The sequence below is a fragment of the Marinobacterium rhizophilum DSM 18822 genome, assembly GCF_000378045.1.
Classification (GTDB): Bacteria; Pseudomonadota; Gammaproteobacteria; order Pseudomonadales; family Balneatricaceae; genus Marinobacterium_A; species Marinobacterium_A rhizophilum.
Map to the genome: position 1 here is coordinate 195,215 of NZ_KB899095.1, position 57,671 is coordinate 252,885.

53 protein-coding genes (2 of these 53 running past the window's edge) are annotated in these 57,671 nt (G+C 59.0%); 26 read left to right on the forward strand and 27 right to left on the reverse strand.

Annotated elements, in window-relative coordinates:
* A protein-coding gene (locus F451_RS0109780) for a LysR family transcriptional regulator (RefSeq protein WP_020681190.1) crosses the window boundary here: on the reverse strand, positions 1 to 92 show its 5' end (the start). It extends 790 nt beyond the left edge of the window; only the first 92 of its 882 coding nucleotides appear in the window; it begins with the start codon at positions 90 to 92; its stop codon lies beyond the left edge, outside the window.
* A 123-nt stretch (positions 93 to 215) separates the two neighbouring features.
* On the opposite strand from F451_RS0109780, the gene F451_RS0109785 reads away from it, so the two are divergent.
* The 5 genes from F451_RS0109785 (at position 216) to F451_RS0109805 (ending at position 5,267) form a co-directional block, all read left to right on the forward strand.
* Positions 216 to 941: a sulfite exporter TauE/SafE family protein gene (locus tag F451_RS0109785; RefSeq protein ID WP_240476463.1), complete on the forward strand. Its 726-nt coding sequence runs from the start codon at positions 216 to 218 to the stop codon at positions 939 to 941.
* A gap of 322 nt (positions 942 to 1,263) precedes the next feature.
* A complete protein-coding gene (gene rbsK / locus F451_RS0109790) occupies positions 1,264 to 2,244 on the forward strand; it encodes a ribokinase (RefSeq protein ID WP_420835275.1) in 981 nt (326 codons plus the stop codon).
* A 31-nt stretch (positions 2,245 to 2,275) separates the two neighbouring features.
* Complete coding sequence (locus F451_RS0109795; RefSeq protein WP_026291650.1) at positions 2,276 to 3,250, forward strand: nucleoside hydrolase; 975 nt, start codon at positions 2,276 to 2,278, stop codon at positions 3,248 to 3,250.
* 232 nt (positions 3,251 to 3,482) lie between these two features.
* Positions 3,483 to 3,884, forward strand: coding sequence for a putative signal transducing protein (locus tag F451_RS0109800; protein ID WP_020681194.1), 402 nt, complete (start codon positions 3,483 to 3,485; stop codon positions 3,882 to 3,884).
* Positions 3,885 to 4,244: 360 nt separating this feature from the next.
* The gene (locus F451_RS0109805) at positions 4,245 to 5,267 is read left to right on the forward strand and encodes a YeiH family protein (protein WP_020681195.1); all 1,023 of its coding nucleotides are present in this window, start codon (positions 4,245 to 4,247) and stop codon (positions 5,265 to 5,267) included.
* 3 nt (positions 5,268 to 5,270) lie between these two features.
* Here the strand turns inward: F451_RS0109805 and F451_RS0109810 are convergent, their stop codons facing one another.
* The 4 genes from F451_RS0109810 to F451_RS0109825 all read right to left on the reverse strand — a co-directional run bounded on the left by F451_RS0109810 (position 5,271) and on the right by F451_RS0109825 (position 12,946).
* On the reverse strand, positions 5,271 to 8,684 hold the full coding sequence (locus tag F451_RS0109810) for an adenylate/guanylate cyclase domain-containing protein (RefSeq protein ID WP_026291651.1): 3,414 nt from the start codon (positions 8,682 to 8,684) through the stop codon (positions 5,271 to 5,273).
* 504 nt (positions 8,685 to 9,188) lie between these two features.
* Positions 9,189 to 9,878, reverse strand: coding sequence for a response regulator transcription factor (locus F451_RS0109815; protein WP_020681197.1), 690 nt, complete (start codon positions 9,876 to 9,878; stop codon positions 9,189 to 9,191).
* Positions 9,875 to 11,575, reverse strand: coding sequence for a sensor histidine kinase (locus F451_RS0109820; RefSeq protein WP_020681198.1), 1,701 nt, complete (start codon positions 11,573 to 11,575; stop codon positions 9,875 to 9,877). Before F451_RS0109820 ends, F451_RS0109815 begins: the two co-directional genes overlap by 4 nt.
* A gap of 39 nt (positions 11,576 to 11,614) precedes the next feature.
* A complete protein-coding gene (locus F451_RS0109825; RefSeq protein WP_020681199.1) occupies positions 11,615 to 12,946 on the reverse strand; it encodes a vWA domain-containing protein in 1,332 nt (443 codons plus the stop codon).
* A gap of 232 nt (positions 12,947 to 13,178) precedes the next feature.
* On the opposite strand from F451_RS0109825, the gene F451_RS0109830 reads away from it, so the two are divergent.
* Both F451_RS0109830 and F451_RS0109835 read left to right on the forward strand, forming a co-directional pair.
* The gene (locus F451_RS0109830; protein ID WP_020681200.1) at positions 13,179 to 13,544 is read left to right on the forward strand and encodes a glutaredoxin family protein; all 366 of its coding nucleotides are present in this window, start codon (positions 13,179 to 13,181) and stop codon (positions 13,542 to 13,544) included.
* A gap of 308 nt (positions 13,545 to 13,852) precedes the next feature.
* Positions 13,853 to 14,248 carry a DUF3461 family protein gene (locus F451_RS0109835; RefSeq protein ID WP_026291652.1) on the forward strand — a complete coding sequence of 132 codons (396 nt, stop codon included), beginning with the start codon at positions 13,853 to 13,855 and terminating at the stop codon, positions 14,246 to 14,248.
* Between the two features lie 106 nt (positions 14,249 to 14,354).
* On the opposite strand, the gene F451_RS0109840 is transcribed toward F451_RS0109835, so the two are convergent.
* A complete protein-coding gene (locus tag F451_RS0109840) occupies positions 14,355 to 14,621 on the reverse strand; it encodes a hypothetical protein (RefSeq protein WP_020681202.1) in 267 nt (88 codons plus the stop codon).
* Positions 14,622 to 14,924: 303 nt separating this feature from the next.
* Here F451_RS0109840 and F451_RS0109845 point away from each other — a divergent pair, with 303 nt between their 5' ends.
* Both F451_RS0109845 and F451_RS0109850 read left to right on the forward strand, forming a co-directional pair.
* The gene (locus tag F451_RS0109845; protein WP_020681203.1) at positions 14,925 to 15,272 is read left to right on the forward strand and encodes a DUF3461 family protein; all 348 of its coding nucleotides are present in this window, start codon (positions 14,925 to 14,927) and stop codon (positions 15,270 to 15,272) included.
* Between the two features lie 60 nt (positions 15,273 to 15,332).
* Positions 15,333 to 15,578 (forward strand): hypothetical protein, encoded by a 246-nt coding sequence (locus F451_RS0109850; RefSeq protein ID WP_020681204.1) that lies wholly within the window; start codon positions 15,333 to 15,335, stop codon positions 15,576 to 15,578.
* A gap of 99 nt (positions 15,579 to 15,677) precedes the next feature.
* Here F451_RS0109850 and F451_RS0109855 read toward each other — a convergent pair whose 3' ends face one another.
* From F451_RS0109855 to F451_RS0109885, 7 genes are all read right to left on the reverse strand, one after another.
* On the reverse strand, positions 15,678 to 16,682 hold the full coding sequence (locus tag F451_RS0109855; protein ID WP_156826429.1) for an aldo/keto reductase: 1,005 nt from the start codon (positions 16,680 to 16,682) through the stop codon (positions 15,678 to 15,680).
* Positions 16,683 to 16,966: 284 nt separating this feature from the next.
* On the reverse strand, positions 16,967 to 17,827 hold the full coding sequence (locus tag F451_RS0109860) for a fumarylacetoacetate hydrolase family protein (protein ID WP_020681206.1): 861 nt from the start codon (positions 17,825 to 17,827) through the stop codon (positions 16,967 to 16,969).
* A gap of 82 nt (positions 17,828 to 17,909) precedes the next feature.
* The gene (locus tag F451_RS0109865; protein ID WP_020681207.1) at positions 17,910 to 18,857 is read right to left on the reverse strand and encodes an ABC transporter substrate-binding protein; all 948 of its coding nucleotides are present in this window, start codon (positions 18,855 to 18,857) and stop codon (positions 17,910 to 17,912) included.
* Positions 18,858 to 18,959: 102 nt separating this feature from the next.
* The gene (locus tag F451_RS0109870) at positions 18,960 to 19,985 is read right to left on the reverse strand and encodes an ABC transporter permease (protein WP_020681208.1); all 1,026 of its coding nucleotides are present in this window, start codon (positions 19,983 to 19,985) and stop codon (positions 18,960 to 18,962) included.
* Positions 19,985 to 21,508 carry a sugar ABC transporter ATP-binding protein gene (locus F451_RS0109875; protein WP_040879621.1) on the reverse strand — a complete coding sequence of 508 codons (1,524 nt, stop codon included), beginning with the start codon at positions 21,506 to 21,508 and terminating at the stop codon, positions 19,985 to 19,987. Before F451_RS0109875 ends, F451_RS0109870 begins: the two co-directional genes overlap by 1 nt.
* 54 nt (positions 21,509 to 21,562) lie before the next feature.
* Positions 21,563 to 22,312 (reverse strand): SDR family oxidoreductase, encoded by a 750-nt coding sequence (locus F451_RS0109880; RefSeq protein ID WP_020681210.1) that lies wholly within the window; start codon positions 22,310 to 22,312, stop codon positions 21,563 to 21,565.
* A gap of 31 nt (positions 22,313 to 22,343) precedes the next feature.
* Positions 22,344 to 23,867, reverse strand: coding sequence for a UxaA family hydrolase (locus tag F451_RS0109885; RefSeq protein WP_020681211.1), 1,524 nt, complete (start codon positions 23,865 to 23,867; stop codon positions 22,344 to 22,346).
* Between the two features lie 109 nt (positions 23,868 to 23,976).
* Between F451_RS0109885 and F451_RS0109890 the strand changes: the two genes are divergently transcribed.
* The 4 genes from F451_RS0109890 to F451_RS25250 all read left to right on the forward strand — a co-directional run bounded on the left by F451_RS0109890 (position 23,977) and on the right by F451_RS25250 (position 26,754).
* The gene (locus tag F451_RS0109890; protein ID WP_020681212.1) at positions 23,977 to 24,672 is read left to right on the forward strand and encodes a GntR family transcriptional regulator; all 696 of its coding nucleotides are present in this window, start codon (positions 23,977 to 23,979) and stop codon (positions 24,670 to 24,672) included.
* A gap of 122 nt (positions 24,673 to 24,794) precedes the next feature.
* Positions 24,795 to 25,223, forward strand: a complete 429-nt coding sequence (fucU, locus tag F451_RS0109895) for an L-fucose mutarotase (RefSeq protein WP_020681213.1) — start codon at positions 24,795 to 24,797, stop codon at positions 25,221 to 25,223.
* Positions 25,220 to 26,050, forward strand: a complete 831-nt coding sequence (locus F451_RS0109900) for an amidohydrolase family protein (RefSeq protein WP_020681214.1) — start codon at positions 25,220 to 25,222, stop codon at positions 26,048 to 26,050. The genes fucU and F451_RS0109900 overlap by 4 nt, the downstream gene beginning before the upstream one ends.
* A 53-nt stretch (positions 26,051 to 26,103) precedes the next feature.
* Complete coding sequence (locus F451_RS25250) at positions 26,104 to 26,754, forward strand: adenylate/guanylate cyclase domain-containing protein (protein ID WP_020681215.1); 651 nt, start codon at positions 26,104 to 26,106, stop codon at positions 26,752 to 26,754.
* Positions 26,755 to 26,868: 114 nt separating this feature from the next.
* On the opposite strand, the gene F451_RS0109910 is transcribed toward F451_RS25250, so the two are convergent.
* Both F451_RS0109910 and F451_RS0109915 read right to left on the reverse strand, forming a co-directional pair.
* Positions 26,869 to 27,618 carry a sulfite exporter TauE/SafE family protein gene (locus tag F451_RS0109910; RefSeq protein ID WP_020681216.1) on the reverse strand — a complete coding sequence of 250 codons (750 nt, stop codon included), beginning with the start codon at positions 27,616 to 27,618 and terminating at the stop codon, positions 26,869 to 26,871.
* Positions 27,619 to 27,713: 95 nt separating this feature from the next.
* On the reverse strand, positions 27,714 to 29,081 hold the full coding sequence (locus F451_RS0109915) for an NAD-dependent succinate-semialdehyde dehydrogenase (RefSeq protein WP_020681217.1): 1,368 nt from the start codon (positions 29,079 to 29,081) through the stop codon (positions 27,714 to 27,716).
* Positions 29,082 to 29,358: 277 nt separating this feature from the next.
* Between F451_RS0109915 and F451_RS0109920 the strand changes: the two genes are divergently transcribed.
* From F451_RS0109920 to F451_RS0109945, 6 genes are all read left to right on the forward strand, one after another.
* Positions 29,359 to 30,339, forward strand: coding sequence for an AAA family ATPase (locus tag F451_RS0109920; protein WP_020681218.1), 981 nt, complete (start codon positions 29,359 to 29,361; stop codon positions 30,337 to 30,339).
* A 7-nt stretch (positions 30,340 to 30,346) separates the two neighbouring features.
* The gene (locus F451_RS0109925; RefSeq protein ID WP_020681219.1) at positions 30,347 to 32,161 is read left to right on the forward strand and encodes a cobaltochelatase CobT-related protein; all 1,815 of its coding nucleotides are present in this window, start codon (positions 30,347 to 30,349) and stop codon (positions 32,159 to 32,161) included.
* A 347-nt stretch (positions 32,162 to 32,508) separates the two neighbouring features.
* The gene (locus F451_RS0109930; RefSeq protein ID WP_026291656.1) at positions 32,509 to 33,525 is read left to right on the forward strand and encodes a TRAP transporter substrate-binding protein; all 1,017 of its coding nucleotides are present in this window, start codon (positions 32,509 to 32,511) and stop codon (positions 33,523 to 33,525) included.
* Positions 33,526 to 33,712: 187 nt separating this feature from the next.
* On the forward strand, positions 33,713 to 34,267 hold the full coding sequence (locus tag F451_RS25255) for a TRAP transporter small permease (RefSeq protein WP_020681221.1): 555 nt from the start codon (positions 33,713 to 33,715) through the stop codon (positions 34,265 to 34,267).
* A gap of 14 nt (positions 34,268 to 34,281) precedes the next feature.
* Positions 34,282 to 35,625 carry a TRAP transporter large permease gene (locus tag F451_RS0109940; protein WP_020681222.1) on the forward strand — a complete coding sequence of 448 codons (1,344 nt, stop codon included), beginning with the start codon at positions 34,282 to 34,284 and terminating at the stop codon, positions 35,623 to 35,625.
* Between the two features lie 83 nt (positions 35,626 to 35,708).
* Complete coding sequence (locus tag F451_RS0109945; protein ID WP_020681223.1) at positions 35,709 to 36,230, forward strand: universal stress protein; 522 nt, start codon at positions 35,709 to 35,711, stop codon at positions 36,228 to 36,230.
* Positions 36,231 to 36,256: 26 nt separating this feature from the next.
* Here the strand turns inward: F451_RS0109945 and F451_RS0109950 are convergent, their stop codons facing one another.
* The 8 genes from F451_RS0109950 to F451_RS0109985 form a co-directional block, all read right to left on the reverse strand.
* Positions 36,257 to 37,012, reverse strand: coding sequence for a hypothetical protein (locus F451_RS0109950; RefSeq protein ID WP_020681224.1), 756 nt, complete (start codon positions 37,010 to 37,012; stop codon positions 36,257 to 36,259).
* Complete coding sequence (locus F451_RS0109955) at positions 37,009 to 37,911, reverse strand: hypothetical protein (protein ID WP_020681225.1); 903 nt, start codon at positions 37,909 to 37,911, stop codon at positions 37,009 to 37,011. The genes F451_RS0109950 and F451_RS0109955 overlap by 4 nt, the downstream gene beginning before the upstream one ends.
* A 793-nt stretch (positions 37,912 to 38,704) precedes the next feature.
* Positions 38,705 to 39,004 carry a DUF6506 family protein gene (locus F451_RS0109960; protein ID WP_020681226.1) on the reverse strand — a complete coding sequence of 100 codons (300 nt, stop codon included), beginning with the start codon at positions 39,002 to 39,004 and terminating at the stop codon, positions 38,705 to 38,707.
* A 179-nt stretch (positions 39,005 to 39,183) separates the two neighbouring features.
* Positions 39,184 to 40,119 (reverse strand): bifunctional enoyl-CoA hydratase/phosphate acetyltransferase, encoded by a 936-nt coding sequence (locus F451_RS0109965; RefSeq protein WP_020681227.1) that lies wholly within the window; start codon positions 40,117 to 40,119, stop codon positions 39,184 to 39,186.
* 323 nt (positions 40,120 to 40,442) lie between these two features.
* Entirely contained in the window at positions 40,443 to 42,206 is a 1,764-nt protein-coding gene (gene xsc, locus F451_RS0109970; protein WP_026291657.1) for a sulfoacetaldehyde acetyltransferase, read from the reverse strand.
* A gap of 76 nt (positions 42,207 to 42,282) precedes the next feature.
* Entirely contained in the window at positions 42,283 to 43,389 is a 1,107-nt protein-coding gene (gene ald / locus F451_RS0109975) for an alanine dehydrogenase (protein WP_026291658.1), read from the reverse strand.
* A gap of 505 nt (positions 43,390 to 43,894) precedes the next feature.
* Positions 43,895 to 45,361 (reverse strand): MocR-like pyridoxine biosynthesis transcription factor PdxR, encoded by a 1,467-nt coding sequence (gene pdxR, locus F451_RS0109980; RefSeq protein WP_020681230.1) that lies wholly within the window; start codon positions 45,359 to 45,361, stop codon positions 43,895 to 43,897.
* Between the two features lie 249 nt (positions 45,362 to 45,610).
* A complete protein-coding gene (locus F451_RS0109985; RefSeq protein ID WP_020681231.1) occupies positions 45,611 to 46,999 on the reverse strand; it encodes an aminotransferase family protein in 1,389 nt (462 codons plus the stop codon).
* A 366-nt stretch (positions 47,000 to 47,365) separates the two neighbouring features.
* On the opposite strand from F451_RS0109985, the gene thiS reads away from it, so the two are divergent.
* From thiS to F451_RS0110015, 6 genes are all read left to right on the forward strand, one after another.
* Complete coding sequence (gene thiS, locus F451_RS0109990) at positions 47,366 to 47,569, forward strand: sulfur carrier protein ThiS (protein WP_020681232.1); 204 nt, start codon at positions 47,366 to 47,368, stop codon at positions 47,567 to 47,569.
* Positions 47,570 to 47,608: 39 nt separating this feature from the next.
* On the forward strand, positions 47,609 to 48,346 hold the full coding sequence (locus F451_RS0109995) for a beta/alpha barrel domain-containing protein (RefSeq protein WP_020681233.1): 738 nt from the start codon (positions 47,609 to 47,611) through the stop codon (positions 48,344 to 48,346).
* Between the two features lie 237 nt (positions 48,347 to 48,583).
* Positions 48,584 to 48,844 carry a hypothetical protein gene (locus tag F451_RS0110000; RefSeq protein WP_020681234.1) on the forward strand — a complete coding sequence of 87 codons (261 nt, stop codon included), beginning with the start codon at positions 48,584 to 48,586 and terminating at the stop codon, positions 48,842 to 48,844.
* A 143-nt stretch (positions 48,845 to 48,987) separates the two neighbouring features.
* Positions 48,988 to 50,904, forward strand: coding sequence for an ABC transporter substrate-binding protein (locus tag F451_RS0110005; protein ID WP_020681235.1), 1,917 nt, complete (start codon positions 48,988 to 48,990; stop codon positions 50,902 to 50,904).
* 18 nt (positions 50,905 to 50,922) lie between these two features.
* The gene (locus tag F451_RS0110010) at positions 50,923 to 51,402 is read left to right on the forward strand and encodes a YbhB/YbcL family Raf kinase inhibitor-like protein (RefSeq protein WP_020681236.1); all 480 of its coding nucleotides are present in this window, start codon (positions 50,923 to 50,925) and stop codon (positions 51,400 to 51,402) included.
* A 183-nt stretch (positions 51,403 to 51,585) separates the two neighbouring features.
* Positions 51,586 to 52,149, forward strand: a complete 564-nt coding sequence (locus F451_RS0110015) for a carboxypeptidase-like regulatory domain-containing protein (RefSeq protein WP_020681237.1) — start codon at positions 51,586 to 51,588, stop codon at positions 52,147 to 52,149.
* 94 nt (positions 52,150 to 52,243) lie between these two features.
* On the opposite strand, the gene F451_RS0110020 is transcribed toward F451_RS0110015, so the two are convergent.
* On the reverse strand, positions 52,244 to 53,104 hold the full coding sequence (locus tag F451_RS0110020) for a M15 family metallopeptidase (RefSeq protein WP_020681238.1): 861 nt from the start codon (positions 53,102 to 53,104) through the stop codon (positions 52,244 to 52,246).
* 852 nt (positions 53,105 to 53,956) lie between these two features.
* Here F451_RS0110020 and F451_RS0110025 point away from each other — a divergent pair.
* On the forward strand, positions 53,957 to 54,529 hold the full coding sequence (locus F451_RS0110025; protein WP_020681239.1) for a response regulator: 573 nt from the start codon (positions 53,957 to 53,959) through the stop codon (positions 54,527 to 54,529).
* Positions 54,530 to 54,558: 29 nt separating this feature from the next.
* On the opposite strand, the gene F451_RS26700 is transcribed toward F451_RS0110025, so the two are convergent.
* The 3 genes in view from F451_RS26700 to F451_RS0110040 are tightly spaced (at most 1 nt apart) and all read right to left on the reverse strand, a layout consistent with a single transcriptional unit that may run on beyond the window.
* On the reverse strand, positions 54,559 to 56,781 hold the full coding sequence (locus F451_RS26700; protein WP_083928400.1) for an ATP-binding protein: 2,223 nt from the start codon (positions 56,779 to 56,781) through the stop codon (positions 54,559 to 54,561).
* Positions 56,762 to 57,601, reverse strand: coding sequence for a phosphate/phosphite/phosphonate ABC transporter substrate-binding protein (locus F451_RS0110035; RefSeq protein ID WP_020681241.1), 840 nt, complete (start codon positions 57,599 to 57,601; stop codon positions 56,762 to 56,764). The genes F451_RS26700 and F451_RS0110035 overlap by 20 nt, the downstream gene beginning before the upstream one ends.
* A gap of 1 nt (position 57,602) precedes the next feature.
* A protein-coding gene (locus F451_RS0110040; protein WP_020681242.1) for an HD domain-containing phosphohydrolase crosses the window boundary here: on the reverse strand, positions 57,603 to 57,671 show its end. 1,041 nt of this gene lie beyond the right edge of the window; the window shows 69 of its 1,110 coding nt (coding positions 1,042-1,110); the start codon falls outside the window, past its right edge — the gene reads right to left on this strand; it ends in the stop codon at positions 57,603 to 57,605.

Below are 57,671 nucleotides of genomic sequence, written 5' to 3' on the forward strand. Positions count from 1 at the left end.
GTCGACTGAGTCTTGAACACTTCGGCGGCGGCGGCCCTGAAACTGCCCTGCTCCACGACGGCGATAAAAGCCCTGAGCTGTTCATTGGTCATCGGTGCCGGAACCTCACGGATAATGAACGATAAAAACGATCATTTTGAGCTAAACATGTCGTTATCTTACGTTCATAAATCTGGCTATTCTAGCGCCATGTTCAAGCCATGGAGCAGCCTGCGTTGGATCTGACACTGTATTGCGTACTCGCCGGCGGCCTGATCACCGGCTTCTCCAAGTTTTCCGTCGGCGGCATGGGGCTGCTGATCCTGCCGGTGCTGATGCTTGCCATGACCGGCCCAGAAGCCCTGGCCGTACTGGTGCCCATGTATATCGCCACCGACCTGATGGCGATTGCAATGTACCGCCGCGATGTAAACTGGTCGGTGCTGATTGCCCTGCTGCCTCCCGCCCTGATTGGCGTACTGCTGGGTACCTGGTTACTGGGCAGCCTGGATACCAGCGCCTTTACCCCGTTGCTGGGCGGACTGATCATTTGCATGATTGCGCTGGGCCTCTGGCTGGACCGTCGCCCCACCGGCATCATGCGCCACCCCGTGGCGGCCAATGTTACCGGCCTTGCAGCGGGTTTCATCAGCATGATCGCCAATGCTGCCGGCCCCCTGTTCAGTCTCTATCTGCTGGAGCAGCGACTGCCCAAGGATGCCTATGTCAGCACTCGCGCCTGGGGTTTCATGATCATCAATGCCGCCAAACTGCCGATGCTCTGGAGCCTGGGCCTGATCAGCCGCGACAGCCTGACACTGAGCCTGTACGGCCTGCCGGCACTGATGCTCGGTGCGAGCATCGGCTACTGGCTGCTGCGCCGGCTGCAGCTGTCGCAGTTCAAATGGCTGATCCGCATCATGGCCAGCCTCGCCGCCATCAAGCTGTTTGCCTTCAGCTGAACCGTCAGACGGAACAGTAACGGCCCCATCCGCACCATGGGCCTATCATCACTTGTAACCATCACGTTGTTCGCCTTCAGCTGAATGATCCGACGGAACAGTAGCAGGTCGACAATCGAGGCCGCCCCAGGCGGTTCGCTGCGCGAGCTCAAGGTAATGTGCGATGCCCCCGACTATTGCTGTGCTGCAGCCGGGAAGCAACCGCCACGAACCGCTATAGTCAATGGGGACTCCGGCGCCGAAGCGCCCGGCCCCGTTCGGACGGATACTCCCGCCTGACTTATGCCGGCATGCACGGTAACACTCACTTTACATTTTCAAGGTGAACGCATTGGAAGTTTCAAACGTGAACCCGGCCCCCGACACGGCGCGCCCCGCCTGTGAGGTGGTCGTGGTTGGCAGTCTGAACATGGACCTGGTCACCCGTACGCCACGTCTGCCGCAACCAGGCGAGACACTGACCGGCCGCGGCTTCTCGATCACCCAAGGTGGCAAGGGCGCCAACCAGGCGGTCGCGCTGGCGCGGCTCGGCGCCTCGGTGGCCATGATCGGCTGCGTCGGCGACGACGATTATGGCCGTGAGATGCTGGCCAATCTTGCCCGTGAAGGCATTGATCATCGCGGCGTACGCATCGAGCACGGCTGCCCGACCGGAATCGCCGCCATCACCGTCGACGATACCAGCCAGAACAGCATCATCGTGGTACCCGGCAGCAACCACGCGCTAACGCAGGCCGATATCGAGCCCTTCGATACGCTGTTGCGCGACGCCAGGCTGCTGGTCTGCCAGCTCGAAGTGCCACTGGAGACAGTGCGCTTCGCCCTGCAGGCCGCTCGCCGCCACGGCTGCACCACCCTGCTCAATGCCGCCCCGATCCTGCCGCTTGACGACGCCCTGCTGGCAATGGTCGACTGGCTGGTCGTCAATGAAATCGAGGCCGCCGCACTGGCCGGCCAGGCCGTCGGCACGCCCGACGAGGCGCTGGCCGCGATCACCCCGCTACGCGCCCGCGGCTGCGGCGATGTGCTGATTACTTTGGGTGCCCAGGGCACGGTCGCGGCCTTTGGTGACGAGCTGCGCCATTTCGAGGCTCAAAAGGTGGCGGCCATCGACACCACCGGCGCCGGCGATACCTTTGTCGGCGGGTTCGGCGCGGCCCTTGCCCAAGGTGCAACGGTGGAAGCCGCGATCCGTCTCGGTCAGGCCGCCGCTGCCATCGCCGTGACGCGCGCGGGCGCCCAGACCGCCATGCCCTATCGCCATGAATTTGCCAACCAAACCGACAGCGACCGAAAGAGTTAAGATGGAAGCGGACCAGACCCAGAACACGAGCGTGCCAACCAAGGTCCTGTTCGATACCGATCCCGGTGTCGATGATGCGATGGCTTTGCTGTTCCTGCAGCAGCACCCGGCCATCGACCTGATCGGTATCACCACGGTGCATGGCAATGCCCATATCGATGTCACCACCCGCAACGCCCTGTACCTGTGTGAACGTTTCGGCATCGAGGTGCCGGTTGCTCAAGGTGCGCGAAACCCACTGTTGCAGTACAAGGCCGAGCCCCCCACCTTCGTCCACGGCGACGATGGCCTGGGCAACGTCGGCCTCAGCTTCGAGCCGACCCGCCAAGCGGACGACCGCCCCGCCTATCGCCTGATCATTGACACCGTGCGCCAGCATCCGGGCGAAGTGACCCTGGTTGCCGTCGGTCCGCTGACCAACCTGGCGCTGGCGGTCAAGGAGGATCCGGAGATCGCCTCGCTGGTGAAGGAGGTCGTGATCATGGGCGGCGCCTTTGGCATCAACGGCCAGGGTGGCAATGTGACCCCGGTGGCCGAGGCCAACATCATCGGCGATCCGCACGCGGCCGATATCGTCTGCACCGCGCCCTGGCCGGTCACGCTGATCGGCCTGGACGTCACCCACCAGGTGCTGATGAGCAACAACCTGTTCGAGCAGTTGCGCGACCAGGGCGGTAGCGACGGCCAGTTCATGTGGGACATCTCGCGCTTCTACGTCGACTTCTATACCACCCGCGAACAGATCCCGGGCTGCTACGTGCATGACTCCAGCGCCGTCGCCTACGTTATAGATCCGACCCTGTTCGAGGTACGCCGCGGCCCGGTCCGCGTCGTCGACAGCGGCATCGCCATCGGCCAGAGCGTGCAGCAGCCGGACGACCGCAGCTATGCACCCGGCCCCTGGGACGGCTACCCGTCGCAGAACGTGTGCGTGGCGGTAGATGCCCCGCGCCTGCTGCAGCTGTTCATGGATACGTTCGTGCCGGCGGCCGGCGGCGTCAGCTAGCGCCCCCTTAATCCACCAGCGGCCCCGCAGAGGAAACAACAGATGACGTGCCGTTCAAGCCGTTCGATGTCGACCACCCGGTGCCCAGGTCCAGAACGATACGTCACCGGCACTCTCACCCGAGACGCGCTCCGCTCGACAGTACGCTATTTGCGCTCAGCGGGTCCTGCCGTCAAACGAACATCGTTTGGCTATGCTTAGGGCGTGCCTGCAACTGACCGGACACCCGCCCATGCTGCTTACCGTGGCCCATTTCGATTTCCCCTACCAGGCCCAGATTGCCCTCGCGCAACTGGAGTCAGAAGGAATCAACGCCTGGGTCGCCGATGAGTTCACCATCGGCATGCAGTGGCTGTACAGCAATGCGCTGGGTGGCGTGCGGCTGCAGGTCGAGCCGCAGCAACTGCAGCGCGCACGGGAAATTCTGGCGCAGGACCGCAGCGCGGATGTGGAAGCCCAGGAAGGCTGCGATCCGCTGGTCTGCCCCTGCTGTGGCAGCACCCGAACACACTATCGGCCGGTCGGACGCCGGCTCGCCTTCCTGGTGTTTGTGGGACTCGAGTTCCCGCTGTTTCCGGTGCGCAACGCCGTTCACTGCGATGCCTGCGGCTCCCTGAGCCGTCTGTATGACTGAACCGCGCCAGGTTCCACCCTGCCCCGACCGTGCCCTGTGCTAGTATCAAAAAACGATTCACAGCCCGCTGCTTGCATACGATCATGGATGACCCTCAGCTTCACATCCCAGCCCAGCCACCTGCCCCCCATCAAGGTGGTGCGATTCGACGCCTGCGACGCCAGCCCTAGCACCCGGCAGTAGCACTGGCATCAGACATTCGCCCATCTGGCCCTAACAGTTGATACGCCGATCCATAAGAATGGCGTCAGTATCAGTGATCGATGCACTTCGTTGCGACGCGGCTCAAGGTAGCTTTCCGCGGGCGCCAGATGCACCGGTCACCGACCCTCTTTTCATCCAGAGTCGAGTTACGTACCCATGAGACAGCTGGTCGCACACCCCATAGACAGACTCGGTGAACTCAAACAGCGCTACTTCCCAGGCCTTTGCGTCGCCGTGACCATCGGCATCGCAGCGACCTTCCTGTCCCAGCGCTATGGTGCACCGGCCATGCTGATGGGTCTGCTGCTGGGCCTGGCATTCAACTTTCTCAGCGAAGAGCCCCGCGTAGTACCCGGCATCGAGCTGGCCGCCAAGTCTCTGCTGCGCCTGGGCGTCGCACTGCTGGGGCTGCGCATCACCTTCTCCGATGTGCTGACGCTCGGCTGGCCGCCATTGCTGATGGTCTTTTCAGCCGTATTGCTGACCATCGGTTTTGGCATCGTCATGGCGCGCCTGCTGGGCTTCAGCAGCCGCTTTGGCACCCTCACCGGGGGTTCGGTGGCCATCTGTGGCGCATCCGCCGCCATGGCAATCAGCAGTGTGCTGCCACAAACCGAGCAGACCAAGAAAGACACCCTGTTTACCGTCATCAGCGTAACGACCCTGAGTACTCTGGCCATGGTGCTGTACCCCATGATCAGCCATGAGCTGGGACTGACGCCGGCCGAAGCCGGGCTCTTCCTCGGCGGGACCATCCATGATGTCGCCCAGGTGGTCGGCGCCGGTTACAGCGTGTCGTCCGAGGTCGGCGATTTGAGCACCTTCGTCAAACTGCTGCGCGTCGCCATGCTGGTTCCCATCGTACTGACCATCGGCGTGGTGATTCGCCGTTCCATGGCCAGTCGCGGCGAAGTCGGTGGTGGCAGTGTCGGGGTGCCAGGCTTCCTGATCGGCTTCGTCGTGCTGTTCACACTCAACAGTCTCGGCTGGATGCCGCAAATGATCGTTGAACCGATGGCTGACAGCGCTTCCTGGCTGCTGCTCACCGCCATCGCGGCCCTGGGTGTGCGCACCTCGCTGAAGGAAATTCTCACCGTGGGCCTTAAGCCGGTGCTGCTGGTGGTCAGCGAAACGATCTTCATCGTGCTGCTGGTGCTGGGGTTTATTACGCTGAGCTAGACCTCAGTTTGCAGTCTTCTGCGGGCCCAACTGCTCGAGCAGCGCTCTGGCCGCCCGCAGGTCAACCGTATCGAAACCTTCATCAAAACCCTTGTAACGGGCGGCCAGCAACTCGTGGGCTTCCTTCTGCCTGCCCTGCTGCTGCAGCAGCCGGGCCGAATCCATCGCCGCCCGCAGCTCCAGCGAACGGCTTCCCTGTTCACCCGCCAGGGCGATGGCCTTTTGGAAGCAGGCCTGGGCTTCTGAAGGCTGCGGCAGCCTGAACAGGCCCTGCAGCCGGTACAGCTCGGGCGCATAAAAGTTTTCCCCGGTCTGCTCGACGATGGCCAGGGCGTCATCGACTACCGCCAGCGCCGCGTCCACCTCTCCCGACTTGCCCAGGGATTCCGCCAGTAGCGCCATAAAGTAGGGTTTGAGGAACTCGCCACCGGTTGCCTGGTAATCCAGCATGCCCTGGCGAATGGCCGCTATGCCCTCGGCCGGCTGGCCCTGCTCGGCCAGGGTCCAGCCCCGCACAATGCTGGCGCGTGCGCGCCAATAGGGAAAACTTTGTTCGGTCGCCAGTACGATGACAGACTCGGCCCACTCCCGGGCCTGTGCCACTTCACCGCGCAGCTGATGCAACTCGGCCCTATAGATCATCGGATCGGCCAGGGTATAGGGATTGGGCGCCTGCTGTGCCAGCTCCAGCGCGTCCAGGCACCGTTGCAGCGCCTGGTCGGGATAACCGCGATACCATAGCGCCCAGGCACCGATCATCAGCCCCAGGATCCCGGGTTCAATACCGTACAGATACGTATGGTTGCCATGCTCGTGCGCATCATAGAGCGCAAGCACCTGCGCACAGTGCTCCTGCGCCTCCTGCAGCTGTCCCCGAAACAGCAAGGTCGCGCCCAGAGCGCCATGGGCCTGTACCCGCAGCGCCGGATCCGAGGCAGATTCTGCCATTGCCAGTAACTGCTCGGCCATCGTCTGGGCAGCGCCGAAATCGGCCCGCAGGGTATAGAAGCGCCGCAGCGCGACCAGGGCGGAAAACAGCTGCCCGCTGTCACCCAGCTCACGTCCCAGGCTTAGGGCCCGGGAAAAGCTCGCTTCAACCTCGGAAGCGCCAAACCCCCGGACAGCCATCCAGACGTGGCCCTGGGTGATCTGCAGTCTGAGCTCAAACCGCATTCGCTGCGTGGTATCCGGCAGTCTTGGCAGCAAGCCTTGCGCCCGGGTGAGGTGCGCCAGAGCCTCCTGGGCGGCAGAGCGGCGCATCGCCTGCTCTGCGGCGCGCAACAGATACTCCACCGCCTTGCCGGCATTGCCGCTGCAGCTGTAATGGTGGGCCAGCTCGCTGCAGTGGTCGTTCAGACTGTCACCGAACAGTGCCTCGATCGCCAAGGCCGTGCGTTCATGCAGTTGGCTGCGGCGTTCCTGCAGCAGCGAACCATAGGCAACTTCCTGGGTGAGGCCATGCTTGAAGGTGTACTCGACCTCGGGAAAGGCCGGCCGCTCATAGAGAAACTCCCCGGCCTGCAAGCGGGACAGCCCGCGCTTGAGGGCGTCCTCCGGCGGCCCGACCACCTGCTGCACCAGGCTCCAGGGGAAGTCCTTGCCGATCACCGCGAGGGTTTGCAGCAATGCCTTCTCCTCCATGGCCAGGCGGTCGATGCGCGCACTCAGCACACCCTGCACCGTGGTGGGTATGTGCAGATCGGCGGGTGCCCGCTGCAGGCGATAGGCGCCCGGCTCCCCGCTGAGCACTTGCTCCTCGGCCAGGGTCTGCACCACTTCTTCCAGGAAAAAGGGATTGCCCTCGGTCTGCTCCATGATCAGGGGCTTGAGCGGCGCCAGCGACGCATCCTCTCCCAGCAGGGCCGACAGCAGCTCCTCGGCCTCCACCGGGCCCAGCGGATCCAGCCGCAACTGGGTGTAGCAGCTTTTCTGGCCCCAGTCATGCTGATACTCGGGTCGGTAATTCACCAGCAACAGCATGCGGGCCCCGGCCACCCCGTCGCTGAGCACCCGTAAAAAGGCTTCGGTCTCGCGATCAAGCCATTGCAGATCCTCGAAGACAAGCACCAGCGGCTGATCGAGACTCTCGTGCACCAGCAACTGTCGAATGGCCTCGAAGGTACGCTGGCGCCGAACCTGTCCATCCATCTGTCCCAGCGACGAATCCGGTTCGGCCGCGCCCAGCAGGTAATACAGATAGGGCAGGCTGCCCTCCAGGGTGCGGTCCAGCGTCAGCACCTTGCCGGTGATTTTCTCGCGACGCTGCCGCTCGTCGTCCTTAGGACCGATCTGCAGGTAGTTTTTCAGCAGCTCGATCAGCGGCAGGTAGGCAAAGGCCTTGCCGTGGGATACCGAAAAGGTTTCCAGTACCCGGCACGGCTGCTGGCCACGCTGCTTGAACTCGTAAAAGAGCCGCGACTTGCCGACACCCGGTTCGCCCACCACACCGACAATCTGCCCATGGCCGGCACAGGCCTTGTCCAGCGCCCGTTGCAGCTGCGCCAATTCGGCCTGACGACCGACAAAGCGTGCCAGGCCACGGTGTGCCGCCACTTCCAGCCGGGTACGCAGGGCGCCGAGGCCCTGCAGTTCATATACCGCCAGCGGCTCGGACAGCCCCTTGACCCGGGTACCCCCCAGCGCCTTGAAATCAAAGTATCCCTCGGTCAGCCGGTAGCTGGGCTCGCTGACCAGAATGGTGCCGGGAGTGGCGATCCCCTCCATGCGGGCGGCAATGTGAATGGTATGGCCCACCGGGTCATAATCCGTGTGCAGGTCATCGGTACGAATTCCCCGCACCACCACTTCACCGGTATGGATGCCGATGCGCACCTGCAGCACATTGCCCTGCTCAAGCCGGATGCGGTCACTGTGATGGCGTATCGTTTCCTGCATGCGCAGTGCCGCATAAAGCGCGCGCCGGGGATGGTCCTCATGGGCAATGGGGGCGCCGAACAGGGCCAGAATGCCGTCACCGAGTGACTTGGCGACATAGCCCTCGTAATGGTGCACGGCCTCCATCATCAGCTCGAGGACCGGGTCGATCAGATGACGTGCCTCTTCAGGATCCAGGTCCTGGATCAGCGCCGTGGAGCCGCTCATATCCGCAAACAGCACGGTGATGGTCTTGCGCTCGCCGCCGCTGTCGCCGCGGGCCTGCCGGGCGCTTTGCTCGACCAGGATACGTTCGGCCAGGTGGGGCGGCGTGTACTGGATAGGTGCCGGCGCCACCGGGGCGGGACGGGTGGCGGCCGCGACCGGCGCATCGCCCAGCGAGGTGCCGCAGGCATTGCAGAAGCGGGCGGCGGAACTCACCTCCTGACCGCACTGCGGACAGCAGCGCGCCATTCGCGCGCCACAATGCTCGCAAAATCGGGCGCCTGTCGCATTGTCTTGCCCACAATCAGCACAGCGCATGGGGCTTTTATGTCCTCCGCCTAGCAGCCTGTCGGACTTAACACTTATCTACTCGACTCGGGCATCCTGCTTCGCCCTACCTCCTGCATCCATGCAGTCGTGCGGAAAAGCCGCCTCTCTCCGGAAAAGAGTGGTCATTTTTCGCGCTCTTTTTTACTCGTCGCAGGCTCCTCGGTCTGCGACCCCGCTAAAGCGGTTCTTTCCACTTCGTTCCAAGTGTTAAATAGAACCACTATTCGTCTCAAAAGAACTCAAAAACTACCCCAAAACGGACTTTCCCTCGCTACGACCGGCCAAGCCCGACAGGCTGCGTTCACAAGTCGGCGTCCGCTGCCAGCGATACCGCGACCGATTCCGGGCCAGGGGTCGCGATAGCCGGTGCTGCCCGGCACCCGTCACACTGCGCGGGGCCGTCACCAGAACCGATGCTAAAAGCATAGCCGAGCCCGGCGCCAGGGGTTATCTGCTCCGCGGCCAGGCACCCGGACACTCCGCCATCAATCCTCAGCCATCAAAGCGATAACCCACCCCGTGCACCGTGACGATGATGCGCGGGTCTTTGGCGTCGCGCTCCACGGCCTTGCGCAGTTTGGAGATGTGCTGGTCCAGGGTACGGCTGCTGGGCAGGTAGTGACGACCCCAGCATTCATCGAACAGCTCGTCGCGGCTCAGTACCCGGCCCGGGTTGCGATGCAGCAGCTGCAGGATGCGCATATCCCTGAGGCTCAGATCAATGCGGTGGTCGCCGCGTTCGGCGCGCAGCTGCGCCGGCAGTACTCGCAGATCCGCCATCTGGAAACTGTCGTCCACCAGCGTGGGTGACAGGCCCCGCGCCAGGCACCGGCGCGTCACGGCACGGATACGCGCCACCACTTCCCGACTGCCGAAGGGCTTCTTGATATAGTCATCGGCACCCAGCTCCAGCCCCAGCACCTGATCGATTTCTTCCGACTTGGCACTGATGAAGATGACCGGCAGCTGCTGATCCTGCTGGCGAATACGCCGGCACAGACTGTAGCCGTCCTGACCCGGCATCATGATATCGAGCAACACCAGATCGGGCCTGTGCTGCTCGAACAGCGCCCAGGCCTGGTCGCCATCCGCAGCCTCGAGGCAGCTGTAGCCTTCGGCCTCCAGCAGATCCTTCAAACCCAGGCGGATATTGAGGTCGTCTTCGGCAATCAGTATTTTCATGCTTGTGCCTCCAGCCGAATCAGGAAACAGGCGCCGTGCTCACAGGGCTCAACAACTAGGTCGCCACCATGGGCACGGGCCAGATCCCGCGCCAGGCCCAGACCAATGCCGGTGCCGGCCACGCCATCGGTGAGTTTGTTGCTGCTGCGATAGAAGGGCTCAAAGATGCGCTGCCGCTCACTGGCCTCGATTCCGGGCCCCTGATCCTGCACCCGGATACAGATCAGCGAACCCTCCCGCCAGGATTGCACCTGCAGGGTGCCACTGTCGGCGGCGTATTTCTCACAGTTGCTGAGCAGGTTGTTGAGGATCTGCTCCAGGGTCCCGGCATCGTAGCGCAGAGTGGCATCAATACCGGCGCTGAATTCCACTGTCATGCCACGCTGCCGAAGCAGGGGTGCGAAGGTCTGCAGGATACGCGCGATCTGTTCATCCACATCACCGGACTCGAATCGCAGCCGCAGCTGCCGGCGCTGCAATCTGGAAAAGCTCAGCACATTGTCAATCAGCCGCGACAGGCGCTGGCTCTCGCCGGTAATCACGTCCAGATAGCGCAGTACACCCGGATCCTGATCTTCATCTCCAAGGCGCTCGTGCAGCATCTCGGCATAGAGCCGCACATTGGTGAGCGGCGTTTTCAGCTCGTGGGACACCTGGTTGACGAAGTTGACCCGCTGGCGCGCCAGCCGCAGTTCCCGACCGTGCTCGCGATACAGCAGATACCCCAGCAGGCCCAGCCCCAGGGCCAGCAACAGCAGGGGCACCGCCACATTCAGCCAGCCCGGCGCCACCGCCTGCCGGCCCGCCGGCGCGTGATACTCCAGCCGCCAGCTGCCCAGCGGGTGGTTCAGCCAGAGCAGCCGCAGGGCATTGCCCTCGGCCCGGTAGCCTCCCCAGCTGTAGAGAACGCCGCCACGGCTGTCCACCAGCCGGATTTCGGCATCTCCGAGCTGGCGGTCACCTTCCTCGCCGTCCGGCAGGCGATTGATCAGATCAGACAGCAGGCGTGCGCTGTTCAGCACAAACCCCAGGGTGCGACCCTGGTCATCGCGCCACCAGTACACCTGCATCAGGCCGGTATTGGCGTGCCAGGCAATCCAGCCCGACGGGCCGCTGGACGCCGGCTCGGCCTCCAGGCGGCCACTGTCGGCCAGATCCAGCGCCAGTTCGGCCGGGGCCGCCGGGGCCCGCAACTGACCGCTGGCCAGATAGCGCTGCGGATCACCGGCAGACGGTGGGGATGTCGGCACCTGCGCCAGCGGATCGACGGCGCGGGGCCGGAACAGGTCCGGCGACTGCCACAACGGCTGCATCTGCTCGACAAAGTGCTGTTCCTCCAGACTGAGCGGCTCGAAGCGCGGTGGAAACAGCCGCTCGCTGCCATCGGTGCCGCCGAGCACGAACAGCTGCTGTACATAGGCCGAGCCTTTCACGAAAGCGCGCAGGTTCTCGGCACTGTAGTCAGGGTCCGCCTGGCGCCGCAGCCGCTGTGCCTGTTGCTGCAGCACGCCTTCGAGCTGGCGGAAATGGGTCTGCAGCTGCTGATCCACCGACTGCAGCTGCTGCTCGATCAGCGTCTGCAGCTGCAACCCCACCAGCTGCTGTTCGTTGTGCTGCAGGCGCAGACCCAGCCAGCCAAGCAGCAGCACGGGCAACAGCACCAGCAGAACCAGCAGCAGGGGGGCGCGATACGTCACGGGGTCAGTGTTCTCCTGTTGGCTGAGCGTGTTACGGGCTTAATAGGTCTGCTGGGTTGAACGCTTGTACTGGCGTTCGCGCAGTTCCTTGCGTTTGCGGTTCCAGTCGTCTTCGGAGGATATCTCGTCGGCATCCTTCAGGGCTTCCGCCTCCTGTGCCTCCAGCTTGGGCGAGCTCAGCGTATCGGCCTGGGATCCCAGCAGGTCGGCGCTTTTCTGCAGGATGCTTTTGGCGCCTTCGATATCGCCCTGGTCACGGCGTTCCAGCGCCTGGCGGCTGTATTCGTTGGCCACCTGCTCCACCGCCGCCTCCAGTGCGGGCTTGTCCACCGCGCGCTTCACATCCTGTTCCGAGGCGCTGAACGCGGCCTGCACCAGGCCACTGAGCTGACGCTGCTGTCGGGTCGCCAGGTTGTTGTAATCCAGCTGTACCCGTGCCAGGTCCAGGGTGCTGCCCGCTTCGCGCGCCGGCACTTCCACCTCGAGAATAACGAACTTCTCCTGCCCGCTGTAGAGCGAACTCAGATGGGTGCGTACCCGGTCACCGGTCACGTCGGCCTCCCGCCCGATCAGGCGCAGCGGCCGCACGCCGTTGAGGCAGTGAATCTCGATGCTCAGGTCCTGGGCCACCACGGACATCACATCGCCGAACTCGTAGCGGAAGATGCGCTCGAGATCCGCAGCATGCTCGACAAAGGCGTGATTACCGTCGCTGAAACCCGCCAGCTGCGTCATCAGGTCCTCGTTGTAGCCCAGTCCCAGGCCGATGGTGGTCACGCTGATGCCTTCCTTGGCCAGGGACTGCCCCAGGCGACCCAGTTCCCGGGGTGTCTGGGGCCCCACATTGGCCAAGCCATCGGACAGCAGAATCACCCGGTTCACCCGCTGGCGATCCAGAAACTTGCGCACTTCCCGCGCGCCCTTGCTGACACCGGCAAACAGCGCCGTGTTGCCCTCGGCCCGCAGCCGCCGGATGGCATGATAGATGGATTCGCGATCCTGCACCCGGGTGGCCGGTACCACCACCTGCACGCGGGAATCGTAGCTGACCACCGACACGATATCCCGCTCATCCAGGCTTTCAATGGCCATGATCGCCGCGTCCCGCGCATTGGCAATTTTCTCACCGCCCATGGAGCCGGACTTGTCCAGCACGATGGCGACATTCACCGGCGAGCGCTGCGCCAGGCTTTCCTGTTCAAACCCCTGCAGGGCGATCTTGATAAAGGCCGTCTGGGTGCTGCTGGCTTCCATGACCGGCGTCGCCAGACTCAGATTAAGGCCGACGTCCCGCGCCTGCGCCGCCAGTGGCAGCCAGAGCACTAGCAGCAAAAACGGCCGTAGCCAGTCATGTGTGATTCCTGTGTCCATGATCCGTCTCCCCGGTTGAGTGTATACAGTGCCGGTCAGGGTGCAATCGCCACTGTCCGGGTTGCACTTTAGGGCGCAGGGGATCGGTACGGGTCAGGCAAACGTATGGGTGTTGTAAAAAGTTTGTAAGCGCTGATGCCACGGCCGAGCTGATCAAAATTCGACCGTATGCCTGCATCTGTGATATAAAACGCCGCAATTGCAGCATCAGCTTTTCTGAAGGTAGTAAACGATGACAATCATCCGCTGGATTCTTGGACGTATCATTCTTCTGCTCGATTTTCTGACCCGCCCGAAGGGCGTCAAGCGGCCGCCCGAACAGCAGGCCGTGCTGGATCAGCAGACCGCACGTCTGGCGCTTTACCAGTACGCCGCCTGCCCGTTCTGCGTCAAGGTACGCAGGGCCATGCGCCGCCGCTCGCTGAACATTGAAACACGCGACGCGAAGCGACAAGCTGGCGTCGGTCAGGAGCTGCTGGAACAGGGCGGCCAGCTGAAAGTGCCCTGCCTGCGCATTGAAAGCGAAAACGGCGATGTGCAGTGGATGTACGACTCCTCCGATATCGTGCGCTACCTGGATTCTGTCGCGGCTGGATAGAACGGGGGCCTGCTGGCTCCCCACGGGAGCCTAAACTGGATCTACAGGTTGCTGAGCCAAACACTATACTCGCTCGCATAGCCTGCTCACTTTAGGTGCGCGCCGTAACAAAACGGGGCAACCTGGCACAGACGCTGCGAATTTCAGCGTCGCTCTCTGCTACCGACGGCTTCGACAATAACAACAATCTTCTGCACAGACGTCACTGCGCCTTCAAGCGCTGACGTTGGCTTATGCGGGTATCACTGCTATACCCACTGCATGGCCAGACGACTTCTTTTTCCATTGTTATTGGCGGAACCGAACTCATGTCAGACTATCCGACGCTCGAAGAGATGGGCATTACGTCCTTCAAGGACATTACCAAATACAGTCTGCGCCGCGAAAGCGATGCGGATGTGCTGAAGATCTACTACCGGCGCCCCAAGGGCTCGCTGCTGTCACGCAGCAAGAAGTTCACCTTTGCCCACCCGCGCAAATCCATTCCGATGCAGTTTCGCAGCGGCGACAAATGGGACAGCCTGAAGGACAGCAGCCCGATGCTGCAGAGCGCCGTGGCCGAACTGAAAAAGCTCACCACAGAGCCTGCTGCCCTGCCGCCGGAAGACCTGAAAGCCCGCTTTCTGGAAGACCTGAACCACCTTGAAACGGTGGTCAATGCAAAACTTGACGAACTGCGTCGCCAGATTGAAAGCATGAAATGAAACAGTTGCAGGCAGTGACCGGATGGCCATTGCCTGCAGTGCCGTGTTCTGCCCGCAACACCCGGCTTCGACTGTTCATTGCCGTGCCGACCGGTGCCAGCTTCGTCTACTGCCGCTGAACCGCCGTGCTTTCCTGCGCCTGCTTTTGCTGCAGCATCATTTCGCCCATCTTGCGGCCAAATACTTCCATCACCGCATCGGGGTTATCCTGGCATTCTTCAAAAGCCGCGACCATGGCCTGCAACGTGGGCAGGGTCTTGTCGACCAGTTCGTTGATATACTCCGCTGGCGTCACCTGGGTGTAGCGCTCGTAATCCGCAAAAAGTTGCGCCGCCTGTTCGCTGAGTTTTATTTCCACGCTTGCTGCAGCCATCTCGTCACCTTGGTCTGTATGTCTATGAAGCGCGCCGGAAGAAAGCGCTTGATTTGATCATGACCAGCGCGGGCCGATGCCGCTAGATCCAGCCTTGAGGCTTTGTTGGAACCAAGGCGCCCGTCTGTCGGATTTGACTGCGCACCTGACTGGCATCATCACTCAGCCCGGACTGGCGCTAGAGCAATGCGGGCAAAGCCCCTAACCTGTCGGACATGCTGCAGGCCTGCAGCCCGGCTTCAGCAGATCCGCCGGCCGCGGCGAACCTGCCCGCAGCCCATTTACCACCAGTCTGGAGATATCATGAACAGCTATCCGACACTCTCCGCCATGGGCATTACCGAGATTGAATCCATAGCGCGCTACACGCTCAAGCCGGGCAGCCAAAGCGACGAACTGAAGATCTATTTTCACCACACCCTGGGCAACAACCAGCCCCACAGCATGAAATTCAGTTTCCAGCGCCCCGCCACCGGCACCCACGCAACGGCAGCCGAACTTCAGAGGGCACTAAAGGAACTGCAGCAGCTGACCCGCCAGGCACAGCCCGCACCGACGCGGGAGCAGCTGCTAGGAGAACTGAGCCAGCTCGAAAAAGTTGTCAGCGCCAAGATTGAAGAGATGCGCTTCAACCTGAAGCAGTGGCACTGAAGCTCCGCCCGCACCCTTTGCTACACTGCCTGAGCACCGTTGCAACGCTCAGGTATTGACATGCTCCCTATCAACAATACGCTGTCCTCCGGTTCCGTAATGCTGCAACAGGCCCAAGCGAAAATAGGCCAGCACGCCGGCGAACTGGCCCAGGTGGCGGGCGCCGACCCGATGTCCGGGACGGGTAGCAGCATCGTCGAATCCGTTACCGGCCTGCAGCAGGCCGAAACCTACGCCCTCTCCGGTATCAAAGTCATTCAGGCCGCCGACAACGTCATCGGTACCCTACTCGATATCCGGGCGTAAACCCGGCTGTACAGTCCCCGCCCGGAATGACCGCAATTTTTGACAATCGCCGGTGCGATGACCCGTACCTTGACCGGCGCTTTGCAGGCACCGCACCGCCTAACCGATGGTGACAGGCCGAATGTAGTTTCTATCCATCAGTGCCTGCCAGAATTCAGCGGGAATAGCGTGCTCATACCAGCCAACGTTCTGCTGTATCCTGGCGTCGCTGGTCATTCCAATAACAACCGACTTTACGCAGGGATATAACAGCGGGAACTGAATCGCCGCGGCCGGCAGGGGAACCCCGTATTCACTGCAGACTTTTTCCAACCCAATAACCTTGTCGATTACTTCAGGCGGCGCTGCATCATAAAAATAGTGGCCTGCACCGGCCGCCCCCTTGGCGAGAATACCGGAGTTAAAAGGCGCGGCCGCAATAAGCGAAACCTCTTTCTGACTGCACCTGGCGGTAAAATTTTCTGTGATTCCATTTTCAAGCAGCGTGAAGCAGTTCGCCACCATGAAACAATCGAAATCGGCCTCATCCAGTGCCCTATCACAAGCCTGCCATTCGTTAACGCCCAGGCCGATCGCTTTGACGACGCCCTGATCGCGCAGCTCGGACATCGCCCTGAAGCCGCTTTCCATGGCAGTACGAAACAGGCCTGACAGTTTGTCGCCTTGGGTAAACACATCAAGATCATGCATCAGCAGCATATCTATGTCCGTCACCCCCAGGCGCTGCAGCGAATCCTCAAAAGCACGCATGACCCCATCATAGGTGTAGTCATAATGGCGTTTGAACGGCGCCGCGCCGACAAAACCGGCGTCCTCCAGAGGTGCGTTTTTCTCCAGCGGCCGCAGCAAACGCCCCACCTTGGTGGAGAGAAATAACTCATCCCGTGGCTTTTCATGCAGCGCCAGCCCCAGACGGCGCTCGGAGAGACCGGCGCCATAGTGGGGTGCCGTATCGTAATACCGTACACCCTGACTCCAGGCCGCGTTTACCGCCGCTTGCGCTTCAGTGTTGGTGGCGCTGCGAAATAAATTACCAATTCCTGCGGCGCCGAATCCCAACTCGGTGATCGGCGTACCGCTCCTGTCCATAACCCTGGTTTTCATGATTAAAGTCCACGTTAATTTTTATGGTTATTTAGGGGAACGCCTGTCCATAAACATTTTTTAAATACTAAAACTACTGTGCCTGTCGCGCTGGACTGAAGGCCCGGCAGGCACGTTACTTAATTTAATCTGTGCGGATTAATATTCTGTCGCAGGATGAGCAACGCGGGGCCTGTCCATCAATTGCGACTATTGGGTACACCACCGGGCTCAGTTGTACAGGCAGCTGCCCGATAAAAAACGGGATCAGCACTGCCTGTATGCACGGTCAAACGACAAGCAATTTACAGATCAAAAGCACGCACGAGCTGCCGTTGCTCGCCCAATCGGTCGATGCCCAAACGCATCACTTCACCGCCTTTGAGAAATTTCGGTGGATTCATGCCCAGACCTACACCCGGCGGGGTTCCGGTCGAAATGATGTCTCCGGGCTGCAGACTCATGAACTGACTGCAATAGGCGATCAGGAAAGGCACCTTGTAGACCATGGTTGCCGTAGTGCCATCCTGGTAGCGGTTACCGTCAACTTCGAGCCATAAGCGCAGCTCGTCTGGGTTACCAACCTCGTCGGGCGTGACCAGCCAGGGCCCTGTAGGACCAAAGGTGTCACAGCCCTTGCCCTTATCCCAGCTACCCGAGCGTTCAAGCTGATACTCTCGTTCCGAAATATCATTAACAACGCAGAAGCCGGCGACATGCTGCATGGCATCCGCTTCATCGATATAGGAACCGCCTGTACCGATCACCACACCCAGCTCGACTTCCCAATCCGTTTTCTGGGAGCCCCGGGGTATTTGAACATCATCATTGGGCCCGACAATAGCCGAGGTCCATTTGCTGAACATCACGGGCTCCGGAGGCACAGGCATACCGGACTCTTCAGCATGATCGGCATAGTTCAGACCGATACAGATAAACTTGCCTACAGAGCCAACACAGGCCCCCAGGCGAAAATCTTGCTGCGGCGTACCGGCAACGATCGGCAGTGTGCTGATATCCAGCCCTTTCAAACGCGCGATACTGTCGCGGCAAAGCGCATCTCCGGCGATGTCCGGCACTACCGCAGAGAGATCGCGAACCTGACCGTTGTCATCCAGAACACCGGGTTTTTCCTGTCCTGCCGCCCCGTAGCGTAGAAGCTTCATGTTGATTTCCTGTTGTTGAATCCATGTGGATGGAGAAAAGCATGATCCGGTGATTTATGCCGGATCATGCCTCTGGAGACGATTAGTCGTAAAGCACAGCGGCGATCTTGGCTTCGTCAATATTGGACGCATCGTAATAGTAAAAGCCGGTATCGATGACCTCTGGCAGTGCTTCACCACGATAGGCACTCAGGGCAGCCTTGACGGTTTCATAGCCAATGCCAACGGGATTCTGCGTGATAGCGCCGGCCATCACCCCTTCGCGAATCGCGTTGGTCTGAGCCTTGCCGGAATCGTAACCAATAATGACCAGATCGGTCGCGCTCATCTCGCGTACGGCATTCACAATACCGATGGCTGAGCCTTCGTTGGTACCAAACATACCTGCAAGCCCGGGGTTCGCAGTCAGAATAGCCTTGGCGACTTCGGTCGACTGCAGCTGATCACCCTGACCGTACTGCACCGATACCACCTCAATATCCGGGTAGGCCTCAGCCATGCGGTTGAGGAAACCGTCGCGACGATCGATGCCTGTTCGGCTGGTCTGATCATGTGCGACCACCGCCACTTTCCCTTTACCACCAATAAATTCAGCCATCTTGTCGGCGGCCAGCGCCGCCGCCGCGACATTGTCAGTCGTGGCCGTGGTTACCGGTATGTCACTCTCCACACCGCTATCAAAGGCCACCACCGGAATACCCGCCTCGGCAGCCTTGCGCAGCAGCGGAATGGCGGCCTGGCTGTCGAGTGCGGCAAAGCCAACGGCATCTGGCTTGTTGGCAAGCGTAGCTGCCAGCATGTCGATCTGACGATCCACCATCGTTTCACTGTCAGGACCTTCAAAGGTGACCCGCACACCAAACTCTGCGGCGGCCTGATCAGCACCTGATTTCACAGCCTGCCAGAATTGATGCTGAAATCCTTTTGAAATCAGCGGAATATAAATCTCCTCCTGAGCCATAGCGACAGGGGCGGTAACGCTCAGAGTGATGGCACCGATAACGCCAAGTAGCGTGCGACGTGTCAACATGTTGATTTCCTCAGTTTCTGTTTTTTTTGGGGTCGAGGTTGTGCGGGAACTTTGGATCGTCCCCTCACTGGGTTAAAAACTGTAGCGGTTGGAAATTCGATATCAGGCTTTCTTGCGACGCATCATGTCGGCATAAACGGCCAAGATGATAATTGCTCCGGTCACCACGGTTTGCCATTCCTGGGCGACAGAGAGAACACGCAAACCATTGGTCAGCACAGCCATGATCAAGGCCCCGATGAGCGTACCGAGGATAGTGCCCCGTCCACCGGACAGCGAGGTACCGCCGATAACAACAGCAGCGATGGCCTCAAGCTCGTACCCCAAGCCCAGGGCCGGCTGTGCAGAATTGAGGCGCGATGCAATCAGCAGTCCGCCGATGCCACAAATACCGCCGGCCAGGGCATAGATCGCCATTTTCCAGCCGTCCGTATTGACACCAGACAGGCGTACTGCCTCTTCGTTGGAGCCCAGTGCAAAGGCATAGCGTCCAAGCACCGTGCGACCAAGGATATAACTGGCAGCCGCGGCGACCAGAAAGAGAATCAGTACACCGTTGGGGATGGGCAGCGCCGGAATGATTTCACCAATCAGGGAGCCACGGGAAATCAGATCAAAACCGGGGGTGTCATTGAAGTAAATCGGACGGGTGCCCGAAATCACCAGCGACAGCCCCTTGAGTATCAGCATCATGCCCAGGGTGGCGATGAAGGGTGGGATCTTCATCTTGGCCACGAAGGTGCCGGAACAAAGACCACAGAGTGCACCGGTCGCAATGGCTGCCGCGACGCCCAGAGGAAGCGGCATACCCGCGTAGGTCAATACAACACCGGCCATAACTGCCGTGAACGTCATCAGGGTGCCAACGGACAGATCTATGCCGCCGGTAATGATCACCAGGGTCGCGGCAATTGCCAGCACACCATTGACCGACGTCGCCTGCAGGATGGCGATCATATTGGAGGTCTGCATAAAGTTTGGCGAGACCAGGGAGAAACCGATCAGCAACACGATAAGGCTGGCAAAGGCCAGCAGCCGCTGATGGGTTCCCATTTCAATCAGCCGGGACAGCGGGCTTTTGGGTTTTCCGGGGGTCGAGGGAGCTAAAGTCGGGATTACAGCACTCATTATTTTTCTCCTGCCAGCGATACGCCAGCATCACGCTGTGTGGCCAGTTGCATGATGTCTTCCTGCGTTGTACCTGCACCACCTGGCAGAATGCCGGTCAGGCGCCCTTCACACATAACGCCAATGCGGTGGCTGAGGCGCATAACCTCGGGCAGCTCGGACGAAATCACGATGATCGCACGCCCCTGGCCCGCCAGTTCCTCAAGTAGCTTGTAGATTTCGGACTTGGCGCCTATATCGATACCACGGGTGGGTTCGTCAAAAATCAGAATATCGCAGTCTCGCAGCAGCCATTTGGCGATAACCACCTTTTGCTGATTACCACCGGAAAGAAAACGTACCTCCTGCCGGTCAGACGGCGTCCGAATACCGAGCTGGCTGATATAGCCGACCGCGACATCCTTCATCACCTTTTCATCCAGCACGCCCGCCCCGTTAGTAAAGGTATCCAGACTTGCAAGGGAAATATTGGCTCGCACATCCATGCCCGTCGCCAGGCCAAAGTGCTTGCGGTCCTCCGACAGATATCCGATTCCGGCAGCGACAGCATCGTTGGGAGACTTGATACTGCGCACTTTGCCGTGAACCCTGATCTCGCCGCTCTCGAGCGGGTCGGCACCAAAGATCGCCCGGGCCACTTCGGTGCGCCCGGCCCCCATGAGGCCGGCAAAACCGAGTATTTCTCCCTTGCGTACCGAGAAACTGACATCGCGAATCTCTGTGCCCCGATTTAGCTGCCTGACGTCAAGTGCCACCTCGTTGCCAGAAGTATCCGGCACCTGCAGCGGGCTTTCCCGCACCTCACGCCCCACCATCATCGAGATAATACGGCTCAGAGGTGTCTCACTCGCCTGAACAGTATCGACGTACTCGCCGTCGCGCATAACTGTGACACGGTCGGCAATCCGCTTTATCTCGTCCATCTTGTGGCTGATATAGATGATGCCTACGCCCTCAGCCTTGAGCTGGCGAATGATGCCAAAGAGCTCTGCGATCTCAGCATCATTCAGTGCCGCCGTCGGCTCATCCATGATCAGCACACGAGAGCGAAATGACAGCGCTTTGGCGATCTCGATCATCTGCTGTTTTGCAATGGTGAGAGTCCCGACGATGGCCTTTGGATCGAGCTTCAGGTTCATCGTGGCGAAAATCTCCGCCGTCTGCTGGTTCAGGGCGCGCTCATCCAAACGCCCGAAAAGGCCCCGGGGCTCACGCCCGATAAACACATTCTGCGCAACCGTCAGATCATTCATCAGGCTGAGTTCCTGATGGATAATTCCGATACCCAGATCCTGTGCCTCACGCGGCCCAGCCGGTTCTGCCAGTTCACCCCTGATCCAGACCTCACCACCATCACGCTTGTAGATGCCTGACAGGACCTTCATCAGGGTCGACTTGCCGGCACCGTTTTCCCCCATCAGCGCGTGGACTTCACCCACGGCCAGATCAAACTGCACACTCTTCAGCGAATGCACCCCAGGAAACCACTTTTCTATCCCATGCATTTTGACGAGTAATGTCATTGAGCAACCCTCCGAAACCCATTTTTAATAATTATTAGATGGTGAGGTTTGTCGTCAGATGGTGACGCCGCCGTCGACCAGCATCGCCTGGCCAGTAACAAACTGGCTATCATCTGAAAGCAGATAGGTGACCATAGGTGCAATATCGGTGACTTTTGCCAAACGTCCCATGGGCTGGCGGGCGATAAAATCTTTCTCCGCCTGCACAGGATCAGCCGCATCCGCAATGCGTCCGCGCAGGGATGGCGTATCGACGGTTCCAGGGCAGAGCGCATTGCAACGCAGGCCCTGCTTCACATAATCAGCGGCAATTGCCTTTGTCAGCCCAATCACCGCAGCCTTGGTCGTGCCATAGGCGGTACGCGCAGTAAAGCCCTTGATGGAGGATGCCATCGACGCCATATTCAGAACCGAAACGCTCCCGGTTTCCTGTGCGCGCTGCAGCATGCCAGGCAGAAAAGCGCGGCACATGCGGATCATGGAAGTGACGTTCAGATTAACACTGAAGGCCCAGTCCTCATCTGACAACTCGAGTATGGTGCCGTGATGCACAAAACCTGCGCAATTGAAGAGCCCATCCAACCTTGGCAATTCGGCGGCGAGTGCGTTGACGGCCTCAACATCGGTTACATCCAGAAAACGGGTCTCGATAAAGTCCGACTCGCGCTTCAAATTCTCGAGTGCGTCCATATTGATATCGGTGGCAATGACCCGCGCCCCCTGGGCGACGCAGGCCAGTACACTGGCTCGACCAATGCCTTGTCCGGCAGCAGTGATTAGAATTGTTTTGCCTTCAAGCCGCATGCTTTATCCTCCTGATTTAGTTTTTTTCAGATCACATGACCGCGCCGATTTGCCAGGGCACAAACTCTGCCCCGCCAAATCCCAGCGCTTCACTTTTTGTCTGCTCACCAGAGGCGACACGAATAATGAGTTCGAACAGCTCATGTCCCTTGTCTTTAATACTCACGCCACTGGAGACGATATCCCCGCAATTCAAATCCATGTCACCAGACATGCGCTGATACATCTGTGTATTGGTCGCGAGTTTGATGCAGGGGGTTGGCTTGTAGCCGGAGACAGAACCACGCCCCGTCGTAAAGACGATAAGATTTGCCCCGGAGGCGACCTGGCCGGTTACCGAACAGGGGTCGTAACCCGGGCTGTCCATGAAGACAAAACCCTTGCTGTCGATCTGCTCAGCGAAGAGGTAAACATCACTCAGAGGGGCTGTACCGCTCTTTGCGACCGCGCCGAGTGACTTTTCAAGGATGGTCGTCAACCCGCCGCGCTTGTTGCCAGGGCTCGGGTTGTTGTCCATCTCTCCGCCGTTACGCGCGCAGTAATCTTCCCACCAGCGCACGCGTGCAATCAGCTTTTCTCCCACATTTTGGGACACCGCGCGACGGGTCAGTAAATGCTCAGCCCCATAGATTTCGGATGTTTCAGACAGAATCGTGGTACCACCGTGGCGTACCAGCAGGTCTGAGGCATAGCCCAGTGCAGGGTTTGCTGTAATGCCTGAATAGCCGTCTGAGCCGCCACATTGCATTCCTACGGTAATAGCCGAAATCGGGGCTGCGCTGCGCTGCGCACGGTTGGCGATGACAGCAATAGCGCGCAGTTCCTCAAGCCCTTTTTCGATGGTTTTGCGCGTACCGCCCTCGGCCTGAATAGTCATATAGTGCAGGGCACCATCTGCCCGAATCGAACGCCCACCCACCAAGGCATCGACCTGCATCACCTCGCAGCCCAGGCCCACCAGCAGAATGCCGCCGAAATTGGGGTGTCGCGCATAACCTGAGAGAGTGCGAAACAGGGTGTCATAACCTTCATCCTTGCCAGACATGCCGCAGCCCGAGCTGTGAACGATAGGCACTACGCCGTCGATATTGGGAAACTCATCTAGCAGACCGGACTTCTCCGCCGCCTCGGCGATGAAGCGGGCAACCGAACCCGCGCAGTTAACAGAGGTTAAGATTCCGATGTAGTTGCGAGTACCTGTCTTGCCGTCCGCCCGGGTGTACCCCTTGAAGGTTCTTTCATCGTCCGCAGCGGGAAGGGGTACGCTTTGGCTCGCGAAAGCATAGTCCTGCAAGTGTTGCCCCATTCCCAGGTTATGCGTATGCACATGTACGCCAGCTTCAATATCAGCTGTGGCCTGGCCAATGATCTGGCCATACCGAATCAGATCTTGCCCAGCCTTGATAGGACAGACAGCAATCTTGTGGCCACGCGGCACCGCTTGCTGAAGGCAGGCACTGGTGCCTTCCAGTTTGTGCCCAGCAGAGAGATCGCATAGAGCCACCACAACGTTGTCGTTTGGATGCAGACGAATGGTTTGTGTTGCCTTGCTCACGCTGAGCCCCCTTGTTCCGAAATTCACATTTCATGTGCCATGTTGTATCCTCAAACTAGCACTCGATGATACCATCGTCAACTAACATGTTAGTATTCAGGTAATGAATATGAATGCAGCCACACTCACCGACATAGAAGACCTGAGCGGTTCTCTCGCCCAGCGGGTCTACCAGTCTTTGCGAGAAGCCATCCTCTCAATGGACTACCCGCCCGGTACGATTCTGAGAAAAGGCGCCATTTGCGAACAGCTCGGCGTTTCGCGCTCACCCGTATCCGAGGCAATAGCCCGCCTGTCAGCAGAGGGACTGGTGGATGTCATCCCCCAGTCGGCCACGAAGGTGTCTTGCTTCTCGATGGCAGAAATTCGCGAAGCCAGCTTTCTTCGCGAGGCGCTGGAACTGGCGGCTGTTGCAAGAGTTGCCGAGCAGCGCAGCGACGAGCAGCTGACGCAATTAACGAGGAACCTGCGATTGCAGGAGCTATTAGTGGAAGACAGGGATTTTGCAGGCTTCTACAAGACCGACGAGGAGTTTCACGCATTGCTGATGGAGTTCACCGGTTTCCCTGGGGTCTCCTCGGTTGCATCCACAGTATCCCTGCAACTGAAACGTGCCCGCATGCTGCTGCTACCCGAAGAAGGCCGCCCGGCAGCAGCCGTCAGGGAGCACAAGGCCGTCGTAGACGCCATCCGCATGCGTGATCCTGTCGCCGCACAGTCTGCAATGAAACTGCATCTGGGGCGACTCATCACACAGATCGAACCGCTAGAAAGCCAGCATCCAACCTTCTTTCGCTCCCACTGATGCGCAGCACAGTCGCTGCCCAGCCACAGCCATGACACGCCAGAAAGCACTGGCTCGGAAAGTAGCTGATACAAATTTTCGCAATAAGCGCACTGCAGCGCTGCTGCCGATGGAGACTACCCATGCTGCGTAATATCCCTCCAGTGTTGTCGCCTGACCTCCTGCACGCATTGCGTGCGATGGGTCATGGCGACGAAATCGTCATTGCTGATGCCAATTTCCCGGCAGAAAGCGCCAGCCCCAAATGCATCAGACTGGATGGGGTTCTGGCGACCGAGATGCTGCGGGCAATCCTTGAAGTCATGCCGCTGGACACCTTCGAGCCCCCGGTATTAACCATGCAGGTTGTAGGCAACGCCGAAACGATTCCGGAGATTGTGACAGACTTCCAGTCCATCATTAATGCAACGGCCGATCACCCGGCGCAGATTGGCAGCCTGGAGCGCTTTGCTTTTTACGAACGTGCAGAGTCCGCCTTCGCGATCATTCAGACCGGCGAGCGACGACTGTATGGCAATATCATCCTGAAAAAAGGGGTGGTAGAGGCATGAAGATCGATGCTCATCAGCATTTCTGGAAGATCGACAGAGCGGATTACGGTTGGCTGACACCCGAGCAAAGCATGCTGTATCGCGATTTTCTGCCTGATGACCTGAGCCCCCAGCTGGAGTCAGCAGGGGTAGACGGTACTGTGCTGGTGCAGGCCGCACCGACAACTCAGGAAACCGCATTTCTACTGTCACTCGCCGAGCAACATGCTTTTGTCAGGGGCGTCGTCGGCTGGGTAAATTTTGCAAGCAGGACCGCAAGCGATGAGATCGAGCACCTCGCGTCTCACCCCGCCGTGGTGGGATTAAGGCCCATGATCCAGGATATCCCTGATCTCAACTGGATGCTGCAACCGGAACTCAAGCCTGCATTTGACGCATTGATCGCCAGTGACCTGACACTGGACGCGCTCATCCTCCCCAGACACCTCGGCAACCTGCAGCGACTTCTGGATCTCTACCCTACTATGCGCGTCGTCATCAACCACGGAGCAAAACCCCAGATACGCCAGGGAGCTTTTGCTGAATGGGCCAGTGATATGGCGACCCTTGCGCAAGAGACCAGCGCGTTCTGCAAGCTCTCAGGTTTGGTGACCGAAGCGGCAGAAAACTGGACTATTGAGGATCTGGCACCCTACGTCGAACACCTGCTGGACACCTTCGGTCCCAGGCGCCTGATTTGGGGCAGTGACTGGCCCGTGTGCCAGCTTGGGGGCGGATATCAGCGGTGGCTGTCGGCGACCGATACGTTGCTGGGCGGCTTCAGTGAAGCTGATCGGGCAGCGATTTTCGGACTCAATGCTGTCGCTGCGTACCGCATCCCGGACTGATCTTTGCCCGCTGGCCTTTCACCCCCGGATATCTGCGGCAGGCCGCCCGGCAGGTGACGCCGGCCCAGCACCATACACAAAATTGCCGCCTGAAGAGTGAGGACGAACAGGCGACGGTGGATACCCTCAAGCAGTCCCAGCAGGCCATTGGCCGCGTGATCGACCGTCACCAGGGCCGCATCGTCGATGCCCCCGGCGACAACTTCCTGGCGGAGTTTCCCAGCACGGTGGAAGCCGTTAACGGAGCCGTCGAGATCCAAAAGGTGCTGGAAGGCCGCAACCTGGAGCTGCAGGCGGAACGGCGCATGGCATTTCGCATCGGCGTCAACCTTGGCGATGCGGTCGAGGACGACAGCGGCATTATTTTCGGTGACGGCGTCAATATCGCTGCTCGCATGGAAGCCCTCGCGGAACCCGGCGGGATCTGCATTTCCAGCCCTGTCTACGATGCCGTCGAGGGCAAGGTCCACTTCGGTTACGACTTTCTCGGCGATAAGCATGTCAAGAATATCGCCAAGCCGTTCAACGTTTACCGGGTACGTGCCAGCGACCTGGTGGCACCGGTGCACAAGGGCGTCAGATCCGCTGGATGGCAGTTCGCGGTCGCCACGCTGACTATTGGCTTGGCCGCCTCGGCGATAAACCGGACAAGGCGAAGGTGGTCGCGGCCATGCAGGGACACATCCTGGCAGAGGCCCAGCTGATGGGCACTTACAAAAAGGAAGCTGAACGACTCGTGGCGCTAATGTGCCCCGTGGTATGGCAGGATCAGCGTCGTTCTTCCAGCCACAAGCCGTTGCCGGGCCGAAGACACCGCGCTACATGAAACCCCGGATGCTCAGTCCCAGGCCGGAAAACAGCAGCAGCCCGAATGCCAGGCGGCGCAGCGCCGTGTTCGACAGCGGCGGCGGAAAATGGCGCGCCGCAATCGCGGCAAGCATCACGGTGGGGGCCCCAAGCACGAAGAGCCCGATCAGCGAAGGATCCAGCGGCTCGACCCAGAGCACGGCGCTTAGGCGCAGCACTGCGGTGACACTGAAAAGGCACAACAGCGTCGCCCGGATCGCCGCCATGGAATCGGGCTGGCGGTACATAATGAAGGTCACCGGTGGCCCGAAAGTGGCAAAGAGCCCGCCCATCAGCCCGGCCAGCACGCCGCTGACGGCAAAGGCGCCACCCGGCGAAGGCTGCTCCAGCTGTTTGACGCGGTACATCATCATCAGGCTGCTGCCGATCAGGCACAGTCCCAGGGTACCCTGCAGCAGACCTCGCTGGTCATCGCTGCTGTGGTTCAGCAGCCAGAGGCCAACAAAGGTAGACGGAATGCAGGCGAGCAGAACCCAGGCGAGGGCCCGGCCGTTGATATGGCGCCAGAGCCCGCCCTTGAGGGTGGTGGCCGAATTGACCAGACTGAGGGCACTGACTAGCAGCGCCGTGGCGTCGATCGGCGCGAGGCCAAGCGCGGTCACGCTGGCCATCACGATCAATCCGAACGCGAAACCGGTGGTGGCCTGGATATAGCTGCCCAGCGCAAGGCAAAGCAGCAACAGCAGCTCAGCGCTGCTCAAGAGGGGTCTTCACTGTCAGTCGGCCACCCTTAATGATTTTCGATGGCGATAATGAGCGCAGAATGCCCGGCTGCGCGCTGCGGTTACGTGACGACTCATTCAGCCACCCACAACGACTTGATGTTACAGAATTCCCGAATGCCATAGCTGGCCAGTTCCCGTCCCAGGCCCGACGCCTTGGTGCCACCGAACGGCATGCGCAGGTCACTGACCACCGGCGCATTAACGAAGCAGGCGCCGGCCTCGATCTGCCGCGCCAGGGCCTCCCCTTTCTGGATATCGGCGGTCCAGACGCTGGCACCCAGACCAAAGCGTGTGGCATTGGCCAGGCGGATGGCGTCCGCCTCGTCGCGCGCCCGCACAATCGCCGCCACCGGGCCAAACAGCTCTTCGTCAAAGGCGGTGTTACCAGGCTTAATGCCATCGAGCACCGTGGGCTTGTAGAACCAGCCGTCGCCGTGCTGCGGCTCGCCACCCACCAGCACCTTTGCGCCGTCGCTGATCGCCGCCTGCACCTGGGCGTGCAGCTGCAGCTGTAAATCATCACGGGCCATCGGCGCCAGCGTGGTTGCGGCATCCAGCGGATCGCCGGTCTGCAGCTGGCCGACCCGCTCGACCAACCGTGCCGTAAAGGCTTCGGCGATACCCGGCAGCAGGATAAAGCGCTTGGCGGCCACGCAGATCTGGCCGGCATTGGAGAAGCGCAGTCGCATCGCCATGTCGACGGCACGATCGAGATCCGCATCATCGAGCACGATAAAAGGGTCGGAGCCGCCAAGCTCCAGCACCACCTTCTTCAGGTTCGCCCCTGCCAGGGTCGCGATCTTGCGCCCGGTCGCCTCGCTGCCGGTAAAGGCGACGCCACGCACGCGCTCGTCGGCGATAACCATCGCGGTCTGCTCGACCGAGATCAGCAGGGTGCTGAACAGGCCATCCGGCGCCCCGGCCCTGCGCAGAATGTCTTCGATCAGCAGCGCACAACGCGACACGTTCGGCGCGTGCTTGAGCAGCGCCGTGTTGCCCGCCATCAGCGTCGGCGCCAGGAAACGGAACACCTGCCAGAACGGGAAGTTCCAGGGCATGACCGCGAGGATGACACCCAGCGGCTCGAATACCACCCGCGTGTCACGCGCCTCGGTGGCGATCGGCTCGTCCTGCAGCATGGCGCCGGCGTGCTCTGCGTAGTAGTCGCAGCACAGCGCGCACTTGTCCACTTCGCCCAGGGCCTCGGACAGCAGCTTGCCCATTTCCAGCGACAGGCTGCGCGCCAGCGTCTCGCGCTGATCGCGCAGCACGCCGGCGACGTTCTTCAGCAGCGCGGCGCGCTCATCAAGCATACTGTGGCGCCAGTCGCGGCTGATGGCCCGGGCCCGGACCAGGCGGTCCTCGAGCTGGCTGTCCGCCAGCAGGTCGAAGACTTCGAGCAGTTCACCGGTAGCCGGATTGCGCGATTCGAACATCATTCTATCGTCTCCTCTGATCAGGTTCTCGGGGGCGCCCGTGGTACAGCCGAACAACACGTCTGTCCCCAGCACAGAGCAGCCCGCGCTCGACTGTCAGCCCCTTGAATTGTAACTAATTATTCTAAAGACCATCCGCGGGGCCCACAAATGCCAACCGCCGGCGACCGGTAGGACCAGCACGGGCGGCTGGCCGTATCCGGGACCGCCAACTGGTTCCTCCCGAATACACGGCATTGCCTTAGACTGGCCGCAGACTTTCTGCACCGAGGCTCGCACCATGACCGAAATGACGCTCCCTTCCCAACCGGATACGACGGTTTGCGTCCGGGACTGCTTCGGCATCGATTCCGACCTGCGCGTGCCCGCCTTCACCGAACGCGACGACCATGTGCCGGAAATCGATCCAGCCTACAAGTTCAACGAAGACGTAACCCTCGCCATCCTGGCAGGTTTTACCCAGGACCGCCGCGTCATGATCCAGGGCCTGCACGGCACCGGCAAATCCACCCATATCGAGCAGGTAGCGGCGCGGCTGAACTGGCCCTGCGTACGGGTCAACCTGGATGGCCATATCAGCCGGCTCGACCTGGTAGGCAAGGACACCATCAGCCTGCGTGATGGCAAGCAGGTGACCGAATTTCAGGAAGGTATCGTGCCCTGGGCGCTGCGCCGCCCCGTAGCACTGATTTTCGACGAATTCGACGCCGGTCGGCCGGACGTCATGTTCGTAATCCAGCGCATTCTCGAGCGCGACGGCAAATTCACCCTGCTGGATCAGAACGAGGTGATCCATCCGCACCCCTATTTCCGCCTGTTCGCCACCGCCAATACCGTGGGCCTGGGCAATCTCAACGGTCTTTACCACGGCACCCAGGTGCTTAACCAGGCACAGATCGACCGCTGGAATATTGTCGCCACGCTCAACTACCTGCCCCGCGAAGACGAAATTGCCATCGTGCAGGCCCGGGTTCCGTCCTTTGCCACCGAGGCGGGACACAAGCAGGTGGCCGCCATGGTGGCCGTGGCCGAGCTCACGCGCAAAGGCTTTGCCAGCGGTGATGTATCGACCCTGATGTCGCCCCGCACCGTGATTTCCTGGGCTGAGAACAACGAGATTTTCCATGACCTTTCCCGCTCGTTCCGCCTGTCGTTCCTGAACAAGTGCGATGAAGCCGAACGGCCGATTGTCGCCGAATACTTCCAGCGCTGTTTTGACCAGGAACTGGCGGAGTCCTATCTTCTGCACGCAGCCAGCTGAGGTATTCATGACGCAAAGCGGCTTCAACAAACCACTCACCGCCTGGCACCCTGAGCAGCCGCCACAACTGGCGCCGCAGGTGCCGGAAGTGAGCAGCGACGCCCCACGGCTCGAGCGCAAGCAGCAGCAGATGGAAGAGCTGAGCGGTGCCGCCATGCGCGCCCAGAGCGGTATTCGCAATCTGCGTTTTCGTGGCCGCCGGCTGGAGGTCGACGGCCGTGCCTATCCGGTGCGCGTCCCCCACCTGCTGACGGATCCTGTGCGGGACGATTTTCGCTCCTTTCGCGGCGCCGCCGACGGTATCGCCCTGCGCTTGCAACACAATGATCGGCGCCTGCATGATCGCCTCAGACCCAGCGCCCCTATCGCCCGGCTGGTGTTTGAAATGCTCGAGCAGCTGCGCGTCGAATCCCTGGTGGCTGATCATCACCCGGGAGTACACAGCAATCTGAAACATCGCTTCAGCGCCTGGAGCGCCCAGTTCCATGCTTCGGGGCAAACCGAAAATCATATTGGTCTCATGCTCTATACCCTCGCCCAGATGACCTGGGCTTTGCTCAGCGGCAATCCGGCAAGCGAAGCAACCGAGATGCTGATAGAAGCCCCCCGGGTATCCCTCGGGCGGCAAATCGGCGCGCACTTCGGCCTTCTGCGCAAAACCCGTCACGACCAGCAGGCGTTTGCAGAACATGCCCTGGCCATCGCGGCGGTGATTCAGGATATGATTGACGCCCTGAACCAGGCAATGGCACTGAACGAAGAGCGTGACGCCTCCGAAATCAGCGAGAACAGTCACCAGAACTTCAGCCTGCTGCTCGAACTGGAAGGCGAAGACGGTGAGCCGGGAGGCCAGTCCGCGGCCACCGGCGGGCGCGAGCAGACAGAGAATGCTGCCGGGTACCGCATTTTCAGCACCCAGTACGACCGGGTTGTGCAAGCCGGAAGGCTGGTGCGGCCAGAATTGCTGACGAACCTGCGCGAGAAACTCGATACCCGCATCCGCGCTCAGGGGCTAAATATACCGCGCCTGGCCCGCAAGCTGGCCCGCATCCTGTCGGCGCCTGAGCGCGACGGCTGGGAATTCGGTCTGGAGGAAGGCCGGCTCGATGCCCGCCGCCTGTCCCGCCTGGTCACCACCCCGGGCTATCGACAGCTGTTTCGTCAGGAACGCGACCACCCCAAGAGTCATTGCCTGGTCACCTTTGTGATCGACAACTCCGGTTCCATGAAAGCCCACATCGAATCCATCGCCATGCTGGTCGATGTATTTTCCAGGGCGCTGGAGCAGGCCGGTGCCAATACCGAAGTGCTGGGCTACACCACCGGACACTGGAACGGCGGCCGGCCGATGAAGCAGTGGCTCGGGCGCGGCAAGCCCGCCAATCCCGGCCGCCTTAACGAACTGAATCATATCGTGTACAAGGCTGCAGACGTCCCCTGGCGGCGCGCGCGCGCCTCCATGGCCGCTCTGCTGAAACCGGACCTGTTCCGCGAAGGCGTCGATGGCGAGGCCCTGCTCTGGACACTCGCGCGCATGCAGGCTCGACGGGAGGACCGGCGCATTATTATTGTCATCTCCGATGGCTGCCCGATGGACAGCGCCACGCTGCACGCCAACAGTGACGACCTGCTGGATGTTCATTTGCGCCAGGTCGCAGGACAGATTGAGGCCCGTGGCGACATGGAACTGTATGCCCTGGGTGTCGGGCTGGATCTGAGCACCTACTATCGCCATCAGTTACAGCTGGACCTGGATCAGCGCCTCGACAATGCTGTGTTCGACGAGGTGCTGCAGCTCATTGCCCGACAGAATCCGCGCTGAGCGCTACAGTCTGATTCAGTCGCCAACAACGTGGCGTGATCGGCACAAGTGGCTGTGTACGCTCACGCGGATATCAATGGTCTGGCATTGCGGCTCGCACCGATAGGCTGGGGCCGCTGTGCTGGCACACCGACAGCTTTCTCTTGGCCCCAGCCATGAATCTGAAGTGGTTCTAACCAATCTTATGGGCAATGGTCGAATATAAAACTACCCGCTACCCGAACAGGGTGTGCGGCCAGGGCCTGAATTGGTGCCCTGACGGGAACTGCCAAGGCCATGCGCCCCGGCAGAGCCAACCAGAATAATAAAACCCAGCACTCGCTGATGGACTCAAATCGGAGCTAAACATGAATACCAAGAAGAAGGCGACTAAAGTTCTATCCTTGGCACTCTGCCTCGCTGTCTCGGCAGCTGTCAGCACAATGGCGCAGGCCAAAACCTTCAAGGTCGCTGTAGGCGATGCCGCGGGCGGCACCCAGCATGAACTTGGCAAAAAATTCAATGAAGTTCTGATGGAAAAAACCGGCGGCAAGCATGAAGCCAAGCTGTTTATGAACGGCCAGCTCGGCAGCGAGCAGGACACCATCAACGACGCTTCCATGGGCATTCTGGATTTTTCCATCCTGGCTATCAACAACGTCACGCCCTTCTCTCCCTCGGTGGGTGCCCTCACCATGCCGTACATGATTCAGAGCCTGGACGATGCCATCACTCTGACCCAGGGCGAAATCGGCCAGCAGCTGGTTGACAATACCCTGCGAGATGCCGGTGTGCGCATCATCGGCTGGGCCTACTCGGGTTTTCGCGTGCTGACCAACTCCAAGCATCCGGTCACCTCCCCGGCAGACCTGAAAGACGTCGTCGTACGCGTGCCCAAAAACGAAATAATGCTCGACACCTATAAAGCCTGGGGGATCAACGCAACGCCCATGGCCTGGTCCGAGACCTTTACCGCGCTGCAGCAAGGCGTTGTAGATGGCCAGGACAACCCCTATATCACCGTCTATGCGATGAAGTTTGATGAAGTACAGAAGTACGTTACCAACCTGCGCTACCTGTTCTCCATCGAGCCGCTGATCGTCAGCGAATCCGTGTTCCAGGACCAGTCTGCGCAAGACCAGGCCGCCATCCTTGAGGCGGGCAAGGCAGCCACCGCTCACAGTGCACAGTTCCTGCGCGATCAGGAAAGCAGGATTAAATCGGAGCTGACCGAAAAAGGCATGATTATCGCCGATCCGGCAAATGGCGAGAGAGAGTGGATCGAGCTTGCCACGACCAGTGTCTGGCCGAAATATGTCGATAGCATCGGTGGCAAGGACGTCCTGAACAACGTGCTGAAAGCGCTGGGCCGCGACGAAATCTAATTCATCCTGACGGCCCCCCAGCGGGGCCTCACGATGATCGGTTTCCATCCGCAAGGCTGTCTGGGTAGACTGCTCCAGGCAACAGACAGGCAGCCTTTCAGCGGCCTCTTGGTTTTATCAGCACGTTAGAATGCATGGCGTAAAATGCCCGCCGGGCAGATTACCCTGCATTTCAGGAGAATCTACTATGGCAAAAGCCACGGCTCTATACAAAATTCTCGATAATATCGAGAGTTACATCTGCCGAACTCTCCTCTCCGTCTTCGTTCTACTGCTTTTCCTGCAGATCATTTCACGGGAGCTGTTCGAATACTCGCTTTCATGGACCGAAGAGCTTTCAACCTACATGTTTGTCTGGTTCGTATTTTTTGGCGCCAGTTACGCGGCCAAACTCTCAGCGCACAACCGGGTGACTTTTCAGTTCAAGCTCATGCCGCCCAAGGTGGGTGTCGCCCTTGAAGCCATTTCCGACCTCATCTGGGTCTGCTTCAACTGCTATTTCGTATATCTGAGTTACGACTTCGTATTCCACAAGATGAACCTATTCTGGAAGTCACAGACCCTCGGCGTGCCGATGAAATACATTTATCTGATACTGCCGATTGCATTTACCCTGATGACCATTCGTATTCTGCAGGTAAATTATTACAAGCTGATCAAGGGCATTGATATTCGAGATCCGGAATCGCTCGAAGTCGAAAAGCTGATGGACTCAGGCACTCAGAATAATAAAGCCGTCTAGGCCAGGAGCTGGTAATGGTTGAATCATCCATCGTCGTCATTTTGTTCGGCAGCTTTATTGGACTGCTGCTAATGGGCGCGCCGATCACCGTGGCCCTGGGTGTATCTGCCCTGGTGTCCTTTCTATACCTGGATGAAAATCCAATCAAATTTGTCCAGATTGCCTTTACCTCCGTCGGCTCTTTCCCGCTGATGGCGCTGCCCGCTTTTATTCTCGCCGGCGCCCTGATGGAAGCCGCCGGTATTTCGCGCCGCCTGGTCAACCTGGCGGAAAGCTTCGCGGGCCCTGTTACCGGGGGCATCTCGGCTGCTGCAGTACTGGCATGCATGTTTTTTGGCGCCATCTCCGGCTCTGGTCCCGCAACGACCGCAGCAGTTGGCATGCTGATGATTCCGGCGATGATCAAGCGCGGTTATAACAAAGGCTATGCATCGGCCATTACCGCATCGGCCGGCAGCCTGGGGATTATTATACCGCCGTCGATTCCCATGGTTATCTTCGGTATTTCAGCCATCGGCATGGCCGCCCCCCCTGAAGCAATCGCCAAATTCGGGGAGTTTCAAACGGTATCCATTCCAAAGCTCTTTATTGCAGGTTTCGCACCCGGACTGATTATCGCCACAACCCTGCTGATCATGAATTATGTCAGCTGCAAAAAACGAGGCTATCACGGTACCAGCGACGGCTGGTCCTCCGAGCAGATCAAGAAGGCATTTAAAGACGGATTCTGGTCCATTCTGGCCCCCCTGGTTATTTTGGGGGGGATCTACACCGGTTTCTTTACCCCAACAGAATCCGCTATCGTCGCAATATTTTATACCCTGTTCGTGGGCATTTTCATCCACAAGGAGCTCAAGCTCGAAAGCATTTTTCACTCACTGGAAACGACAACCTGGCTCAGCGGCCGCGTATTGCTGATCCTGTTCACCGCCACCGTATTCGGGCGTTTGCTGGTCGAAAACCAGATTCCCGCCATAATAGCCGAAGCCATGCTCAGCGTTACCGACAGCCTGTATCTGATCTGGGCCATGATCATTGGGTTTCTGCTGTTCGTCGGCATGTTCATGGAAACCCTGGCGGCCATCATGATTCTGACACCCGTGCTGCTCCCCATTGCCTATAGCCTTGGCATTGATCCAATCCACTTCGGTATCGTTGTGGTCTGCTGCCTGGGGATCGGTTTTCAAACACCGCCACTGGGTGAAAACCTGTTTATCGCGTCCGGTATTTCGGGCACCTCGATTGAAGAGATTTCCCTGCGGGCTTTGCCCTTTGCAGCGGCCTCCATCGTCGGCGTATTTATCATTGCGTTCTTCCCGGATCTGACCCTCTTCCTGCCCAGGCTACTGGGGTATTGATCAAACGGGGCCTGCGCCGCCCTGGCGCGGGCCCCTTTGTCACAGTGATTTCTTGCTCTGCATAATCCTGAGGATATATCCCCATGCTGCCTGAATTCAAAACGATTCTGTACTGTACCGACCTGTCAAAGAATGCATCCTTCGCCTTTCGCTATGCGGCTTATCTGGCCAAGCAGACCGGTGCCGACATTCATGTACTGCATATCGTAGAAAAGCTGTCCTCCGATGCCTACTTCGCACTGCAGACCTACGTGCAGAACGAGGTCAGCCGCGAAGATTTTCTGCACCACCGCATCGAGCACGCCCGCAAGCTGCTGGAAGAACGTCAAAACTACTTCTGGAATGTGCTGGAGCCCCGCGAACAATCCCTGCGCAGCAAGATCGTTTCGATCGATATCGTTGAGAGCGAGCCCGCCAAAACCATCCTGAAAAAATCGAAGGCCCTGAACTGCGACCTGATCGTAATGGGAGCCCACGAAAAGGGACGTATCATGCACAGCTTCCTGGGCAGCGTTGCCAAGAGCGTGCTGCGCCATTCACGCATTCCCACCCTGGTAGTACCGCTGCCGGACAAGGGGGAAGCTCATCCCAGTGCCGTCGAATAACCCACCACAACCCCGGCGGACAATGGCTAGTATATGTTCTGGTCATCGCCTCTGGGGGGGGCGTCGGGCGTTCTGTCTGGCGTTGTGTCACGGGAACGGTTCTTCAGCTTTATGATCAGATCGATCACGCCTTGGCCCACAGGGTTGGCCCGGGTGGGCCGAGGCGCCTGGAATTTCCAGCGGTCGAACCGGGAACGCATGGCCCGAAGCCACTGCGGCGAAGTCTGACCGACCTCGACCTGGCGGTCCGTGGTTACCAGCGAGTACTGACCAGGTGCAAGCACGACGTCCTGCCGGGGACGAAGCATCTGCATGCGACCGAAGAGCAAATCGATACGGAAGAACCGCACACGTTGCTCCTCGGCGATAAACCGGGACCACGAGAAGAATTCGGCAAGCCGGCCAATCATTTTGATGAGGCTGAAATCCTTGTCCCCCTTATCGACGTCGACAGCGCCATCATCCATCCGTATTGTCAGCTCGTCGGCATTCCAGTTGAGATAAACAGGAACGTCTGCATCGATGATCTGCACTGAAGTGTTACCGGAAAACTCCACCATTGCCGATGACCGGGTGCCGGTGGTTATCCAGTCGCCGGAACGGATCGCCTCGCCATTAACGGCATTGCGACCATTGATGCGGACATCCTCCCCCGCGGTCAGCAAGGTGGCCGTGATTCTGCGGTCGCCTCCATACGGCTCAAGGGGGGCACAGGCCGAAATCAGCAGCAACGTGCACAAGAGCGCAAGCATGACCAATCTGATTGTCTGGATTTTCATCATGGTCTGTCCTCCAACGCGTCTTTAAAATCGGAACAGGCGCTCATGACCAGCGGTTGCCGTGGCCCAACGGTAAGCGTGTCGATCAAACGATTGCTGACCCACTGCACGACCCTTTTTTCCTCTATCCAGACCAGGATGCCATCGGCTGAGCGCGATAGCAGCCGAACCGGACCGGCATTTTCGTGCTGTGGCGGAGCGAGCCAAATCTCTGGAACCGAGACTCTGACCGCCAGCAGGCCGTAGCCAATGGGTAACAGAGTCAGCATCAGGAAACCGGCAAGACCGGCAATCGAAAGCCACACGACCACCCCATCGCGATGCAGGCTCAAACGCGCTATGAAGCCAAGCCCGGCGACACCACCGGCGCAGAGGGCAAGCTTGTTGAACCAGATGCTGAGTTCCGGCCCCTTCTGTGCCAGAACCGCCGCCTCCAGGGCATTGGCCGTTGCACAGGCCTGCTTAAGTTCTGCCGTATCCAGAAACAGGAGACCGGGGACATCCAGTGCCGGCACCACGATGTAAAGTGCATAAAGTGCGAGCGCCATCATCATCAGGGAGACCGCCGGGGCCGGGGCCGCGGCGATCCACCGCTGCCCCCCGATACCGGAGCGTTGTGCACGTCCGGTTCGGCGATGAAGCCATCGCACGATCGCAGCCAGCACCACCAAAAGCAGCAATGGCCACACCGCAATAATAAGGGTACGCATAATCAGGCTGGCGCCACGCCCCATATAAAAGACGGGATCGCGGCTAGAAAACGCAAACCCGATACCGAACAGCTGGTCTGCTGCGTAAGTCGCGATAAAGCCGAGCGCGTAAAGAACAGCCCCGATGCCGGCGAGGGATCCGGATAGCCAGGCCAGAAAGGCGCTGAACTGTTTCAGTATGACTGTATTCAAAATACAATTTCCCGGTGGCGCACATTTTAGGGCCGTTGACTTGCATTTAACTGCATCTGGACCGGGAAAATAAAATCAGAAAAAGCTCTCGCAAACGAACCCTCAGGCAACTGCGTAACCTGTATTTCCTTTTACTTCACAGAAAAACAATCTATAAACACTATCAAAAATAATGACTAGCAAGAGTTCTTAAAATACTCCCGGCCGCGCTCAGAATATCGACGCTTTTTATCAGACTAAGCTTATGTAAAACGTCAAATTTTCATTTAATAACATAAAGTCTTCCCACATCAAAAACTGATGGAGAATCGTTATTATATAAGCGGGTAATACAGAAATGCCTGAAACAACAAGACAATCAATCCCTGAATGTAATGAAACATATAGAGTGAATATCCCGTAAATTCAAACATTTGTTTATATTGAAGCGTTATAACTCTATCTTATAACAAGATAAGCTGAATGGCGTGACACCTGAAATGGCATTCGCATCGTGCACCATCACCCCACGTTTTTCTCAGCGCGGGCTGAATGCTGACGGCCGGGACAGATAGAAATGAAAGCAAGCGAGCCTGAATGACCCGTTTGGTTGCCCTGCCTTGAACGCATCGGACTTGGCGGCGGCTTGTTCCCAATCAGGATACTATTGACCGGGCGATGAAACAGGCCGTCCTGGCCCGTTGAGGTCGATTCGGCGCGCCTGCGGATAACCCGCTCAGGCGCTCAGCTTATGCGGCAACGCAACAGACTCAGCGTTCAAGGCGGGGTTACCAAGGCTGGCAAAAAAAGAGCTTCAGCCAAACTCGCGCTGCAGGCGCTTGCGCTCTTCGTCACTGTACTGCACGCGCCCGATGGGAACCAGGTCATTGACGGCGTCGCGGATTCGGTCCGCATCCTCCGCGGTAAAGGCACCGCACAGTTCAATGAGCTGTACGTGCTTGGTGAGTAGCTCCTGGGCCACCAGAATTGCCTCCTCGACCGTCTGAACACCGGAAACCGCCATGTCGAACAGCTCGGTTTGGATGCGGCCGTGGTGCTTGATGATTTCCAGATCCGGACCCATAACGATAAAACCATATCGCGCCAATGCCATCTGCTCTGCTCCTGTATGACTGAACGGGGTTGATGGTCCCATTAGAGCCCGGCACGCATCGATAGATTAGAGCCAGAATTTTAAAAAAGGTAGGTCCACCAGCAACGCGGTACCCTACCGACGCACACAAAAAAGGCTCCGGGCGCAACCGAAGCCTTATTGAATCCACACCAGCAGCATCAGGCGGCTTTGTGAGCCAGATAATGACTGTACACCGAGGCCAGTGCGCAGGATGCCAGTCGCGCTTCGGGTGGGTCGGCGCGTGAGGTCAGAATAATCGGCACCCGTGCACCGAGTACAAGCCCAGCCGCCGTGGCGCTCATAAAGTACACCATCTGCTTGAACATGCAGTTACCGGTCTCGATATTAGGAACCAGCATCAGGTCCACATCGCCGGCAACCTGGCTGGTCATGCCTTTAAGGTCGGCGGCAGTGCGGGAGATTGCATTATCAAATGCCATGGGCCCTTCAATGATGGCATCCAGCATACCGCCCAATGACGCCAACTTGACCAGTTCGCCGGCATCTACGCTGGAAGGCATGGCGCGGTTCACCTCCTCTGTGCCGGACAGCAACGCAACCTTGGGCTGCGTCATGCCAAGCGCATGTAGCAGGTCGATGGCATTGCGCAAAATATGGGCCTTGTCGACCACCGTTGGCTGCACATTGATGACCGCATCAGTAATGCACAGCGGGCGTTCATGCCCAGGCACCGTCATGTGAAATACATGGCTAAGGCGGCGTGTGGTGCGCAGGCCCGCATCGCGGCTCAACACCGCCTTGAGCAGAGTATCGGTATGCAGGTGACCCTTCATTAGAGAGTGTGCCTGGCCGGTTGCAACGATGCCGGCGGCCAGCCGCGCGGCATCGGCCTCGGTTGCAGCATCTTCCACTCGAATGCGCGCCAGATCCCAGTCCAGCTCCATCGCCAGCCCCCGAATCACATCGGCATTGCCGACCAGTATGGGTTCGATCAGGCCGGCATCGGTGGCCATTTTCGCGCTTTCCAGGGATACCCGGTTAACCGGGTTCACCACGGCAGTCACCACCCGGGGCAAGGCCCTGGCTTTTTCAAGCAGATAGGTGGGACACTCCACCGGCGTTTTGCTCAACATGGCAGCTTACCTAGATCCATTACACTGATTGAAAGTCAGGATGCCAGCCTTGCTGGGCTGGCATATATTGCGCAACAGGTCGGGCCCACCGGGGTGCCCTCCGTCCTGCCCGGCATGGACAACGCTGCGTTGTGGGCTGCCAGGTGCAGCATCCGGTCGCAGGCGCCAGAAACAGGGGGACGGTTAAGCTGTTACGCAAACGTGGAAAAGCCGGCAGGCTTCTCCACTCAATGAGAACCGAAGGCCATAGCCTTCGGTGAGTCCCGGCCAGCACTGCCACAGGGGCGGTACTGGCCGGGTTTTAACGTCCTGCGCCATGCGGCTTAGACGTAATCTTTGTACTTTTCGAGGTAACGCACCGGCTTGGACAGTGCGTCACGGCGGAAGGGGTCACCCAACTCGCGAGTACACATGATCTCGATAACGGTGGTCTTGCCTTCTTCCATCTGACGGGTGATGGCGGCCTGCAACGTCGGGCCGATATCTTCCAGCTTGTCGACGGTGACGCCTTCAGCACCCATGGAGCGTGCGATTTCCGCGAAGCTCGGGTTTTCCAGCTCGCCGGCAACAAAGCGGCGGTTGTAGAAATCCACCTGATTTTTCTTCTCGGCGCCCCACTGACGGTTGTGGAACACAATGGACGTAACCGGGATGCTTTCACGCACACAGGTCAGGATTTCCATCATGGACATGCCCCAGGCGCCGTCGCCAGCATAGGAAATGGCCGGACGGTTCGGCGCAGCAACCTTGGCGCCAATGATGGTTGGCAGTGCGTAACCGCAGTTACCGAAGCTCATGGCCGCGAAGAACGAACGCGGTTTTTCGAAGCGCAGGTAGCTGTTGGCAACCGAGTTGATGTTACCGATATCGGTGGACACCATGACGTTCTCCGGCATGGCCTTTTCCAGCTCGCGCAGAACCTGACGCGGGTGCAGGAAGTTGCCTTCCTCGCCAGCCTGCTCGTTGATCATGTCCAGCGAGAACTCATCTTTCTCGTGAATCCAGTCGTTCAGCTCGTTTTCCCAGTTCGCTTTCTCCGCAGCGATTTCTTCAGCGCGGGCGCCCTTGGTCTCCAGGCAGGCAACGCTGGTGTTTTCCAGACGCTGCAGCAGGTTGGTGGCAGCCGCCTTGGCATCGCCACAGATGCCGACGGAGATCTTCTTCACCAGACCCAGCATCTTGGCATCGCAGTCGATCTGAATGACCTTGGCCTGCTTGGGCCAGTAATCCAGACCATGCTGCGGCAGGGTGCCGAACGGGCCAAGACGGGTACCCAGCGCAACAACAACGTCAGCGCGGGACAGCAGTTTCATGGCCGCCTTGGAGCCCTGGTAGCCCAGAGGGCCACACCACAGCGGGTGAGACGCCGGGAAGGAATCGTTGTGCAGGTAGCTGTTAACCACAGGCGCGCCAAGGAATTCAGCGAGGGCCTGGCACTCACCCAGGGCATCGGCCATAACCACACCGCCACCGGAAATGATCACTGGGTTCTTGGCGCTGGCCAGCAGTTCAGCGGCTTCTGCCAGACTCCGCTCACCACCGGCGCCACGCTCGATACGCATGGGCTGCGGGATTTCCACGTCGATGTCGCCGTAGAAGAAGTCACGTGGGATGTTGAGCTGAGTCGGGCCGTTTTCGTGCATGGCACGGTCAAAGCAACGCGCAGTCAGTTCAGCCATGCGCGCAGGGTTGGCAACATGGCCCTGATACTTGGTGATGGTTTCAAAGAACGGCAGCTGCTGCGCTTCCTGGAACCCACCCAGACCGTTGGACATGGAGCCGGTTTCAGGCGTGATGCAGACCACCGGGCTGTGCGCCCAGTACGCCGCTGCAATAGCGGTCACAAAGTTGGTGATGCCAGGGCCGTTCTGCGCAATACAGACACCGTGGCGACCGCTGACCCGGGCATAACCATCAGCCATGTGGCCGGCGCCCTGCTCATGCACGACGGGAATAAAACGGATGCCTGCCGGCGTAAAGATATCCATGGCGTCCATAAAGGCTGAACCCATGATACCGAACATATCGGTAACACCATTGGCGACCAAAGTTTCGACCATCGCCTCACTTGGAGTCATACGAGCCATATTAGTTTTCCTTTGCTTTGCTGTTGCAGACGACGGAACCGCCGCCGGCCGTTGGGTGCTTTGTTTTGATATTTAGTTATGCCTGGTAAGGGACAAATTCTTTCCCCAGGGCCTGGGCGACTTCCCTGCAGGCCACCTGGCCTGCATGAATGTTGAGACCATTGGCCAGGTGCGCATCGCGCTGGATCGCCTTTTCCCACCCCAGGTCTGCCAGCGCCAGAATATGCGGCAGCGTGGCGTTATTGAGTGCCAGAGTGGAGGTTCGCGCCACGGCTCCCGGCATGTTGGCAACGCAGTAGTGCACGACGCCGTCAATGATATAGGTGGGTTCCTGATGCGTTGTGGCATGGGATGTTTCGAAACAACCGCCCTGATCAATCGCCACATCAACCACGGCCGAGCCCGGCTTCATGCGCTTGACCATCTCGGCGGTCACGAGCTTCGGTGCCGCGGCCCCCGGAATCAGCACTCCGCCAATCACCAGGTCAGCCGACAGCACGTGCTCTTCCAGTGCCGCCTTGCTGGAGTAAACCGTCTGCACCTGAGTACCAAACTCGGATACCAGGCGGCGCAACACATCGACCGAACGATCCAGCACCACGACCTGCGCGCCCAGGCCGATGGCCATGCGCGCAGCATTGCTGCCGACCACGCCCCCGCCAATAATGACGACCTTGGCCGATTCAACACCCGGCACACCGCCCAGCAACATGCCGCGGCCACCGCGGGACTTTTCCAGGCAGGCAGCGCCAGCCTGAATCGACATGCGACCGGCGACTTCCGACATCGGTGCCAGCAGAGGCAGACCACCACGCTCGGAGGTCACTGTTTCGTAGGCGATGCAGGTGGCACCGCTGGCCAGCAGATCATCGGTCTGCGCCAGATCCGGCGCCAGATGAAGGTACGTAAACAGGACCTGTCCCGGCCGCAACTGCTTGCGCTCCACCGCCAGAGGCTCCTTGACCTTGACGACCATCTCGGCCTGGGCAAAGACCTCTGCCGCAGTCGTCACGATGGTTGCACCTGCGGCGATATAATCCGCATCGTCAAAGCCAATGCCGGCACCGGCCTGGGTTTCGACCAGTACCTGATGGCCACGCGAAATCAGCTCCTGCACGCTGGCCGGGACCATGCCCACACGGTACTCGTGGTTCTTAATCTCTTTTGGGACTCCGATTAGCATTTGTCACCACTCCCGTCGTTATTTTTGTGCTCGGTTGCGAGGTCACACCCATGGATTTTCTGTGGCCTGGGTGTCTGTGATCAGAGGCTGAGTGTTTCACATCAGCTTGGTTGTAGATTAGGAGGGGGGACCAATCGCAGGTAGAACCAGTTAAAGGGCACCTGTTGCGCCAGCCCGAACCAGACACAGACACAGTGACCAGCCTTCTGGCAAAAACGTACGTAATACGGGGGTTTCAGGGCAGTTTTCTAAACAGGGTGCAAGTGCAGAAAGGGCAGCAATGAGCTTGGCGCGCGTCGAAAAATCGCAAAATAGCGGCTGCCGTCCCACCTAAACGGCGGGGCGGGTACGTAAAAAACACGGCGCAAAGAGAATTCGAGACAATAAATATGAATTCAGCGCGTTGCGCAGACGACGGCAACGCTGGCGGGCGAGAAGACGAAAGAGGGATCAAACTGCACAGTGGGGCGTTGCCGGCCGCACCGAAATGCGACCGGCAGGATGCTCAGGTCATGTCCGAAATGAGTTCGGCCAGCGCCTTGATGCCGGGGCGGATGCGATCTGCGCTGATCGAGGAATAGCCCAGCCGAAAAAAGTTGAGCGGCGGGTTTTCTCTTGCGAAGTGCAGGTCTCCGGGTTCTATCAGGATGCCTCGATCGGCCGCTTCCTTGCGCAGCAGGCGCGTGTCCAGCCCCTCGGGCCCTTCAACCCAGTAACAGGAACCGCCAAAACTCGGTTTCTGGGACGAGGCCGGCAGGTACTCACTCAGGGCTGCGCCCATCTCCTGCCAGCGTTCCTCATAGGCGCGCATGATCGTCATGATGAGTGCGTCGTGGTAACCCCGCTCAAGAAAGAGCGCCACCGAGCGCTGATTGTTGGCCGCGGGGTGGCGCAACATCAGCCGGCGCAGGGCCCGGGCCTCGCGAATAAACTCGACGGGCCCCACCAGATAACCCAGTCGCAGGCCCGGCGCCAGCGTCTTGGACAGACTGCCGACGTAAAGCACTCGCCCGCTGCTATCCAGGCTCTTGAGCGCCGGAATGGGGTTGGACTTGAAATTGGTTTCGCTCTCGTAGTCATCCTCGATGATAACGAAATCATGCTCGTTGGCACGTTTTAGCAGCTCGTAGCGCCGTTCTATCGGCATGGTCGCCGTGGTTGGGCACTGGTGACTGGGGGTCACATAGAGGCAATCCAGGTCATTCAGGCCGTCATCCACGATCAGACCGTCGCTATCCACCGGCAACGGCTGCACCCGGGACGGGTTCAGCATCGAGATATTGCGGATATCCACGTAGCCCGGATCCTCCACCCCCATCAGGCTGTCCTTGTCGAGCAGCAGGCGCGCCAGCATATAGAGCGCCTGCTGCGCCCCCACGGTCACCAGAATTTCGTCGGCCGATGCCCAGACGCCACGCCTTGGCAGCAGGCGGGTACGTATCTGCTCCACCAGCAGCGGGTCATCATTGTCGAACCGGTCCGAGGCCCAGTCCCGGATCGCCGGCACACTTACCGCATCGCGGCAGCATTCACGCCAGTTGTTGGTAGGAAACAGCGTCGGGTCGAACTGACCATAGATAAACGGATAGGGGTACTTCTGCCAGTCCCGCGGCTTGCTCATATTCTGCTGGGTCGATGGATACAGCTTGAGACGGCTCGACCAGTCAGGCGGCGAACCTTCGACGGCGGCAACAGGACTCTGCCTGATCTCCACCTTGCCGTTCATGATGTCGGGGTTCACATAGTATCCGCTGCGCTCGCGGGCAATCAGGTAACCATCGTCCAGCAGGTGTTCGTAGGCCAGCACAACAGTATTGCGCGCAATATTAAGCTGCTTGGCCAGCTTTCGGCTGGAGGGCAGCGGGTTATCCAGCGGGATATTGCCGTTCAGAATCCCTGCTGCAATCTGCTCACGCAGCTGCTGCTGCAGGCTGGCGGGCTTTTCGGGAGAAAGATGAAAGAGTTGAAACATCCGCGAACCATAACTGTGTCCGACGCCCGTACAATAGTGCTATCGCATGGACGCCGAGAATAATGAAAGCAACCTGGAAACTTCCGGGCCTGACCCGGCAAATTCAGTATATCACTGATATTAAATGACGTTCAGAGGCTCTGTGACGTTATCAGCGTGCTTCAAAACGCAGAAACCCCGTGGTCATGCAGTGCATATCCACAGGGCTCAAGAAGCCGGCCAGCAGCCAGCCTGGCCGACAGCATCCAATCAGGCGTTAGGCGCCAGACGGGCAAAAGCGTTGTCCAGGGCATCTACCAGTTGATCCAGCTCCGCTTGGGTGGCGATCAGCGCCGGGCTGAAACACAGCGTGTTGTTGAACTGCTCGAAACTCCGGTTGGTGCGACCAATGATCACGCCCTGCTTCATGCAATCCGCCGCTATGGCGATAGCCAGACTTTCGTCCACCGGTTCCTTGCTCTGGCGGTCCTTGACCAGCTCCAGACCCGCGAATAGTCCCTTGCCGCGCACATCACCGATCACCTCATACTTGTCGTACAGCTGGTGCAGTCGCCCCATCAGGTACTCACCCATCTGGGTGACATTCTCAAGCAGGTTTTCCTCCTCAATGATCTGCATGTTTGCCAGCGCGGCGGCAGGACCTGCAGTGCAGCCGCCAAAGGTGCTGATATCGCGGAAGTAACCCATTCGGTCGGATGCATCGTCCTTGAAGGCCTCGAACACTTCTTCCGTCGTCACGGTGCACGAAATGGCCGCATAGCCGGATGCAACGCCCTTGGCCATGGTCACCATGTCCGGTTTGATACCATAGTGCTGGTAGCCGAACCACTTGCCGGTACGCCCCAGACCGCAGACGACTTCATCGATGTGCAGCAGGATGTCGTATTTCTTGCAGATCTCCTGGATCTTTTCCCAGTACCCGTGGGGCGGCGTAATCACGCCACCGCCGGCGGTAATCGGCTCCAGACAGACAGCGCCGATGGTATCGGGCCCTTCGGCCAGAATGACTTTTTCCATTTCCAGCGCAGCGCGCACACCGTAGTCGTCAACATCGCCGAACTGCGAGCGATATTCGCAGCAATGCGGAAACTCAACGAAACCCGGTGTAAAGGGGCCATACTGGTGCTTGCGCTCGAACTGGCCGGTCGCGCTCAGGGCCGTGATAGTGGTGCCATGGTAGTCACGCTCACGGAACAGGATCTTGTGCTTCTTGCCACCGTATTTCTTGTGGGCAATCTGGCGCACGATCTTGAATGCTTTTTCGTTGGCCTCAGAGCCCGAATTCGAATAGTACACGCGGCTCATGCCGGGCATTTTCTCAATCAGTTTTTCAGCAAACTGTGCTGCCGGAATGTTGCCTGCAGACTGGGCGAAATAGTTCATTTTCACCAGCTGATCGCGCACCGCATCAGCAATGGACTCACGACCATAGCCCACGTTTACCGTCCAGACACCCCCGGATACGGTATCCAGGTATTCGTTGCCTTTGGCATCCCACACACGCATGCCCTTGCCTTCCACGATCACCATCGGATCATTCTGCTCGAACTGCTTGTGCTGGGTAATGTGATGCCATACATGTTTGCGATCGCTGGCGACCACGGCGGCTGCGTCAAATTCGTTTACATCGTGCTTCATGATGTTCACCCCCTGTCTGTGTGGAGTTGTTCTTGTGCAAACGGGCAGGAGGCTGGTTCCAGTTGACGTGTGCAGGCTATGTCGGCACACGTCAACAAGGGCAAGCTCCGGACACCAATTTCCTGTTGATGTCTAACAAGCTAAATTTATCCACCAGGCTGGGCTAGAACCAGTTGTTTGCCACCTATGATGCCAGCCCGTCAGGCTTGGCCGGGGCCACCCAAAAAGAGGGGCCAGACTCAGACTCGCCAACTCGAACCAGCCAACTGGACCGATGCCGGGCAACGGGCTGGCTCTAGTGAGCGCATCGAATCCGGCACACTATGGTGCAGCGATCCTGTTCAATCTGCGCGATGGACCCTCACCATGATTCAGTTTTACCTCAATGGCCAAGCCACCCAAGCACCCTGCGGTCAAAGTCTCGCCGACCTGATCGAACAACTGGGGCTTGCCGGGCGGCGTCTGGCCATTGAGTTGAACGCAGAGATCGTGCCGCGCGCAGCGCATACAACGGTAATGCTGAACGACAATGATCGTGTGGAAATTGTCCACGCCATTGGCGGGGGCTAAAACGGCACCCGAATAGTTTCGGTACAGGAGTCTGCCCAGATGCATGACACGGAAAACGAATCTGACCGTTTTACAATAGACGGGCAGCTGTTCGACTCACGCCTGCTGCTGGACATCGGCCACTATCGCGACCCACAGCGCGCGCTGGTTGCGGCCAGGGCCAGTGGCGCTGAAATCATCTGCGTCTCAGTGCGGCGCAATAACCTTGGCCAGCGCAGCGATGAGGCCAACCTGCTAGACACCCTTTCACCCGACGAATTCATGATCCTGCCCAGCAGTTCAGGCTGCTATAACGCCGCTGATGCCATTGAATGCTGCCAGCGCGCACGCGAATTGCTGAATGGCCAGAATCTGGTCAAGCTCGAGGTCCTTGGGGATGAGCAGACGCTCTACCCCGATATTGCGGCGACCCTGACCGCGGCACAGACACTGATCAACGACGGTTTCCGGCTGATGGTGTATTGCAATGACGATCCGGTCATCGCCAGGCGCCTGGAAAACATGGGTGCTGCGGCCCTGATGCCCATGGGCGCCCCGCCGGGCTCATGCCTGACACAATTCAATCCCGGCAACCTGCGCCGCCTTATCGATCAGGCGAGCATACCGGTCCTGCTGGGTGGAATCACCAGCACCTCGGACGCGGCCCTGGCCATGGAGCTGGGATGCGATGCGGTGGTGATCGACAGAGCCATTGCCCACGCCCAGGAACCGGTATTGATGGCCCAGGCCATGCGCTTTGCCGTACAGGCCGGGCGCCTGGATTACCTGGCAGACTAGCGCCCGCTGCCATGACTGTCTGAGCGCAGACAGGTCACTCATGGGGTGCGAAAAGCGTGGCTGTGCCCGCTAAAACACTTCAATGCAGAGCTCCAGCACTGCGCCAGTGCATATAGCCCCCGTCTGCCGGCAACAACCTGGGCCGGACCGATGCATCCTTTACGTCGGTGCCCGGATAACCTTGCGACGCTCTTTGCACTACACTGCCTGAAACCAGTGAAGCCCCGGGGTAACCTGATGCCACCATTGATAAACGGACTGTCCAGCGGTACGGCATTGCTGCACCAGGCTCAGTCCCAAATCCACCGCAACGCCAGTCAGCTGGCGCAGGTGGCGGGCGCGACAAGTACCGATGCCAGCCCGAGCACGCCTGCAGTTGTCACTGTCATCGAATCCCTCGCGTCGCTGCAGCAGGCCGAAACCTATGCGCTGTCCGGCCTCAAGGTGATCCAGGCGGCGGACAATGTAATCGGCAGTCTGCTCGATATACGCATCTGAGCCCCTGTGCCAGGCCCTGCGCCGCACTATTCACAATACACACTGCCTCAAGCATCTAAACTGAACCTATAAAGACGCTCGGGTATCCCGAACGGAGTCGGCCTGCTGCAGTGCCGCCATGACCGTCAATACGAGACAGTCCCATGAGCCAGCCCCAGGGTCAGCGAAAACTTGCCGCCATCCTCAGTGCCGATGTCGTCGGCTATTCCCGCCTGATGGGCGAGGATGAACAGGCGACGATCCAGACGCTCAAGGAATACCAGCAGGCCATTGGCCGTGTGATCGAACGCCACCAGGGCCGCATCGTCGACGCCCCCGGCGACAATATCCTGGCCGAATTTCCCAGTGCCGTGGAAGCCGTCAATGGTGCGGTCGAGATTCAGAAAGTACTGGAAGGACGCAACTTCGAGCTGCCGCCGGAACGGCGCATGGAGTTTCGCATCGGTGTGAACCTGGGCGATGTGATTGAAGATGACAGCGGCATTATCTTCGGTGATGGCGTCAACATTGCCGCGCGCATGGAGGCACTGGCCGAGCCTGGCGGCATCTGCATTTCCAGCTCGGTATATGATGCGGTAGAAGGCAAAGTACACTTCGGTTATGACTTCCTGGGCGAGCAGCACGTCAAAAACATCGCCAAGCCCATCAACGTATACCGGGTACGCGCCAGTGATCAGCAGCCGCCCCGAGTGACCCGCGCACCGGCCTGGCTGCTGGCAACATTCGGCGCACTGGCGGGAGTGAGTATCGGTGCACTGGTCGTCTGGCTCGCGTTCAGCCCTGCGCCGGCCGAACCGCCCGCACCGACGCCCGCCCCTGCAGCAGCAACAGCGCCGGCAGAGCCGGGCGAAGCGTCACCCTACCTGCTGATAGGACAGCTGGTTGACCAGAGCGGGATCGCGTCGGGCACCGGGCGCATCTACGGCCAGGCGATGATTGATGCAAGCAACTGGATCAACGCCAATGGCGGTATTAACGGCCGCCTGATCGATCTGGATACCGTCGATACCTCCTATCTGGTACCCCGTGCGCTGGAAGGTTACCGAAAGTGGAAAACGCAGAATGTGCTGGCCATTCACGGCTGGAGCACCCCGTCCACCGAAGCCCTGGTCAGCGCGGTTGCCGAGGACGAAATACCCTATTTCTCAGCGTCCTACGCCGCCTCGCTAACGGACCCGACGGGGCGTGGAAGCGGTGGACGGGCCGCGCCCTACAATTTTTTCTACGGCCCGTCCTACTCCGATGCCTGCCGGGGTCTGGCCCAGTGGGCGAGTGAAGACTGGAAAGCGCGCGGTAATACGACCGCGCCCCGCTTTGTCCACATGGGTGAAAACCACCCCTATCCCAATGCACCCAAAAAAGCCTGTCAGGCCTATGCCGAGGAGCTCGGTTTCGAGGTTCTGCCGGTGATTGCTGTATCCATGACTCCGGCCGATTTCAGCGCGCAGTGCGAACAGCTCAAAACCTCGGGGGCCGACTATGCCTACCTGGCGAACACCACCGCATCGGTTTCCGTCCTGCTGACCACCTGCCAGGCACTGCAGGTGAAGACTCAGTTCATGGTGAATATCTGGGGCTTCGATGAAAATGTGATGAAGGCCGCCGGTACCGGCGCCGACGGCGTGGTCTGGGTCATGGGCGCCGCCAAGTGGGGTGACGACGTGCCCGGCATGTATACCGTGCAGGAGGTGTCGAAGATGTCGGACCCCAGCGGGACGACTTACCGGCCAGTGCACTACATTCGGGGCGTGTGCACCCTGTTCTACATCCGCGAGGCCATCGCCTGGGCCGACAGGCATGGTGGCCTCAGCGGTGCCAATATAAAAAAGGGCATGTACCAGCATCAAAACTGGGTACCGGAGGGGCTTGAAGGCGTGTGTCCACCGGCGACCTGGACCCCCGAAGATCATCGGGGCGTTACCCGGGTGCTGGTCTATCGCAGCCATATTACGGGGCCAACCGATGCCGAGGTGCCGGAGCTGATCGACAAGGGAATCATCCAGATGGAAAAAGTCTATTCCGTCGATATCCCGCGCCGGCCGGAATGGCTCGGGCTCTGAACCAACAGGGGTTTTCTGATGACTATTTCAATCAGCTCATCCGCCTTTTCAGACGGCGCACATATTCCAAAAATACATACCTGCGAGGGGCGTGATAGTGCTCCACCGCTGCAATGGCAGGGAGTGCCGGCACAGGCACAAAGCCTGGTGCTTATCGTCGATGATCCCGATGCCCCGGATCCCGCTGCGCCAAAAATGACCTGGGTGCACTGGGTCCTCTACAACCTGCCGCCGGACTGCACAGGCTTGCCCGAAAATGCAGGCCCCGGTGACTTGCCCGCCGGCACCGGCGAAGGCCTGAACGACTGGCAACGCACCGGTTATGGCGGCCCCTGCCCGCCGATCGGCCGGCACCGCTATTTCCACAAGCTCTATGCGCTGGATTGCCGCCTGGATACGCTTGGCGACAAGCCCGACAAGGCACAGGTGGTTGCGGCAATGCAAGGTCATATACTGGCCGAAGCGCAACTGATGGGGACTTACCAGAAGGGCGACTGAACGTTTGCACAAACCCGTGCTCGAGGACTGGGTTGCGATGCATACAGAATTCGGCACAGCTCATTCGCCCGCAAAGATGGCTCCGGCAAAGGGCCAAAAGCCGGATTTCCATTCGGCGCCAGGCGAAGCTCGCCCCGCTCGCTTACACTTCAGACACCTTCCACTTGATAAACGGTGAAGCCGATGGGACGACACCACCCCTATCTCACATCGATTGCGCTGGCCCTGTTCCTGCTGGCGTCCTTCAATATCAGCGCAGCGCCCTCCATGGCGCCAGACCACCGCTACACCATAAAAGGGTTCGTGCTGGATGAGCAGGATAATCCGCAGGTCGGCGTCAAGGTGGTGGCGACCGCCAATAACGGCATGTCCGACCAGCGCACGACGGACCGTCGCGGCTTCTACCAGATCAGGCTGCATTTTCACAACGAGGATCTCGGCCGACTGGTGACAGTAAGGGCCGGCGAGCAGGAGACACGCATTCGGGCGACCTTCGATCCGAAAGACGGCACGACAAATCGCGAGCACAATCTCAATTTCATTGGCGCGACCATCACCGAGACAGACCTCGGTTTTCGCGGCCTTCCGACCTGGGCTTACGTTGCGGCCGGGCTGTCTGTTTTGCTGCTCGCCGCGGCGCGAGGTGCAAGGCTGCTGAAAAGGCGCAGGCGGCGCCTATCGAACCAGGAGCACAAATCGCACAGTCGGGTTAAAAGCCGGTCACGTCGAAAATCTCGCGCGAGGTAACCTGAAAGCAGGCACCGGAGCCCGGTACGCGGCAGATGCGAAACACCCGCCACTGGGCACTTAACAGCCGGCTCCTTCCTTCTGCGCAAACGCCCTACGGCATGGCCTCGAGCACATTGCTGATGCAGACCTGCCGTGATGCATTGTGCTTGTCGGCACTCTTATTGGGTTCGCGGCACGCCTTATACATGGAAATGTACTCGTCAATCAGGCCTTGACCCTCGGCGAAATTTCTAGCGGCAAGCGTATCCACAAAGGAGCGCGGACCAATCTGAAAGTGCTGGTAATCGATAGGATAATTCCAGTCTCCGCCCCACACAAAAAAGCCATGCCTGGCGAACAGGTCAACAACCTCTTCGGCCATACCCTCCCGTGCCGGCTTGCCCGGGCGCTCTTGCGAGCGGTTGACGGAATAATATGCGCTCCTGGACGGACTGACCTTGGCCAGCCCGTCTTCAGCAATATCGATGAACGGATTTTGTACAGGGTTTATATCAATGGCGGCGCCATACGCATGCATTGACCACTTCGACCCACCGGTAATCGCCCGGCCATTAAATGCTGACGTATTGTTGTCGGCCATGGAGGCCTGATCGTCACCGCCATACGCCTCGACTGGCGCGGCCTTGGCAATGTAGAACTTTCTTTCCAGCAGTTCGTCTGTCAGGGATGCCACGTGCGGTGCAATGCTATCAAGTACGACAAGCTCGCCATCGCTCTTGATTACACCCGTATCCGAGACGTAGCGAAAGCGTACCTTGCTCAGACGGTGACAGGGCACAGGGTTGTTGGCCGTAATGACGCCCCGGGATTCAAGCGTCTTGCAGTCTGCACGACTCAACACCTTGAAGGAGGCCTTGGAATGGACGCCGGTTTCGCTTAAAGCCGACGGCGCGTAAATCACATTGAGCAGAACGAGTGTGGAGAGTGCTTTTTTAGCCATGGATAGGTGCATAACTGTCTCTTTTTGGAATATTCGATGCGTGTGACCGGTTGGCGAACCTGTGGCACTGTCATGAGCACTCAATGAGTGCGGATGAGCACACGGTAGAAATATATTTACGCGGCTCATGCCATTCGGTCTGATTGGGACAGAATATTTCCGTCTTCGCAACTTTCAGTGAGATTTGCGTTAGCCCGCTGCCCAGCCGCTATTTCATCTGAGCCGATTACCGCCACGATTTTCAGGCCAGACCCCGTAACCCGATTAGAACCTGGTCACACGAGGGCTTTACTCAGACGATTCTGGGCGACGGGCCTGCCACGTACTCTTTCACGGTGTTAACGGCGGTAAGACTGTGGCACGGGGTTGGACTGCTGATTTCTTTGTGCCAGGCCTGCATTGAGCGTCGACATGAACGCCACTGAACCTGGTTTGTGTATGCGCCGAGACGGCTCACTTAAACGCTCGCTCAGCGTCAGGTAATCCTGAGGCACCATTGAGATCGCCGGCACAGGTGCAGCGGTGGTCGCTATCAGCGTACCGCTTTGTGTTTTGTGTTCTCGAGAGATCCCAATAGCCAAACCTCGGTCTGATGCGACCACCGGAGACTAACCGGACCGAAAAAAATACCGGTATCCAGATAAAATTGGCGATGGGTACAAGTCGGCTCACGAAGTCACGTGTCCTGGCGGTTTCTATCACCTTTGAGACCCGTCACCCCACCCAACGGTCTAGGCCTTTATGCGACAGGGATACTTTCAGTGTCAGCCAGAAATTTTGATATGGAAAAAACTGCAAATACGATAAAATGATCAAGGTGAATTACGATAATGGTACCGTGCAACTATCAAACTCTTGGTTGAAATGAATTCGAAAACACTTATCAGCAGCTCCGAAGCCGCCAAGATGCTCAACGTGTCACTTCGCACCGTACAGCTTTGGGTCGAGAAAGGCGTATTGACTGCCTGGAAAACTCCGGGCGGTCATCGCCGCATAGCCCTGGAGTCGGTGCAGAACCTCCTTCACGAACAGAATGTCCAGGCGGGGTTTATCACCGAAAAAGCCAAGGTGCTGGTTGTCGAAGATGATGCTCGTCAGAGAAAACTTTATAGCAAGTTTTTTGCGCGCTGGCCGTTAAATATCGAACTCAAGATGGCGGAAGACGGCTTCCAGGGCTTGATGGCTGTCGGTTCCTTTACGCCGGACCTATTGATCACCGACCTGATGATGCCTGCAATGGATGGTGTTCAGATGATTAATGCGATTCGCGAGCAGAAAGATGCGGCGGATCTGAAGATTATCGTCGTGACGGCTATGGATCGGGATGCTCACGAGGTGACCCAGCTGCGCTCCCAGGGAATCACCGTACTGCAAAAACCGCTGTCCTTTGAGGAACTCAAACAGAATATCAAGAGCAAGGTCTCTATGGTTTCCTGAAAGCGGCAGGCAAAACACGCAAACAGATTTCAGCAGGTTTCCTCTGCACGCGAGTACTCGCTACCCAGATAACGATCCATAACCTTATTGAACCGGGCGATATCGATCGGTTTGATCAGGTAGTCATCAAACTTGCTGGCCTCGATCCGGCCTATATCGTCCCGCATGGCGTTCGCTGTCACCGCGACAATCGGCGTACCCTGTATGGCGGGAATTCGCTTGAGCTGGTCCAGTGCTTCGAAACCGTTCATACCGGGCAGGTTGATATCCATCAGTATCAGCGCCAGCGGCTCCCGGGCGGCGATCTCCAGCCCCTGTTCCGCCGTTGTGCTTTTAAGAAATTCAACGTCACCTCTCATGTTGGCCAATTTTGCCATTAACCGCATATTGGCGGGGTTGTCTTCCACATAGAGGACTTTGCGCAAGCTGGGTATCGGTTCCGACACCAGGATCTCTGTCCCAGCCCGGGGCAGTTCAAACCAAAAAGTGCTGCCCTGTCCCGGTTGACTGATCACACCGATGTTACCGCCCATAGCCTCCACCAGCCGTTTGCAAAGGGCAAGACCGATACCTGTGCCTTCGGTCCCATCATAGGGCGACTCCAGGCGTTCGAAAGGCTGAAACAGTCTGGACTGATCTTGCGCAGCAATGCCGGGGCCGGTATCGACAATATCGACCCGCAATCGGGTTGGCTCCTCGGCCACACTAACGTCAATGCTGATGCGGCCAGCCTCGCAATTGTACTTGATGGCGTTGGAGAGCAAGTTGATGAACAGCTGCGTTAGCCGGCCTTTATCGGCGATAACCGAAGCGTCGCCCCTAAATTCAGGAAGCCGTATCTCGATACGGCGTTTCTGTATCAGCGGGCGCAGTTGGCCGATCACTTTGTTTACCGAGACACCGATATCCAGAGGCTCCAGGTCAAGGTCGATTCTGCCCTCCTCAATGCGGCTGAGATCCAGCACTTCGTTTACCAGCTGTACCAAATGTTCGCCAGCGTGAACGATTTCCGCAACGTTTTCCCGCTGCGTGTCCCCCTGCATTTCTTCGTCCAACGCTAACAGTTGGCCAAAGCCGATGATCGCGTTCAACGGCGTACGCAGTTCGTGACTCATGCGGGAGAGAAACTCCGACTTGGCGCGATTGGCCTTTTCCGCCCTGTCGAAGGCGCAAAGAAGTTCTTGATGCGCTTCGAGGGCTTGGGTGATATCGATGGCGATCACCACCAGTTTGACCTCACCGGCAAGGCACATAGAGCGCAGGTAAAGACGAAGCGGAACCATACCACCGTCCTTGCGCCTCCCCTGCTTCTCCGATTCGAGAGTCTGGTTGGGATTGGCACTGAAACTGTCTGCCATCTCCGCGGCACACTGGTCTCCAGGGAAAAGGCTCAGGCAGGGCTGACTGATAATTTCAGCTTTGCTATAGCCGAAAATATCTTCGGTTGTATGGTTGATATCCTCGACCCGCCCCTGCTGGTTGATCACCAACAGCGCGCCGGGAATAGACTCCAGAACCGTGCGGTAACGCGTAGCGTTGTCGTTGGCCTGGCCGAGCGCCCGCTCCACTTGCAAATTCGACTTTTTCAACTGCTCCTGCATGTGGATGAAGGCTTCCCCCAGTCCTCCGGTTGCCCGGGCGGCATGCTCAGGAACAGGGGTCGTAAGGTCTCCATCAGCGATCCGTCTGGCCGCCCTCGTCAGCGAGAATATCGGCCGCCCGATGACCAGATATTGGAGCACCAGCAATACCAGCAGCCCAATTGCGCCGATCATCAGGATCAGCCTCTCCAGCGATTCAACATGCTCATCGATTTCCATGAGCTCACCGTGCGCATCAATGCTGAGCTGTATGCTGCCGAGCACCTCGCTGCCCACCCTGATTGGCATGCTGAGCAAAATAGGGTCGACATGCTTCACCTCATCCTGGCGTGGGGACAAAGGGAAAAGCAGCTCTCCCTTCGTGCCCAAAAGCACTACCCTCAACGCTTCATCACTGTTGGTCCTCTCCAGCTGGTGCAGCAGATCGTAGATAGCTCCAAAGTCTGAAGCGAGCATATAGTTCTCAATACCCGGCAAAATGTTTCGCAGTACATCCTCTTCCCGTTCGCTGATCCGCGCCTTTTCCGTTTCCAGTAGTTGCGGCCCCCAAACGGTGTGCACGATAACGCCAAAAACAGCCAAGACCAACATGACCGGAAGGATCAACTGAAGGTGCAGCTGCAGTTGCGAGTTACTCTTCATAAACGGCATCAAGCCCCATTTCGGCCAGCGGCAGGTAATCCGCTTGAGAGGCAGACCCGATCCTTGTTATGGGAATATGTGCCAACAGCTCGCGTCCAGCCTCCGTCTCTCCCAAGGCCAGGAACGCGGCTTTCAGCCGGGCACTTGTCTCAGCGGGTACCCGCGGGTGAACACTGATGGGGTGGGGAGGAACCCGGACCGTCTCATAGAGCACGCGTAGCTGATCACGCACCTCTGGTGGCTGTTCATTAAAGGTCCTCATCACGCCGCCCCCAGCGCTGGTTTTCCCCAACGCGGTGTTCAGGTAAACGGAGGTATGCGTTTTCACGTAAAGGGGGGTGATATCCACGTGAAACTTGTTGTGGAAGTCTGCACGCATCATCAGGGAGGCGCCCAGGGCGTTGGGTGCGGGAAAGGCCACGGTTTTACCGGCGAGCTCCTCCACACGTTGAATCGGACTGTTCTTCGGCACCACCAGAATTCCGAACAACTGCTTGCTGCTATCTTTAAGGATCGGAATATAGCCTTGCTTTTGATTGGCGATCACCTGGTGATAGGGGTTCAGATAGACCAAGTCAAATTCGCCCTGCTGCATCCGCTTTTCAAACTCCGGAATACTGGGGGAGCCGGACAACGTCAGCCTGATCCCGGTTCGCTGGGTCAGCTCGTCCAGTATCGGTTGCCAGGTGGTCTGAGTCCGGCGGGCATCAAACTGGGGCACGACGCCAACCGTTAACGGTGCCGTATGGGTTTGGGCAGAAGTGAGCGGGCTCAAAAGCGCCGTCCAGCCGGTCAGTAGCGTAAGCCAGAAGGCCAAATTCCATCTCATGTCAGGACTCCGTTTGTGCAAGGTGTGTAGGAGTAAGCTCCGGGTCCGCATCCCGGTATTGCTCCTTGAT

Bases quoted from the DNA above. Each gene is read 5' to 3' on its own strand.
- F451_RS0109800 (WP_020681194.1), top strand. From the start codon at position 3,483: ATGCTGCTTACCGTGGCCCATTTCGATTTCCCCTACCAGGCCCAGATT.
- F451_RS0109805 (WP_020681195.1), top strand. From the start codon at position 4,245: ATGAGACAGCTGGTCGCACACCCCATAGACAGACTCGGTGAACTCAAA.
- F451_RS0109810 (WP_026291651.1), bottom strand. From the start codon at position 8,684: ATGCGCTGTGCTGATTGTGGGCAAGACAATGCGACAGGCGCCCGATTT.
- F451_RS0109815 (WP_020681197.1), bottom strand. From the start codon at position 9,878: ATGAAAATACTGATTGCCGAAGACGACCTCAATATCCGCCTGGGTTTG.
- F451_RS0109825 (WP_020681199.1), bottom strand. From the start codon at position 12,946: ATGGACACAGGAATCACACATGACTGGCTACGGCCGTTTTTGCTGCTA.
- F451_RS0109830 (WP_020681200.1), top strand. From the start codon at position 13,179: ATGACAATCATCCGCTGGATTCTTGGACGTATCATTCTTCTGCTCGAT.
- F451_RS0109835 (WP_026291652.1), top strand. From the start codon at position 13,853: ATGTCAGACTATCCGACGCTCGAAGAGATGGGCATTACGTCCTTCAAG.
- F451_RS0109840 (WP_020681202.1), bottom strand. From the start codon at position 14,621: ATGGCTGCAGCAAGCGTGGAAATAAAACTCAGCGAACAGGCGGCGCAA.
- F451_RS0109845 (WP_020681203.1), top strand. From the start codon at position 14,925: ATGAACAGCTATCCGACACTCTCCGCCATGGGCATTACCGAGATTGAA.
- F451_RS0109850 (WP_020681204.1), top strand. From the start codon at position 15,333: ATGCTCCCTATCAACAATACGCTGTCCTCCGGTTCCGTAATGCTGCAA.
- F451_RS0109855 (WP_156826429.1), bottom strand. From the start codon at position 16,682: ATGAAAACCAGGGTTATGGACAGGAGCGGTACGCCGATCACCGAGTTG.
- F451_RS0109860 (WP_020681206.1), bottom strand. From the start codon at position 17,827: ATGAAGCTTCTACGCTACGGGGCGGCAGGACAGGAAAAACCCGGTGTT.
- F451_RS0109865 (WP_020681207.1), bottom strand. From the start codon at position 18,857: ATGTTGACACGTCGCACGCTACTTGGCGTTATCGGTGCCATCACTCTG.
- F451_RS0109870 (WP_020681208.1), bottom strand. From the start codon at position 19,985: ATGAGTGCTGTAATCCCGACTTTAGCTCCCTCGACCCCCGGAAAACCC.
- F451_RS0109875 (WP_040879621.1), bottom strand. From the start codon at position 21,508: ATGACATTACTCGTCAAAATGCATGGGATAGAAAAGTGGTTTCCTGGG.
- F451_RS0109880 (WP_020681210.1), bottom strand. From the start codon at position 22,312: ATGCGGCTTGAAGGCAAAACAATTCTAATCACTGCTGCCGGACAAGGC.
- F451_RS0109890 (WP_020681212.1), top strand. From the start codon at position 23,977: ATGAATGCAGCCACACTCACCGACATAGAAGACCTGAGCGGTTCTCTC.
- fucU (WP_020681213.1), top strand. From the start codon at position 24,795: ATGCTGCGTAATATCCCTCCAGTGTTGTCGCCTGACCTCCTGCACGCA.
- F451_RS0109900 (WP_020681214.1), top strand. From the start codon at position 25,220: ATGAAGATCGATGCTCATCAGCATTTCTGGAAGATCGACAGAGCGGAT.
- F451_RS0109915 (WP_020681217.1), bottom strand. From the start codon at position 29,081: ATGATGTTCGAATCGCGCAATCCGGCTACCGGTGAACTGCTCGAAGTC.
- F451_RS0109920 (WP_020681218.1), top strand. From the start codon at position 29,359: ATGACCGAAATGACGCTCCCTTCCCAACCGGATACGACGGTTTGCGTC.
- F451_RS0109925 (WP_020681219.1), top strand. From the start codon at position 30,347: ATGACGCAAAGCGGCTTCAACAAACCACTCACCGCCTGGCACCCTGAG.
- F451_RS0109930 (WP_026291656.1), top strand. From the start codon at position 32,509: ATGAATACCAAGAAGAAGGCGACTAAAGTTCTATCCTTGGCACTCTGC.
- F451_RS25255 (WP_020681221.1), top strand. From the start codon at position 33,713: ATGGCAAAAGCCACGGCTCTATACAAAATTCTCGATAATATCGAGAGT.
- F451_RS0109940 (WP_020681222.1), top strand. From the start codon at position 34,282: ATGGTTGAATCATCCATCGTCGTCATTTTGTTCGGCAGCTTTATTGGA.
- F451_RS0109945 (WP_020681223.1), top strand. From the start codon at position 35,709: ATGCTGCCTGAATTCAAAACGATTCTGTACTGTACCGACCTGTCAAAG.
- F451_RS0109950 (WP_020681224.1), bottom strand. From the start codon at position 37,012: ATGATGAAAATCCAGACAATCAGATTGGTCATGCTTGCGCTCTTGTGC.
- F451_RS0109960 (WP_020681226.1), bottom strand. From the start codon at position 39,004: ATGGCATTGGCGCGATATGGTTTTATCGTTATGGGTCCGGATCTGGAA.
- F451_RS0109965 (WP_020681227.1), bottom strand. From the start codon at position 40,119: ATGTTGAGCAAAACGCCGGTGGAGTGTCCCACCTATCTGCTTGAAAAA.
- xsc (WP_026291657.1), bottom strand. From the start codon at position 42,206: ATGGCTCGTATGACTCCAAGTGAGGCGATGGTCGAAACTTTGGTCGCC.
- ald (WP_026291658.1), bottom strand. From the start codon at position 43,389: ATGCTAATCGGAGTCCCAAAAGAGATTAAGAACCACGAGTACCGTGTG.
- pdxR (WP_020681230.1), bottom strand. From the start codon at position 45,361: ATGTTTCAACTCTTTCATCTTTCTCCCGAAAAGCCCGCCAGCCTGCAG.
- F451_RS0109985 (WP_020681231.1), bottom strand. From the start codon at position 46,999: ATGAAGCACGATGTAAACGAATTTGACGCAGCCGCCGTGGTCGCCAGC.
- thiS (WP_020681232.1), top strand. From the start codon at position 47,366: ATGATTCAGTTTTACCTCAATGGCCAAGCCACCCAAGCACCCTGCGGT.
- F451_RS0109995 (WP_020681233.1), top strand. From the start codon at position 47,609: ATGCATGACACGGAAAACGAATCTGACCGTTTTACAATAGACGGGCAG.
- F451_RS0110000 (WP_020681234.1), top strand. From the start codon at position 48,584: ATGCCACCATTGATAAACGGACTGTCCAGCGGTACGGCATTGCTGCAC.
- F451_RS0110005 (WP_020681235.1), top strand. From the start codon at position 48,988: ATGAGCCAGCCCCAGGGTCAGCGAAAACTTGCCGCCATCCTCAGTGCC.
- F451_RS0110010 (WP_020681236.1), top strand. From the start codon at position 50,923: ATGACTATTTCAATCAGCTCATCCGCCTTTTCAGACGGCGCACATATT.
- F451_RS0110015 (WP_020681237.1), top strand. From the start codon at position 51,586: ATGGGACGACACCACCCCTATCTCACATCGATTGCGCTGGCCCTGTTC.
- F451_RS0110020 (WP_020681238.1), bottom strand. From the start codon at position 53,104: ATGCACCTATCCATGGCTAAAAAAGCACTCTCCACACTCGTTCTGCTC.
- F451_RS0110025 (WP_020681239.1), top strand. From the start codon at position 53,957: ATGAATTCGAAAACACTTATCAGCAGCTCCGAAGCCGCCAAGATGCTC.
- F451_RS26700 (WP_083928400.1), bottom strand. From the start codon at position 56,781: ATGCCGTTTATGAAGAGTAACTCGCAACTGCAGCTGCACCTTCAGTTG.
- F451_RS0110035 (WP_020681241.1), bottom strand. From the start codon at position 57,601: ATGAGATGGAATTTGGCCTTCTGGCTTACGCTACTGACCGGCTGGACG.